Origin of the sequence: Mesorhizobium sp. M0663 (assembly GCF_040320585.1) — a bacterium.
GTDB lineage: Bacteria > Pseudomonadota > Alphaproteobacteria > Rhizobiales > Rhizobiaceae > Mesorhizobium.
On sequence record NZ_JAMYPX010000018.1, the window covers coordinates 57,672 to 113,832 of the forward strand.

General features: G+C 64.4%; 55 protein-coding genes (2 of these 55 only partly in view). 20 read left to right on the forward strand and 35 right to left on the reverse strand.

Features of this window, described 5'->3' with window-relative positions:
• The 5 genes from NKI54_RS25085 to NKI54_RS25105 form a co-directional block, all read right to left on the reverse strand.
• Positions 1 to 910, reverse strand: partial view of a dihydrodipicolinate synthase family protein gene (locus tag NKI54_RS25085; protein ID WP_352451273.1) — the 5' portion only. Its footprint begins 8 nt before the window's first position; only the first 910 of its 918 coding nucleotides appear in the window; it begins with the start codon at positions 908 to 910; the stop codon falls past the left edge of the window.
• Between the two features lie 18 nt (positions 911 to 928).
• On the reverse strand, positions 929 to 1,834 hold the full coding sequence (locus NKI54_RS25090) for an ABC transporter permease (protein WP_023678168.1): 906 nt from the start codon (positions 1,832 to 1,834) through the stop codon (positions 929 to 931).
• Positions 1,831 to 2,790, reverse strand: coding sequence for an ABC transporter permease (locus NKI54_RS25095; protein ID WP_023678169.1), 960 nt, complete (start codon positions 2,788 to 2,790; stop codon positions 1,831 to 1,833). Before NKI54_RS25095 ends, NKI54_RS25090 begins: the two co-directional genes overlap by 4 nt.
• A 66-nt stretch (positions 2,791 to 2,856) precedes the next feature.
• Entirely contained in the window at positions 2,857 to 4,437 is a 1,581-nt protein-coding gene (locus NKI54_RS25100) for an ABC transporter substrate-binding protein (protein WP_352569474.1), read from the reverse strand.
• A gap of 32 nt (positions 4,438 to 4,469) precedes the next feature.
• Positions 4,470 to 5,183, reverse strand: a complete 714-nt coding sequence (locus NKI54_RS25105; RefSeq protein WP_031212077.1) for a FadR/GntR family transcriptional regulator — start codon at positions 5,181 to 5,183, stop codon at positions 4,470 to 4,472.
• A gap of 97 nt (positions 5,184 to 5,280) precedes the next feature.
• Between NKI54_RS25105 and NKI54_RS25110 the strand changes: the two genes are divergently transcribed.
• From NKI54_RS25110 to NKI54_RS25120, 3 genes are read left to right on the forward strand one after another with little or no spacing between them, the layout of a single operon-like run.
• Positions 5,281 to 6,252: a Gfo/Idh/MocA family protein gene (locus NKI54_RS25110; protein WP_031212079.1), complete on the forward strand. Its 972-nt coding sequence runs from the start codon at positions 5,281 to 5,283 to the stop codon at positions 6,250 to 6,252.
• On the forward strand, positions 6,249 to 7,244 hold the full coding sequence (locus NKI54_RS25115; protein ID WP_023678173.1) for a Gfo/Idh/MocA family protein: 996 nt from the start codon (positions 6,249 to 6,251) through the stop codon (positions 7,242 to 7,244). The genes NKI54_RS25110 and NKI54_RS25115 overlap by 4 nt, the downstream gene beginning before the upstream one ends.
• Positions 7,234 to 8,184, forward strand: coding sequence for a dihydrodipicolinate synthase family protein (locus NKI54_RS25120; protein ID WP_352692613.1), 951 nt, complete (start codon positions 7,234 to 7,236; stop codon positions 8,182 to 8,184). The genes NKI54_RS25115 and NKI54_RS25120 overlap by 11 nt, the downstream gene beginning before the upstream one ends.
• 34 nt (positions 8,185 to 8,218) lie before the next feature.
• On the opposite strand, the gene NKI54_RS25125 is transcribed toward NKI54_RS25120, so the two are convergent.
• Both NKI54_RS25125 and NKI54_RS25130 read right to left on the reverse strand, forming a co-directional pair.
• Positions 8,219 to 9,166, reverse strand: a complete 948-nt coding sequence (locus tag NKI54_RS25125; RefSeq protein WP_352574551.1) for an LLM class flavin-dependent oxidoreductase — start codon at positions 9,164 to 9,166, stop codon at positions 8,219 to 8,221.
• A 130-nt stretch (positions 9,167 to 9,296) separates the two neighbouring features.
• A complete protein-coding gene (locus NKI54_RS25130; RefSeq protein ID WP_023678176.1) occupies positions 9,297 to 9,452 on the reverse strand; it encodes a hypothetical protein in 156 nt (51 codons plus the stop codon).
• Positions 9,453 to 9,709: 257 nt separating this feature from the next.
• Here NKI54_RS25130 and NKI54_RS25135 point away from each other — a divergent pair, with 257 nt between their 5' ends.
• Positions 9,710 to 10,477: an SDR family NAD(P)-dependent oxidoreductase gene (locus NKI54_RS25135; protein ID WP_352470743.1), complete on the forward strand. Its 768-nt coding sequence runs from the start codon at positions 9,710 to 9,712 to the stop codon at positions 10,475 to 10,477.
• A 14-nt stretch (positions 10,478 to 10,491) separates the two neighbouring features.
• Here NKI54_RS25135 and NKI54_RS25140 read toward each other — a convergent pair whose 3' ends face one another.
• The 10 genes from NKI54_RS25140 to NKI54_RS25185 all read right to left on the reverse strand — a co-directional run bounded on the left by NKI54_RS25140 (position 10,492) and on the right by NKI54_RS25185 (position 21,974).
• Positions 10,492 to 11,436: an ABC transporter permease gene (locus NKI54_RS25140; protein ID WP_352574549.1), complete on the reverse strand. Its 945-nt coding sequence runs from the start codon at positions 11,434 to 11,436 to the stop codon at positions 10,492 to 10,494.
• Positions 11,433 to 12,488, reverse strand: a complete 1,056-nt coding sequence (locus NKI54_RS25145) for an ABC transporter permease (protein ID WP_352636941.1) — start codon at positions 12,486 to 12,488, stop codon at positions 11,433 to 11,435. The genes NKI54_RS25140 and NKI54_RS25145 overlap by 4 nt, the downstream gene beginning before the upstream one ends.
• Entirely contained in the window at positions 12,488 to 13,987 is a 1,500-nt protein-coding gene (locus tag NKI54_RS25150; RefSeq protein ID WP_502898247.1) for an ABC transporter ATP-binding protein, read from the reverse strand. The genes NKI54_RS25145 and NKI54_RS25150 overlap by 1 nt, the downstream gene beginning before the upstream one ends.
• Before the next feature lie 274 nt (positions 13,988 to 14,261).
• Positions 14,262 to 15,293 (reverse strand): BMP family protein, encoded by a 1,032-nt coding sequence (locus NKI54_RS25155; RefSeq protein ID WP_023678180.1) that lies wholly within the window; start codon positions 15,291 to 15,293, stop codon positions 14,262 to 14,264.
• Between the two features lie 530 nt (positions 15,294 to 15,823).
• Positions 15,824 to 17,029: a 3-oxoadipyl-CoA thiolase gene (gene pcaF / locus NKI54_RS25160; protein WP_023678182.1), complete on the reverse strand. Its 1,206-nt coding sequence runs from the start codon at positions 17,027 to 17,029 to the stop codon at positions 15,824 to 15,826.
• 142 nt (positions 17,030 to 17,171) lie between these two features.
• The gene (locus tag NKI54_RS25165; protein WP_023678183.1) at positions 17,172 to 17,933 is read right to left on the reverse strand and encodes an SDR family NAD(P)-dependent oxidoreductase; all 762 of its coding nucleotides are present in this window, start codon (positions 17,931 to 17,933) and stop codon (positions 17,172 to 17,174) included.
• A 13-nt stretch (positions 17,934 to 17,946) separates the two neighbouring features.
• Complete coding sequence (locus NKI54_RS25170; protein WP_292657203.1) at positions 17,947 to 18,759, reverse strand: ABC transporter permease; 813 nt, start codon at positions 18,757 to 18,759, stop codon at positions 17,947 to 17,949.
• Positions 18,759 to 19,622: an ABC transporter permease gene (locus NKI54_RS25175; protein WP_023678185.1), complete on the reverse strand. Its 864-nt coding sequence runs from the start codon at positions 19,620 to 19,622 to the stop codon at positions 18,759 to 18,761. Before NKI54_RS25175 ends, NKI54_RS25170 begins: the two co-directional genes overlap by 1 nt.
• 77 nt (positions 19,623 to 19,699) lie before the next feature.
• Complete coding sequence (locus NKI54_RS25180) at positions 19,700 to 20,863, reverse strand: ABC transporter substrate-binding protein (RefSeq protein ID WP_023678186.1); 1,164 nt, start codon at positions 20,861 to 20,863, stop codon at positions 19,700 to 19,702.
• Positions 20,844 to 21,974 (reverse strand): ABC transporter ATP-binding protein, encoded by a 1,131-nt coding sequence (locus NKI54_RS25185; RefSeq protein ID WP_023678187.1) that lies wholly within the window; start codon positions 21,972 to 21,974, stop codon positions 20,844 to 20,846. The genes NKI54_RS25180 and NKI54_RS25185 overlap by 20 nt, the downstream gene beginning before the upstream one ends.
• Positions 21,975 to 22,088: 114 nt before the next feature.
• On the opposite strand from NKI54_RS25185, the gene NKI54_RS25190 reads away from it, so the two are divergent.
• Entirely contained in the window at positions 22,089 to 22,901 is an 813-nt protein-coding gene (locus tag NKI54_RS25190) for a helix-turn-helix domain-containing protein (protein WP_292657193.1), read from the forward strand.
• 8 nt (positions 22,902 to 22,909) lie between these two features.
• On the opposite strand, the gene NKI54_RS25195 is transcribed toward NKI54_RS25190, so the two are convergent.
• The 5 genes from NKI54_RS25195 to NKI54_RS25215 form a co-directional block, all read right to left on the reverse strand.
• Positions 22,910 to 24,979: a 3-hydroxyacyl-CoA dehydrogenase NAD-binding domain-containing protein gene (locus tag NKI54_RS25195; protein WP_352692614.1), complete on the reverse strand. Its 2,070-nt coding sequence runs from the start codon at positions 24,977 to 24,979 to the stop codon at positions 22,910 to 22,912.
• 121 nt (positions 24,980 to 25,100) lie between these two features.
• Positions 25,101 to 26,048, reverse strand: a complete 948-nt coding sequence (locus NKI54_RS25200) for an ABC transporter permease (RefSeq protein ID WP_352456288.1) — start codon at positions 26,046 to 26,048, stop codon at positions 25,101 to 25,103.
• Between the two features lie 2 nt (positions 26,049 to 26,050).
• Positions 26,051 to 27,025 (reverse strand): ABC transporter permease, encoded by a 975-nt coding sequence (locus NKI54_RS25205; protein WP_023678190.1) that lies wholly within the window; start codon positions 27,023 to 27,025, stop codon positions 26,051 to 26,053.
• A 1-nt stretch (position 27,026) separates the two neighbouring features.
• Complete coding sequence (locus tag NKI54_RS25210; protein ID WP_352636964.1) at positions 27,027 to 28,520, reverse strand: sugar ABC transporter ATP-binding protein; 1,494 nt, start codon at positions 28,518 to 28,520, stop codon at positions 27,027 to 27,029.
• 74 nt (positions 28,521 to 28,594) lie between these two features.
• Positions 28,595 to 29,608 (reverse strand): ABC transporter substrate-binding protein, encoded by a 1,014-nt coding sequence (locus NKI54_RS25215; RefSeq protein WP_352574532.1) that lies wholly within the window; start codon positions 29,606 to 29,608, stop codon positions 28,595 to 28,597.
• 218 nt (positions 29,609 to 29,826) lie between these two features.
• On the opposite strand from NKI54_RS25215, the gene NKI54_RS25220 reads away from it, so the two are divergent.
• The 5 genes from NKI54_RS25220 to NKI54_RS25240 all read left to right on the forward strand — a co-directional run bounded on the left by NKI54_RS25220 (position 29,827) and on the right by NKI54_RS25240 (position 36,107).
• Positions 29,827 to 32,238 (forward strand): glucan 1,4-alpha-glucosidase, encoded by a 2,412-nt coding sequence (locus NKI54_RS25220; protein ID WP_352692615.1) that lies wholly within the window; start codon positions 29,827 to 29,829, stop codon positions 32,236 to 32,238.
• 100 nt (positions 32,239 to 32,338) lie between these two features.
• Positions 32,339 to 33,355, forward strand: a complete 1,017-nt coding sequence (gene gnd, locus NKI54_RS25225; protein ID WP_352569460.1) for a phosphogluconate dehydrogenase (NAD(+)-dependent, decarboxylating) — start codon at positions 32,339 to 32,341, stop codon at positions 33,353 to 33,355.
• Positions 33,356 to 33,377: 22 nt separating this feature from the next.
• A complete protein-coding gene (gene zwf, locus NKI54_RS25230) occupies positions 33,378 to 34,754 on the forward strand; it encodes a glucose-6-phosphate dehydrogenase (protein ID WP_352636951.1) in 1,377 nt (458 codons plus the stop codon).
• A gap of 19 nt (positions 34,755 to 34,773) precedes the next feature.
• Complete coding sequence (locus NKI54_RS25235; RefSeq protein WP_352569458.1) at positions 34,774 to 35,478, forward strand: ROK family protein; 705 nt, start codon at positions 34,774 to 34,776, stop codon at positions 35,476 to 35,478.
• A 164-nt stretch (positions 35,479 to 35,642) separates the two neighbouring features.
• Positions 35,643 to 36,107, forward strand: a complete 465-nt coding sequence (locus NKI54_RS25240) for a Ros/MucR family transcriptional regulator (RefSeq protein WP_352574527.1) — start codon at positions 35,643 to 35,645, stop codon at positions 36,105 to 36,107.
• Positions 36,108 to 36,474: 367 nt separating this feature from the next.
• Here NKI54_RS25240 and NKI54_RS25245 read toward each other — a convergent pair whose 3' ends face one another.
• Positions 36,475 to 36,762 (reverse strand): GIY-YIG nuclease family protein, encoded by a 288-nt coding sequence (locus NKI54_RS25245; RefSeq protein WP_352456363.1) that lies wholly within the window; start codon positions 36,760 to 36,762, stop codon positions 36,475 to 36,477.
• Between the two features lie 331 nt (positions 36,763 to 37,093).
• Here NKI54_RS25245 and NKI54_RS25250 point away from each other — a divergent pair, with 331 nt between their 5' ends.
• The gene (locus NKI54_RS25250) at positions 37,094 to 38,335 is read left to right on the forward strand and encodes an MFS transporter (RefSeq protein WP_023678198.1); all 1,242 of its coding nucleotides are present in this window, start codon (positions 37,094 to 37,096) and stop codon (positions 38,333 to 38,335) included.
• Here NKI54_RS25250 and NKI54_RS25255 read toward each other — a convergent pair whose 3' ends face one another.
• The 6 genes from NKI54_RS25255 to hemC all read right to left on the reverse strand — a co-directional run bounded on the left by NKI54_RS25255 (position 38,336) and on the right by hemC (position 44,656).
• Positions 38,336 to 39,052: a glutamine amidotransferase gene (locus NKI54_RS25255; protein ID WP_352636952.1), complete on the reverse strand. Its 717-nt coding sequence runs from the start codon at positions 39,050 to 39,052 to the stop codon at positions 38,336 to 38,338.
• Between the two features lie 18 nt (positions 39,053 to 39,070).
• Complete coding sequence (locus NKI54_RS25260; RefSeq protein ID WP_023678200.1) at positions 39,071 to 39,550, reverse strand: tellurite resistance TerB family protein; 480 nt, start codon at positions 39,548 to 39,550, stop codon at positions 39,071 to 39,073.
• A 39-nt stretch (positions 39,551 to 39,589) separates the two neighbouring features.
• Positions 39,590 to 41,197 (reverse strand): heme biosynthesis protein HemY, encoded by a 1,608-nt coding sequence (locus NKI54_RS25265; RefSeq protein WP_023678201.1) that lies wholly within the window; start codon positions 41,195 to 41,197, stop codon positions 39,590 to 39,592.
• Between the two features lie 8 nt (positions 41,198 to 41,205).
• Positions 41,206 to 42,696, reverse strand: coding sequence for a COG4223 family protein (locus NKI54_RS25270; protein WP_352636953.1), 1,491 nt, complete (start codon positions 42,694 to 42,696; stop codon positions 41,206 to 41,208).
• A 324-nt stretch (positions 42,697 to 43,020) separates the two neighbouring features.
• Positions 43,021 to 43,728, reverse strand: a complete 708-nt coding sequence (locus NKI54_RS25275) for a uroporphyrinogen-III synthase (RefSeq protein WP_352578130.1) — start codon at positions 43,726 to 43,728, stop codon at positions 43,021 to 43,023.
• Position 43,729: 1 nt separating this feature from the next.
• Complete coding sequence (hemC, locus tag NKI54_RS25280; RefSeq protein WP_352594136.1) at positions 43,730 to 44,656, reverse strand: hydroxymethylbilane synthase; 927 nt, start codon at positions 44,654 to 44,656, stop codon at positions 43,730 to 43,732.
• A 101-nt stretch (positions 44,657 to 44,757) separates the two neighbouring features.
• Here hemC and tsaD point away from each other — a divergent pair, with 101 nt between their 5' ends.
• From tsaD to NKI54_RS25310, 6 genes are all read left to right on the forward strand, one after another.
• Positions 44,758 to 45,843: a tRNA (adenosine(37)-N6)-threonylcarbamoyltransferase complex transferase subunit TsaD gene (tsaD, locus tag NKI54_RS25285; protein WP_352622330.1), complete on the forward strand. Its 1,086-nt coding sequence runs from the start codon at positions 44,758 to 44,760 to the stop codon at positions 45,841 to 45,843.
• A complete protein-coding gene (locus tag NKI54_RS25290) occupies positions 45,840 to 46,850 on the forward strand; it encodes an NAD(P)H-dependent glycerol-3-phosphate dehydrogenase (protein ID WP_352623010.1) in 1,011 nt (336 codons plus the stop codon). The genes tsaD and NKI54_RS25290 overlap by 4 nt, the downstream gene beginning before the upstream one ends.
• A gap of 25 nt (positions 46,851 to 46,875) precedes the next feature.
• Positions 46,876 to 47,172: a YciI-like protein gene (locus tag NKI54_RS25295; RefSeq protein WP_352509118.1), complete on the forward strand. Its 297-nt coding sequence runs from the start codon at positions 46,876 to 46,878 to the stop codon at positions 47,170 to 47,172.
• Positions 47,173 to 47,307: 135 nt separating this feature from the next.
• Positions 47,308 to 47,733, forward strand: coding sequence for an EVE domain-containing protein (locus NKI54_RS25300; protein WP_352594139.1), 426 nt, complete (start codon positions 47,308 to 47,310; stop codon positions 47,731 to 47,733).
• Positions 47,730 to 48,386 (forward strand): class I SAM-dependent methyltransferase, encoded by a 657-nt coding sequence (locus tag NKI54_RS25305; protein ID WP_352636955.1) that lies wholly within the window; start codon positions 47,730 to 47,732, stop codon positions 48,384 to 48,386. The genes NKI54_RS25300 and NKI54_RS25305 overlap by 4 nt, the downstream gene beginning before the upstream one ends.
• Positions 48,387 to 48,434: 48 nt before the next feature.
• Positions 48,435 to 48,851, forward strand: coding sequence for a DUF1761 domain-containing protein (locus NKI54_RS25310; RefSeq protein WP_352636956.1), 417 nt, complete (start codon positions 48,435 to 48,437; stop codon positions 48,849 to 48,851).
• Positions 48,852 to 48,854: 3 nt separating this feature from the next.
• Here NKI54_RS25310 and gcvA read toward each other — a convergent pair whose 3' ends face one another.
• On the reverse strand, positions 48,855 to 49,775 hold the full coding sequence (gcvA, locus tag NKI54_RS25315; protein WP_352456304.1) for a transcriptional regulator GcvA: 921 nt from the start codon (positions 49,773 to 49,775) through the stop codon (positions 48,855 to 48,857).
• A gap of 165 nt (positions 49,776 to 49,940) precedes the next feature.
• On the opposite strand from gcvA, the gene NKI54_RS25320 reads away from it, so the two are divergent.
• Positions 49,941 to 50,189: a hypothetical protein gene (locus NKI54_RS25320; protein WP_352636957.1), complete on the forward strand. Its 249-nt coding sequence runs from the start codon at positions 49,941 to 49,943 to the stop codon at positions 50,187 to 50,189.
• A gap of 102 nt (positions 50,190 to 50,291) precedes the next feature.
• On the opposite strand, the gene NKI54_RS25325 is transcribed toward NKI54_RS25320, so the two are convergent.
• Complete coding sequence (locus tag NKI54_RS25325; protein ID WP_352578133.1) at positions 50,292 to 50,828, reverse strand: L,D-transpeptidase family protein; 537 nt, start codon at positions 50,826 to 50,828, stop codon at positions 50,292 to 50,294.
• 144 nt (positions 50,829 to 50,972) lie between these two features.
• Here NKI54_RS25325 and NKI54_RS25330 point away from each other — a divergent pair, with 144 nt between their 5' ends.
• Together NKI54_RS25330 and NKI54_RS25335 are read left to right on the forward strand one after the other, a co-directional pair.
• Positions 50,973 to 51,656 (forward strand): response regulator transcription factor, encoded by a 684-nt coding sequence (locus NKI54_RS25330; RefSeq protein WP_023680479.1) that lies wholly within the window; start codon positions 50,973 to 50,975, stop codon positions 51,654 to 51,656.
• 125 nt (positions 51,657 to 51,781) lie between these two features.
• Positions 51,782 to 52,237, forward strand: a complete 456-nt coding sequence (locus NKI54_RS25335) for a Crp/Fnr family transcriptional regulator (RefSeq protein ID WP_352636958.1) — start codon at positions 51,782 to 51,784, stop codon at positions 52,235 to 52,237.
• A gap of 40 nt (positions 52,238 to 52,277) precedes the next feature.
• On the opposite strand, the gene NKI54_RS25340 is transcribed toward NKI54_RS25335, so the two are convergent.
• The 4 genes from NKI54_RS25340 to NKI54_RS25355 form a co-directional block, all read right to left on the reverse strand.
• A complete protein-coding gene (locus NKI54_RS25340; protein WP_352594143.1) occupies positions 52,278 to 53,171 on the reverse strand; it encodes a sugar phosphate isomerase/epimerase family protein in 894 nt (297 codons plus the stop codon).
• 116 nt (positions 53,172 to 53,287) lie between these two features.
• The gene (locus NKI54_RS25345; RefSeq protein WP_352692616.1) at positions 53,288 to 54,226 is read right to left on the reverse strand and encodes an ABC transporter substrate-binding protein; all 939 of its coding nucleotides are present in this window, start codon (positions 54,224 to 54,226) and stop codon (positions 53,288 to 53,290) included.
• An 86-nt stretch (positions 54,227 to 54,312) separates the two neighbouring features.
• Complete coding sequence (locus tag NKI54_RS25350; protein ID WP_502894527.1) at positions 54,313 to 55,290, reverse strand: ABC transporter permease subunit; 978 nt, start codon at positions 55,288 to 55,290, stop codon at positions 54,313 to 54,315.
• Positions 55,291 to 55,310: 20 nt separating this feature from the next.
• Positions 55,311 to 56,161: the 3' portion of a sugar ABC transporter ATP-binding protein gene (locus NKI54_RS25355; protein ID WP_352638292.1), read on the reverse strand. 694 nt of this gene lie beyond the right edge of the window; the window shows 851 of its 1,545 coding nt (coding positions 695-1,545); its start codon lies off the right edge, out of view; the stop codon is at positions 55,311 to 55,313.

The following is a 56,161-nucleotide window of genomic DNA, read 5'->3' on the forward strand; positions in this document are numbered from 1 at the left end:
GCAGCCCCACATCGCGAAGGATCATGTCGATCTTTGCGGTTTCCTCGTCGTTCAGGCTGCGCTGCGGCCGCGCCATGGTGTTCGAGGCGATGATGCCGAGGCTCTTCATCGCCGCCTTGAAGGCGCCGACGCCGGCCGAGCCGGCGCTGGTCCTGCCGAGCGAGATCCAGACGATCTCGAACAGTTTCAACAACCGCTCCTGCTCCAGGCGGGCTTCGGCATGCTGGCCCGCCTGCGTCAGCTTCCACAGCCTGACATAACCATGCGGGTCGACATTGGCGAGCCCCGGCACGACGCCATGCGCACCCATCGCCAGCACGCTATCGACCAGTATCTCGGAGCCGGTCATGCCGAAGAAGCCGGGGTCGTCGGCCATGTCCTTGAGCACGTAACGCAGATTGCCGTCATCGCCGCTGGAATCCTTGATGCCCGCGATGGCGCCTTCCCTGGCGAGGCCGACCGTGGTCTTGCGCTCCAGCTTGACGTGGACGCAGACCGGGATGTCGTAGGCGATGACCGGAATGTCGATCGCATCCTTGATATAGCGGAAGTGGTCGCCGATCTCCGGCTGGCTGGTGCGGGTATAAAACGGCGCGGTGACGACGATGGCGTCGGCGCCGGCCGATCTGGCGATCCGGGCGTGGTTGATGACGCGGTCGGTCGTCGGGTCGATGACCCCGGCGAAGATCGGAACCCGGCCGTTATTGACCTTGACCGCGTGCTCGAGGACGGCCCTGCGGCCCGCCTCGTCGTGGAAGACCACCTCGCTGGTCGAGCCGAGCACGAACAGCCCGTGAACGCCGCCGTCGAGCAGGTTCTCGATGGTGCGGGTGAACGACGGAAAGTCGATGCTGAAATCGGCATTGAGCGGGGTGACGACAGGTGGCACGACGCCGGTAAACAGGGGCATTTTGATGAACCTTTGAGGTCAGTTGAGATCGGAGCGGGGGTCGAATGCGTCGCGCAAGCCGTCGCCGATGAAGTTGATGGCGAGCACGGTGAGCACCAGTGCGGCGCCCGGGAACATCCATTGCCAGGGGTAATTTTCAAGCACGACGGTGGAGCGGGCGAGATTGAGCATGTTGCCCCAGCTGGCTTCGGGCGGTGCGATGCCGAGGCCGAGGAAGGACAGGCCGGCCTCGAGCAGGATGGCGTTGGCGATCTGCAAGGTGGCGTAGACGACCAGGATATCGATGCAATTGGGCAGGCCGTGCCGGAACAAGAGATGCGGCAGCCCTGCCCCCATGCCGCGGGCGGCAACGACGAAATCGCGCTCGCGCAGTTCGAGCAGCCGGGCGCGCACCATGCGCGACAGCACCGGCCAGGAGAGCAGCGAGATCACCAGTATGGTCGGCGCGATGCCGGTGCCGGCGATCGAAGCCAGCACCAGCAGGAAGATCACCGGCGGCAGCGTCATCGCCAGATCGACCAGGCGCATCACCGTGCCGTCGACGAGGCGCCCGCCAAAGCTGGCGACGGCGCCGACCAGGAAGCCGATGACGGTGGAGATGGCGACCGAGCTGACGGCAACCAGCAATGAGATCCGCCCGCCTTGCAGCAACCGGGCCATGACGTCGCGCCCGACGCCGTCGCTGCCCAGCCAATGAATGGCCGACGGCGCCTTGTTCATTGCTCGGAGGTCGATGGTGTTAGGACCGAACGGCCACCACAAAGGATACGTCGAAACCGCCAGCAGGATCGGGATGACGATCAAAAGCCCGGCACGCGCCGCGCGGTTTTCAAAAAAGCGGTCGAGCGCGCGGCGAAGCGGGCCTTTGGTTTGCGGCACGGCTGTCGGGTCAACTGTAGGATCTGGCGCCGTGATTGCCATCATGCCACCTGAATGCGCGGGTCGACGACGGCATAGACGACGTCGGTCAAGAGGTTGACCAGGATGACGCAAACGCCGATCACCAGGGTAGCGCCCATGATCACCGGGTAATCGCGGGTGCCGACGGCGTTGACCAGAAGCAGTCCCATGCCCGGCCAGTTGAACACGCTTTCCAGGAAGATGGCGCCGCCGATGGCGATGCCGACAGTCGAGCCGATCAAGGTAATGACCGGCAAGAGCGCATTGCGGGTCGCGTGCTTGATGATAACCCAGAACTCGCGCACGCCCTTGGCACGCGCCGTCCGCACGTAATCCTGGTTGAGCACTTCCAGCAGCGAGGCGCGCATGTAACGCATGATCAGCGCGGCATGGCCGACGGACAGCAGGCAGGCGGGCAGGACGAGGTGCGCAAGCACATCCGTCGCCGAGAACGGCGCACCCGCGGTCTGCATGCCGCCGGACGGCGCCCAGCGCAGCAGCACCGAGAAGAAATAGAGACCGAGCAGCGCTGTCAGAAAAGCCGGGCTGGAGATACCGATAAACGACAGCACCGACAGCGCGATGTCGGATGGTTCGTTACGGCGCACCGCGCTGAAAATGCCGGCGGAAATGCCGAGCACGATGGCGATCGCCAGGCCCGTACCCATCAGCAGCGCCGTCGGGCCGATGCGTTCCATGACCAGTGGCAGCACGGCAACGCCGCTGCGCTGGATCGAATAGCCGAAGTCACCGCTCAGCGCCGCGCGCAGCCAGGCGAGATATTGCACGGGAAGCGGCCGATCGAGCCCGAGCCGTTCGCGCAGGCCCTCGAGGTCGGAAGCCGACATGGGGACCGATGGGTTGATATAGGCGTCGATCGGATCGCCCGGCGCCAGCCGCAACAGGATGAAGATGAGGACGCTGAGCGCGACCAGCATCAGCAATCCTGTGGCGCTGCGGCGGGCGATGAAGCTCAACATGGGCTTTCCGTGGCGGTGGCAGGCGGCGCCAAAGTGGTCCCGCCTGCTCGCTTGGTTGCGGGTTTCTTACTGGATGTCCCAGCGCTCGGGGTGAGCTGCGTAGGGGCCGCCGCCCGGCGCCGGCGTCCAGACGAAGTCATGCAGCTTGTTGGAGGCTACGCCATAGCGGTTGGCCACCCACAACGTCGCCCAGGGTAGCTCCTTGTTCATCACCTTGCAGACCCCCTGCCAGGATTGATCGAGCTTGGCCGGATCGGTTTGGCCTAGCGCGGCGTCCAATGCGGTGCTCAGATCGTCGAACTCGATGCGCATGGTGTTGAAGCCTGCCGGCGGGATCTGCGACTTGTTGAGGCCGGGATTGAGGCCGGCCGGGTTGGGGCCGTTCTGCAGGCCGGCATAGACCATCGGAAAGGCGTTCCAGTCCGGCGTGCCTTGCTTGTAGACGATGCCGTTGTAGGTCGGCGTATCGACGACCCGCGGCACCACATTGATGCCGACCTCGGCCAGCATCGACTGGACAGCGGCCATCACATTGGCCGCTTGCGGCGAGCCGTAATAGGTCAGCAAGGTGATCGGCTTGTCGCCGTTGATCTTGTCCCAGCCGGCCTCGCTCAGCAGCGCCTTGGCCTTTGCCGGATCGTAGGCATAGGGTTCGAGGCCTGCGGGAACGAGATGCGGCGCGACATAGCCGCAATTGGCTGGCTCGGCGGCACCGCCGTAGAGGCTGTCGATGATGGCGTTGCGATCGATCGCGTACATGATCGCCTGGCGGACACGGATATCCCTAAACAGGTCGACCTTCTGGTTCAGGCCGATATAGTTGACCACGTACGAGGCACCTTCGATCACCTTGAAATTGCTGTCGCTCTTGAACGATGCCGCATCGTCGGGCTCGACATAGGTGAACTGGATTTCGCCGGCACGGAGTGCGGCAACGGCCGCCGCCGGCGACTCGAAATAGCGGTTGATGAGCACGTCTACCTTCGGCTTGCCGCCGCGATAATCGTCATCGGCTGCCAGTTCGACATATTGGTCGGTCACGTAGCGCTTGAACTTGAACGGGCCGGTGCCGACCGGTGTGGTCGACCACCAGGTGCTTGTCGCCAGCGATTCCGGCGGCAGAGCGGCCAGGGCATGCTCCGGCAGGATCATCAGCTGCGAGAGGATGGATAGAAACGAGCCGTTCGGTTTCGATAGCTTCACCACTGCGGTGTGGTCATCCGGGGCATCGACCGAGGCGATGTTGGCGAGGCGGGCGGCAAACAGGCTGCCGGAGGCCTTGTTCTTGGCAAGCTCGAGGGTGAACTTGACGTCCTTCGAGGTGAACGGTTTGCCGTCATGCCAGGTCTCGTTGACCAGGTTGAACGTATAGCTCAGCTGGTCGTCGCTGATCTTGTAGTCCTTGGCGAGGTCGCCTTCGATATCGGCCAGCCCGGCATTGTAGATGACCAGCGGTTCAAAATAGGTGCTGATCCAGGTGTAGCCGCCGGTCGCCACCAGCGGGTTGAAGTTCTTGGGAAAACCGCCGGGACCGACGTCGAAGCCGCCCGCAATGGTCTTGGCGCTTTGTGCCTGGACACTGGTCAATGGGGCAATGCTGGCGAGCAGCAGCCCGGCGACTGAGAATGCGATGGTCCTGATACGCATGGTTTCCTCCCTTGGCATAGTCAGGTTGTTCTTCAGCTTGTTCGGTTTTTTGCGATAACCTGCTGGATCCCCCGGTAATGGTCGTCGAGCCGCCGACGCGCCTGGTCGACGTCCTTGGCGGCGACAGCCTCGACGATCTCGTGATGGTCGCGCCATGTCGCCAGCGGCGTCGGATTATCGAGATTGGTGAAATTCGAGGCCTTGTTGAACGCCGTCCAGAAGATGTCGATCAGCGCGCTCAGCATGTGATTGTTCTGGCAGCGGAACAGCAGCTGATGGAATTGCTGGTCCTCTTCGGCGAAGCTCTCATGGCGCTCGGCACGTTGCCGCATGCGCTCGGTCAACTGGCGCAGCGCCTCGATGTCCTCGGCACTGATCATCTCGATCGTCTTGGCGATGAGGCCGGTTTCCAGCACGCGACGGATTTCGCGCAGCTCTTCGACATCGCGCAGCGAATCCTGCAAACCGTAGGCCAGGTTATCCAGCAGCGGCTTGAACGAGAATTCCTTGACGAACACGCCGATGCCGCGTCGCGTCTCCAGGATGCCGATCGATTCCAGCGCCTTGATGGCTTCCCGCACGGAGTTGCGGCCGACGCCGAGCCGCTGCGCCAGGAACGTCTCCGGCGGCAGGGGATCGCCTGCCTTGAGCTGGTTGCTTTCGATATAGGCCCTGAGGCTTTCCTGCACGGTGACGTGAAGCAGCGGCGGTCTGCTCAACGGTTCGATCGACTTCAGTTCCGCCATCCCACTGCCTTCATCATCCGCTGAAGCTTGCCCGCCGCTTGTCGTATAGCCACTTGTAGGATATCCTGCAAGCCCATAACAAACCTGCTGCCTCCGAATGAAGATTACCCTCGCCGGCTCGAGCCACTGGCACGCCGAAATACACCTCGACGCCGCACGCTTTTACGGCACGGAGATCACCGGTATCTGGGACGAGGATCCTGGCCAAGCGCAAGCGTTCGCCGCGCATCACGACCTGCCGTTTATCGAAGATTTCAAGGAGATACTCTCCAGCCCGCCGGATGTGATCCTGTTGATGGGGCACCCTTCGATGGTGCCGGCGCGGGCACGTGCGATCATCGCGGCAAGGATACCGCTGATCCTGGAGAAGCCGGCGGCCAGCCATACGAGGGAACTGATGGCGCTGCGCGACCTTGCCAGGCAGCACCAGGCTTTTGTCGCTGTTCCCCTGCCCAACCGTTTCGGGCCGGCCGTTGCCGGCCTTGAACGGCTGCGCCGGCAAGGTCGCGCCGGCCCCGTGGCGCATTGCCAGTTCCGGCTGGTCAACGGCCCGCCGCAACGCTACATCGCCGACGGTGTCGCCTGGGTGCTCGACCCGGCGGTTGGTGGCGGGGGTGCGTTGAGGAATCTCGGCATACACGGCGTCGACGCGGCACTCAGCCTCGCAACCGGCAAGCTCGGCCTGAAAAGCGTTTCGATCGCGAACCGCATCCATCCCGGCCCGGTCGAGGATCACGCACTTCTGGTGCTGGAAGACGAAGCCGGCGCGCTGTTCATCGTCGAGGCCGGTTACACCTTTGCTTCGATGCGCCCCGGCGGTGACTTCGAGTGGCGCATCGTCAGTGCCAATGCCACCCTCATCGATCATGGCGACCATGTTATCTGCGCAACGCTCGACGACGCGGCAATCGTCGACTTGCCGGTCGAACTGCCGGCAACGCGCTATCGTCTGTTCATGCGCGATACGCTTGACCGGCTGGCCAGAAAGGCGCCTCCGCCGGTGTCCATCGAAGATTATGTTGCGGCGATGTCGCTGATCGACGCCGCTTATCAAAAGGCAGGACCATGATTGGAATAGGAATTATCGGCGCCGGCGATTTCGGCGCAGCCCATGCGCGGGCAATCCGCGAGGTTGGAAATATTCGCCTCGTCGCCGCCTCTCGAGGAAATGCCGACGCACTGCAGCAATTCACCGCTGAACATGGCGGCCGCGGCTACGCGGACTGGCGAAGGCTGCTGGACGACAAGGAGGTCGATGCGGTCCTCATTGCCAGCCCGCACCATCTCCATGCCGAAATGGCCATCGGCGCGGCAAAGGCCGGCAAGCATATCCTGCTCGAAAAACCGATGGCGCCGACGGTGGCTGCCTGCGATGCGATCAACGCCGCCGTGGCCAAGGGTGGCATCAAGCTGATGGTCGCCCACCTCATGCATTTCGCCCTGCCCTGCATGGCGGCCAGGCAAATTCTGGAGGAAGGCGAGCTCGGCCGGCCGCTCGCCGGATCGAGCTGGATCATCAAGCTGTGGATGGAGCACAATCGCCGCGACTGGCATCTGCGCAAGGCGACCGGCGGCGGCATGCTGTTGACGGCCGGCATCCACGCGGTCGATCGCCTGGTCTGGCTGATGGATGACGATGTCGTGTCGGTGAGCGGCATGCTCGGCGCCAAGTTCCATGACCAGGAAGCAGACGACAGCGCTCTGCTCGGATTGCGCTTCGCCGGCGGCGGCATCGGCCAGGTGCAGAGCGTCGGCTATCGCACCGGCGCCACCACCTATGCCATGGATCTGGTCTGCGAGCGGGGAACGCTGCGCATCGACATGGACCGCGGCACCATGCTTGGCCGCGAGACGGTCTGGACCGAGCTGCCCGGTTCCTTTGAGCCGAACTGGATGCATAACGCGCTGGTGCGCGAATGGAACGCAATGCGCGATGCCATTGCCGATGACACGCCTGTGCCGGTCGACGGCATCTATGCGCGCAAGATCATCGCTATTATCGAGGCTGCCTTCGCGTCGAACGAAACCCGCCGCGAACACGAGATCGCCGGTGGACGCTGACCTCGACGACCATCTGGCCCGCTTGCCCGCACACGCACCGCGCGGCATCCGGGGCGCGGTGATGCTGGCCATCGACGATCGCGGAGCGATCGACTGGCAGGCGACGGAAGAGACGATCGCCCGACTCTGCGCCTCAGGCGTCGACGGCGTCTATTCCAATGGCACGGCCTGCGAATTCCATTGCCAGACCGAGCCCGAATTCGACCGGCTTTGTGAGTTGGTCGCAACCATAGCCGGCCGCGCGCGCCTTCCTTTCCAGATCGGCATCAGCCAGTCCAATCCGCGCGTTGCGCTGGAGCGACTGACGCGGGTCGCCGGACTTCGCCCGGCGGCGGTGCAGTTCACGCTGCCCGACTGGTGGCCGCCCAGCGACGACGAGGTCATGCGCTTTGCCGGCGGCCTGTGCGACGCCGCGCCTGAAACGCCGCTGGTGCTCTACAATCCGCCGCACGCCAAGCGCCACCTGACGCTCGACGGCATCGCCAGTCTGCGTGCGGCCGTGCCATCGCTGGTCGGCGCCAAGCTGCCGGGCGGCGACGCCGGCTGGTATGCCGACATGCGCCGCAAACTGGACGGATTTTCCGTCTTCGTCCCCGGCCACACGCTGGCAGCAGGCTATGCTGGAGGGGCCCATGGCAGCTATTCCAACGTTGCCTGCCTCAACCCGAAGGGCGCGATGATGTGGTGGCAGATAATCCGCACCGACATGGCCGCCGCTGCCGAGGTCGAGGCCCGCACAAAGGCCTTCCTCGCCGCACATGTCCTACCGTTTCGCACCCGTTACAATGTCGGTGATGCAGCACTCGATAAGGCGATGGCGGCGGCCGGCGGCTGGGCGCCGCTCGGCCCACGACTGCTCTGGCCCTACAGCTCCGTTCCCGATCAGGAAATACCGACGCTGGCCAGGGCGGCTCACGCGGCTTTCCCGGAATGGTGGTAGACCTGTCACCAAGGCGCGGGACGACGGAGGCTCTTCAGCAGCCGGCGCGTGCTCCCTGTGTCGCGCGTGACGCAAACGCCCCCGGCTGAGGGACATCGGCCTCGCGCCGTGCCAGCGAATTGCGCAGCAGTGCGATCGCCTCGCGGCTGGCGGTCGCAATCTCGCGTGGCCTGTCGATGCCGACGATCATGAACTCCTTGATCCCCAAAGCGGCGTAGGAAAGCAGCGAAAGCGCGACCTGCGCCGGCGGCCCGGCAAGTTCGAGCGCCTTCTGGCAGGAAGCGGCCGGTTTGTCTTCCGAACGGATTCGGACGGGAAGCGCGAAACGCAGCTTGCCGGCCCGGCCGTGTTCGGCAGCAGCGCCGCGTACGCGCTCCATTGACTGGCGGATTTCTGCAAGTGAGCCAGGCGCCAGCTCGAACACGTCCGCATGCCTGCCCGCGACCCTGAGCGCAGTGCCCGACTGCCCGCCCATGCGGATGGTCACATCGGCACCATGCGGCCCCTTGCGCGGCACATAGCCGCCTTTGATGCTGTAAAAGGTGCCTTCATGGTCGAACGGCCTGTCGTTCGACCACAACCGCTTCAGCAGCACCAGATATTCGTCGATGCGTTGCCAGACCACCGTATGGCCGGCCGGACGTGCCTCGGCATCGTCGTCGCTCAGCGGCTCGCTGAGCATCCTGAGCGACAGCCGGCCACCGCTTCTCGCGTCGAGGGCAGCGAGCTGCCGCGCCGCCACGGTTGGTTCGATCACGCCTGCCCAATGCGTGAGCACGACCTCCAGGGACGAGGTCCGGTCCAGCGTCTGGGCGGCAAGGTCCATATTGGTCAGCAGCCCGGCCTGGTCGTCGATGACGATCTTCCGGAATCCGGCATCCTCGATCAGTGACAGCTTCGTCGCGGTCTCGACAAAGTCGTAGAAAAAGCTGGCGTTGGTGGCGTGGATCTTACCGGGAACATGCGTGAACTCGATTGGCATTGCCATCTCCTCCATCACGTTGGAATCAGGGCGCGCAAAAGCGCACCGACATTCGGTTCATCAACTCCGGAATTTCTGCAAACGGCAGGCCGCTATCCCGAGGAAGCCTCGATGATCAGAGCCTTGACAATCAGGGGATCAGCCCCAGTACCACTGCCCCGGTGAATACAAACGCAAGGGCAAAGACGAGATAGGCGAAAGCGCCGGCATAGGCCGGCCGCCACACCTGGTCGGAACCCAGCCTTTGGCCTTTGCGGGCAGTCTGAGCGTTCTGGCTATAGGACATATCGACCTCCGTCTCGGCGCTTAATCTATAAAATCAGTAGACTTTGTCGAGTGCTATTTTCGCGCGATCCTTAGAACAATTTTCTCCAAATGATAGACACATTAGTGCTTTTACTGCTTAGCGCTGCCTTTCGAGGCATGCCAGGGTGACGGCAGGAAACGTCAGGTCCATGTGTCTGTGGCTCCTTGGCCATCCAATGGATGAGGGATAGCATCGCTTCAGCCGCGACGTCACGGCAAGGCAGCAGGGAGCAAACCATGGGCACAAGACTGGCCGGCAAGGTCGCCATCATTTCGGGCGGCGCGACGGGAATGGGCGGTGCGGCCTCGGAGCTTTTCGCGGCCGAGGGCGCCAAGGTGGCGATCGTCGACCGCAACGGCGAAGCGGCGGCGGCCACCGCAGCGGCGATCAGGCAACGCGGCCATGTCGCCGAGCACTGGGTCGCCGACGTATCGGATGAGGCGCAGGTCGAAGCGGCGGTGAAGGGCGCGACGGAAAAATTCGGCCCGGTCACGGTTCTGTTCAACCACGCCGGCACCCTCGTCATCAAACCCTTCCTGGAGACCACGCTGCAGGAATGGGACTGGCTGCATGCCGTCAATGTGCGTTCGATGTTCCTGATGACGCGTGCCGTGCTGCCCGGCATGATCGCCGCCGGCGGCGGTTCCATCGTCTGCACCTCGTCGATCTCGGCGGTGGCGGCGACGCCGATGGAGGTGCTTTACGACACCACCAAGGGCGCCTGCCATATGTTCGCGCGTGCCATCGCCGTCGAGTTCCGCGACCGCAACATCCGCTGCAATGCGGTCTGTCCAGGCTTCATCAGGACACCGCATGGCCTGCGCGAGGTCGCCGATCTCGACAAACTCGGCGTCGATGTCTCCGACGCGGCAATGGCGGCGCAACAAGGGCGGATCGGCGAGCCGGAAGAGGTCGCGAAGGCAGCCCTGTTCCTGGCCAGCGACGAGGCCAGCTTCGTCAACGGCGCCCATCTGTTCGTCGATAACGGCTTCACCGCGATGTGAAAGGCGAAGCGCCGCTACCGCTCTTCGCGCCGGAACGGCTTGAGCAGCGCCGACGGGGCCACCGCATTGCGCGACATCACCGCCATAGCGACGATGGTGAAGATGAACGGCAGCATCAGGAAGGCCTCGTAGGGGATATGGCCAAGCCCGCTCGCCTGCATGCGCAACTGCAGGGCATCGACGAAGGCAAACAGCAGTGCCGCGCCTGCCGATCGCCACGGATCCCAGCGGCCGAAAACGACGAGCGCGATTGCCACCCAGCCACGCCCCGAAACCACGCCGAAGGTGAAGGCGTTGAATTGCGCCATCGACAGGAAGGCACCGGCCAACCCCATCAAGGCACCGCCGAGGATCACCGCCTGGAAGCGTGTTGCAATGACGCTGACGCCGGCAGAATCGGCGGCACGCGGGTTTTCGCCGACCATGCGCACCGACAGGCCCCAAGGCGTGCGGTAGAGCACGAAGGCGGCCAGCGGTATGGCCAGCATCGCCATGTAGACCAGCGAGAACTGGTTGAACACCGCCGGCCCAAGCACCGGAATGCCGGACAGGATCGGGATCGGCAGCGTCTCGAATCCCTTGATGTTCGGCGGTACCGATTGCTGGCCGAAGATCAGCCGGTAGAGGAAATAGGCAAGGCCGGAGCTAAACAGCGTCACGCCGATGCCGCAGACATGCTGGCTGAGGCCGAGCGCTACAGTGAACAGCGCGTGCACGGCGCCCATCAGCGCCCCGGTCAGCACCGCCGCTAGCACGCCAAGCCAGAGGCTGCCGCTGAGGCTCGCCGCGGTGAAGCCGGTCATCGCCGACAAAAGCATGATGCCTTCGATGCCGAGATTGAGCACCCCGGCGCGCTCGGAGAACATCTCGCCCAGCGTCGCGAAGGCTAGCGGCGTGGCGATGCGGATGATCGCGGCAAGGAAGCCGACCTGGAAGATCTGTTCCAGCACCACGCTCATTTGGCTATTCCCACGCGACGGATGCGATAGGCGGTGAACAGCAGCGCCACCAGCATGGCGAGCAGCGCAGTTCCCTGGATGACATCGCTGAGGAAGGCCGGAACGCCGGTCGCCCGCGACATCGCCTCGGCGCCGGTCATGACGGCGGCAAGGAAGATCGCCGCCGGCACCACGCCGAGCGGATTGAGCCTCGCCAGCATGGCGACGACGATGCCGGAATAGCCATAGCCCGGCGAGATGTCGCTCATCACCTGGAAATGCACGCCGCCGACCTCGCCGACGCCCGCAAGGCCGGCCAATGCGCCAGACAGCAGCGCCGTCGAAATCAGCACCCGCTCGACATTGATGCCGCCATAGCGCGCCGCCTCGGGGTTTTCGCCGGTGACCCTGATGCGGAAGCCGAGCGTGGTGCGCGCGACCACGAACCAGATGACCGGTGCGGCGACCAGCGCCGCGACGACCCCGAGATGCAGCCGCGTGCCTTCGAGCAGCACTGGAAAATTGGCCGTATCCTCGATCGGCGGCGAGATCGGGTAGCCGCTGAAACTGTCCTTCCATGGCCCTTCGATCAGCGCCATCAGTGCGTAGAAAATGACCGAGTTGAGCAGCAGCGAGCTGACCACGTCATCGACCCTGAATTTTACCCGCAGCGTGGCGGGGATCAGGGCGACGGCCGCGCCGGCGGCGGCACCCGCCAGCGCCATCAGCAGCATGGCGAGCGGCCCCGGCATCTGGATTGCACCGACGGCACAGCTCGCCACCGCACCAGCCAGCAATTGCCCTTCGGCGCCGATATTCCAGAATTTGGCGCGGAAGGCGACTGCCACGGCAAGTCCCGTGAAGATCATCGGGGTGGCACGCACCAGCGTTTCGGTGACGGCGTAGCTGTCGCCCAGCGACGCCGAAAACATAACGCCATAAGCCTCGACGACGCCGGCGCCAGCCAGTGCAATGAGGCCGCTGCACAGGATCAGCGTCGCGCCGATGGCGAGCAGCGGCAGCGCCAGATTGAACCAGGCGGGCGTTGAGGTGCGGGCCTCGAGACGGAACATCAGGCATGGCCCTCCGCTCCGGTCATCATCAACCCGAGTCTGGCGATGCTGGCGTCGGCGCTGTTCAGCGTGCCGACGATGCGGCCCTCATACATCACCGCGATACGATCCGAGAGCATCAGCAACTCTTCCAGATCCTCGCCGATGACGACGATGCCGCAGCCCTTGGCGCGCATGTCGAGGAATTTTTCGTGGATGAAACGCGCGGCGCCGATGTCGAGGCCGCGAGTCGGCTGCGAAACGATCAGCACCTTCGGATCGAAGGCGAGTTCGCGCGCCAAAAGCGCCTTTTGCAGATTGCCGCCGGAAAGCGCCCCGGCGCGCGTCATCGGCCCGGGGCAACGTATATCGTAGGCTTTGATCTGTGCCTCGGCGAAGGCGCGGATCGCATCCGGCTTGAGCAGGCCGTTGCGGCTGAACGCCGCCGTGCCGATGCGCGGCAGCACCATCGAATCGGCGAGCGGCAGATTGGTGACCAGCCCTGTCGTCATACGGTCTTCCGGGATGCGGCCGAGGCCGAGCGCCTGCACTGTGCTCGGCGAGAACCGCGAAACCGTTTTGCCGGCTATGGTCATCTTCCCGGCATCGGGCGCACGCACGCCGGAGATGACCTCGGCAAGCGCGCGCTGGCCATTGCCGGAGACGCCGGCGATGCCAAGGATCTCGCCGCCACGAACCGACAGCGAAACATCGCGCAGCGCCATGCCGGAATGATGAGATGTCGAGATACCGTCGAGGGTCAGCACGGCCGCACCGGGCATCGACGGTCCTCTGGCCGGAGGCACGATCTCGTGGCCGCACATCAGCCGCGCCATCTCCGAGGACGTGGTGCTGGCCGGCGCATCGACGCGGCCGGCAACGCGCCCATGCCGGAGCACGACGCAGCGATGCGTCAGCGCTCGCACCTCGTTGAGCTTATGCGAGATGAAGATGATGCCGAGCCCTTGTGCCGCCATCGAGCGCAGCGCCGAAAACAGCCCGTCGACCTCGGTTGGTGCCAACACCGCCGTCGGCTCGTCGAGGATCAGCAGCCTTGCGCCGCGAAACAGCGCCTTGACGATTTCGAGCCGCTGTTGCTCGCCGACCGACAGCGCCGAGACGGGGAGGTCCGGGTCGAGCGTCAGCCCGTGCTGGCGGCCGATCTCGGCGAGCCGCGCCAGCCCGCCGGCGCGGTCGATCCGGCCCGATCTGCCGGGAATGCCGGGAATGCCGATCAAGAGGTTCTCCAGCACCGAAAGCCGCGGTGCGAGATGAAAATGCTGGTGCACCATGCCGATGCCGGCGGCCAGCGCATCGGCCGAACTGTTGATCGCTACCGACCGGCCCTGCACCAGGATCTCGCCGGCATCGGGCGCATAGGCGCCGAACAGCACGTTCATCAGCGTCGTCTTGCCGGCACCGTTTTCGCCGAGCAGCCCGAGGATTTCACCCGGCGCGACGCTGAGATCGACGGCTTCGTTCGCCTTGACGGCGCCAAAGCTCTTGGAGATGCCGCGCATTTCGATGAGAGGGGCAGGCGTTGACAAGGGTGCTCCCGATCGGAATTGGCTTTACGATTCAGCTTTGATCGACGGGAATGCGCTGCACCCCCCTCTGGCCTGCCGGCCATCTCCCCCTCAAGGGGGGAGATCGGATGTCACTTCGGCTTTCGCAAATCGTCAGCGCTGAAGAGGAGGGCGCTGTCGGCGAAGCTGCTAATCTCCCCCCTTGAGGGGGAGATGGCCGGCAGGCCAGAGGGGGGTGCGACAAGCACCAACCCCAAAAGACAGAGCCCTAATCCGAGACCGGCGTATTCTCATCGACGTCGACGCGGAAATTGCCGTCGAGGATCTCTGCCTTCTTCTTCTCGACCAGTTCCTTGACCTCGGCCGGCAGCGTCTTGTCGAACTTGTGGTAGGGCGCGAGGTAGGAGCCGCCCTTGGCCATGCGCGAGAAATCGCCGTAATCCTGCGCGGTGAAGACGCCGGCCTTGACCAGCTTGATCGCCTGCTCGACGGTCGGATACATGTCCCAGACCGGCCCGGTGATCACGGTGTCGGGGCCGAGGCTCGACTGGTCCGACATGTTGGAGATGGCGAGGATCTTCTTCTCCGCCGCCGCTTCGATGACGCCGAAGCGCTCGGCATAGATGACGTCGACGCCGGCATCGATCTGGGCGACGGCCGCTTCCTTTGCTTTTGGCGGATCGAAGAACGAGCCGATGAAGGCGACCTTCTTCTTGATGTCGGGATTGACCTCCCTGGCGCCGGCAAAGAAAGCGTTGACCAGCCGGTTCACTTCCGGAATGCCCATCGCCGCGACGGCGCCGACCGTGCCTGACTTCGACATCTTTCCGGCGATCATGCCGGACAGATAGGCCGGCTCGTGAATCCAGTTGTCGAAGACGCCGAAATTCGGCTCGGCCGGCCCGGCGCCGGAGCCGAACAGGAAGGCGGTCTTCGGGAACTGCTTGGCGGTCCTGCGCGATTCGCGCTCGGCGGCGAAGGCATCGCCCAGCACCAGCTCATAGCCGCCCTGCGCATATTCGCGCATGACGCGGCTGAAATCGGCCGTCTGCACCTTCTCCGACCATTTGTATTCGATGCCGAGTTCCTTCTCGGCCTTCTGCAGGGCAACGTGGATCTGGTTGTCCCACGGCTCCTCGATCGGCGTGGCGAAGATCGCCGCCACTTTCAGCTTCTTGGTCTTGGCAAAGGCGCTGCCCGGCAGCATCGCCGCCGCCAGGCCGAGCGCGCCCAACTCCAGCACGTTGCGGCGCGAAAGCCCTTCGCGTTTCGATTGGATTCTGCTCTTTTTGTTGTCCATTGCATGCCCCTCTGTTCGACAGCCATGTCGAGCCGGCTGTTCGGAAAATATAAAGACAGGGAACTATGGAACGACGCCGGACCTTTGTCCACATGGTCAAATTTCGGGTAATGTCTCAGTTTGAAATTTGACGCGATTGAACGTGCCGCAATAGCCGAAGGACGTAAGGCTCTATTTCAAGCCTTCGCGCGGTTGAAAGAATGCTTTCCCACGTTTTTTGCGGTTCATGGCCATTTGCGATCAAGCTCGGCGCGTTGTGAAAGGCGTCCGCGAGCATCCGTGCCTTTTCCGGTTTGTCAGTCCCTCGAATTTCGACGAGAACATAATGCAGAATTATGAGGATTGTATCGTTGGTAATGGGTTGAGGATCGCTCAATTCAAACAGCTTTCTTGCAAGGGCCACACTTTCCCGGCCTAGGCGCAACGGTGTCCATCATTTCGCAAGGATCGCCCATTGACCAGAGCGTCTTTCGCATATCGGGCAAACGAGATAGGCGGCGCCAGGGCTCTGCCCCAGGGCGGCCAAAAGATCAAACGCGTTCGAGCGCCACGGCGATGCCCTGGCCGACACCGATGCACATGGTGGCGAGCGCGTATCTGGCGCCGCGTTCACGCAGCTCCAGCGCCGCCGTGCCTGATATGCGCGCACCCGACATGCCGAGCGGATGGCCGAGCGCGATGGCACCGCCATTCGGGTTGACGTGCTCCGCATCCTCGGCAATGCCGAGCTGGCGCAGCACGGCGATGCCTTGCGAGGCGAAGGCCTCGTTGAGCTCGACGACGTCGAACTGTTGCGGCTCCAGGCCGAGCCGGGCACACAGCTTCTGCGTGGCCGGCACCGGACCGATGCCCATGATGCGCGGAGCGACGCCGGCGGTGGCACCGCCCAGAATACGGGCGATCGGCGTCAACCCATATCTTTTCGCGGCTGCTTCCGAGGCGACGATCAGCGCCGCGGCGCCGTCATTGACGCCCGAAGCATTGCCGGCCGTAACCGTGCCGCCTTGCCGGAACGGCGTCGGCAACTTGGCCAACGCTTCGATCGACGTGCCCCCGCGGGGATGCTCATCTCTGTCGACAACGACCGGATCGCCCTTGCGCTGCGCGATCGTCACCGGCGTGATTTCCTTTGCCAGCCGGCCGCTGGCTTGTGCGGCTACAGCCTTGTCCTGGCTGCGCACGGCAAATGCGTCCTGGTCGGCGCGGGAGACAGCGAACTCTTCCGCCACGTTCTCGCCGGTCTCCGGCATCGAATCGACGCCGTATTGCTTCTTCATCAGCGGATTGATGAAGCGCCAGCCGATCGTGGTGTCGTAAATCTCGGCATTGCGCGAAAAGGCGGTCTCTGCCTTCGGCAGCACGAACGGAGCGCGGCTCATCGATTCGACGCCGCCTGATATCATCAGCTCCGCCTCGCCGGCCTTGATGGCGCGGGCAGCAATCATCACCGCATCCATGCCCGAACCGCAGAGACGGTTGACGGTCGAGCCCGAAACCTCCTTCGGCAGGCCGGCCAGCAGCAGCGCCATGCGCGCCACATTGCGGTTGTCCTCGCCGGCCTGGTTGGCGCAGCCATAGACGATGTCGTCGATGGCAGCCCAATCAATGCCTGGATTGCGCTCGATCAGCGCCCTCAGAGGTATCGCGCCGAGATCGTCGGTACGGACCGCCGACAACGAACCGCCGAAGCGTCCGATCGGCGTGCGGATGTAGTCGCAGATATAGGCCTCGGCCATTATGCAGCCTTCCCGTTTGCGCTGATGATTTCTGCTCCCGACCCAGCCATGTTGGCCGCATTCTCCTTGAGACGAAAGCACATCTCGCCGCCGGCCGTTAGTCCAAAGAGAATTTCAGCTGCCGCCCGCCGGGAGCGGCGGATCAGCCGATGCTTTCTCCACCGTCGATCACCAGCGCCTGACCGGTCATGAAGGACGAGCGGTCGGAGACGAGGAACAGGATCGCTTCGGCGATTTCCTCCGCGCTGGCCCAGCGCTGCATGGGAATCTTGGTGCGGACATAGTTCTCGATCGCCGCCCGCCCGCCCATCTGCGCGATGAACGGCTCGTTGAAGGGCGTATCGACCCAGCCGGGGCACAGCGCGTTGATGCGGACATTGTGTTTGGCATAGTCGAGCGACATCTGCCGGGTCATCGCCACCACTGCATGTTTTGACGTTGCGTAGGCGATCATTTCGCGGTCGTAGAACACACCCGAATTCGAGGCGGTATTCAGGATCACCCCGCCGCCTTGCGCGATCATCGACGGCATGACCAGCCTGGCCGCGAGGAACTGCGCCCGCACATTGATCCGCCAGGAGGCATCCATGCCGTCGGCGCCGACTTCGGTCAGCGTGCCGCCGACCTGGATCCCGGCATGATTGTGCAGGATGTCGATCCGCCGATGCCGGCCCAGCGTTCCCGCAATGAGCTGCTCGACCGCCGCATCCTCGCCGACGTCGGTGGCGACGGCCTCGGCCCGACCGCCGGCCGCACGAATGTCGGAAGCGGTTGCTTCCCCCGCCGCCTGGTCCCTGTCGGCGATCACCACGAGCGCGCCTTCCCTGGCCATCATCATGGCGCCGGCACGCCCGATCCCCGACCCGGCACCCGTCACCACGGCGATGCGATCTCTCAGAATCATGTTTTTTTATCTTTCAGTGTGATGGTTTTCGTTGGCGCAGTTGCCATTGGGCAAGCACCACGAGCAAAACGGAGGCGACGAGCACGATCGTCGCGATGGCATTGATCTCCGGCGTGACCCCGCGCCGGATCGAGGCGAAGACATAGATCGGCAATGTCGTCTGTGCGCCGGCGACGAAGAAAGCGACAATGAAATCGTCGAAGGAGAATGTGAAGGCGAGCAGGAAGCCGGCGATCACCGCCGGCATGATCTGCGGCAACACGATGCTGCGGAACGTCGTCAGCGGGGTAGCGTAAAGATCGCTCGAGGCCTCGACCAGATTGCGGTCGAGGCTGCCGAGGCGCGTGCCGACAATCATCGCCACCAGCGCCATCGAAAACAGCCCGTGCGCGGCGATGATCGAGCCATAGCCGAGCGCCAGGCGCGGTGGCTGGTCGTTCGGCCACAGCGAAGCGACAAACGGGTTGACCACCCCGAATAGCTGGACCAGCGCGACCAGCGTCGAGATGCCGATGACGACGCCAGGAACGACGATCGCAGCACCCAAAAGCGCATCGAAGACGGCTCGCGTCCGCGCGCCGACACGCGCCAGGCCAAGCGCGGCCGCCGTGCCGCACAGCGCCGCCAGCAAGGCGCTGGTCGTGGCGATGAACAGGCTGTTCTTCAGCGCTTCGACCAGGAACGGGTTTGCCAGGGCCTTGCCGTACCATTGCACCGAGAAGCCAGTGAACTCGCTGGCGTGGTGGCCGGCGTTAAACGAAAACAGCACCACCAGCGCGATCGGCAGGTAGAGAAAGGCAAAGACCGCAACGACGAAGGCACGCATCAGATCAGGTCCACCCGGCGGGCACCCGAAAGCCGGGTCGAAATGCGGTTCGCGGCAAGCAGCACGACCACTGAAACCGCCACAAGTGTGATGGCGATTGCCGATCCAAATGGCCAGTTGCGCGATTGCAGGAACAGATCGACCAGCGCGTTGCCGATGAAGAAGACCTTGCCGCCGCCGAGTAGCGTCGGGATCAGATATTCGCCGAGCAGCAGGATCATGACCAGCGAGAAGCCGGTCATCACACCTGGCAGCGACAGCCGCAGCGTCACGCCGAGGAATGTCGAGATCGGCGTCGCGCCGAGATCGGCGGAGGCCTCCAGTAGCCGGCGGTCGAGCCGCTCGAGGCTGACATAGATCGGCAGGATCATCAGCGGCAGATAACCATAGACGATACCGAGCAGAACCGCTCCCGGCGTGTTGATCAGCCGCACGTCCTCCAGCCCGACATAGGCCAGCAGAGCTGGGATGCCGCGCCCGCCAAGCACATACATCCAGGCATAGGTTCGCATCAGCAGGCTGGTCCAGAACGGGATGACGACAAGCGCCAGCAGGATCAGCCGCCACCGTTCCGGCGCGCGCAAAGCGAGGTAATAGGCGACCGGATAGGCAACGAGAAGACAGGCCAGTGCGCCCGCCGGCGCCAGCACCATGGTGTTCCAGAAGGCAGTCGCCCGCGCCGGAAGATTGGCATACTGCGCCAAGGTGAAAGCGGCCTGATAGCCGCCTTCCGGCGCCCGCTCGCCGACGCTGAAAACGGCGATCGCCACGAACGGCAAAACTAAAAACACCACCAGCCACGCCGTTGCTGGACCGAGCAGCAGGGCGGTCAGGAGATTGTGACGAAGGACATTGCTGCGCATTGAAAAAGCCGCCCCGGTGCCGGCGGACATCTGCCCGCCGGGTGAGTTGCCTGCATCGAGCCTGTGGCCTGCCCGGTTCAAGCCGACTTGAAGCGTGCCATCAATTCGGCCCGGCCCGGATCGGTTAGCGTTGCAGCCGCACCGAATTCGAGCGGCTTCAGCAGATCCGCCGCCGGATAGAGGATCGGATTGTCCAGCACCTCCTTGGGCAGCAGCGCATTGACCCGCGCATCGGTGGAAGGCGCACCGTTGGCCAGGTGCTCCTTGACCGCGACTTTCGGGTTCATCAAATAGTTGAGCAAGGCATAGCCGGCAGGCTTGTTCGGCGCATCCTTGGGTATTGCGTAGAAGTCGGTCCAGATCTCGCCGCCTTCCTTGCCAAGCACGTAGGCGATTTCGGGGATGTCGCGGTGGAGCTGCGCCCCGTCATTGGTCCAGCACATCGTCATCCAGGCGTCGCCGGCACGCATCGACGGCTGGTAGTCGCTGGAGACCGCGAACAGATGCGGCTTGACCTTCAGCAGCAATTCCTCCGCCTTGGCGAGTTCGTCCGGCTTCAGCGAGTTGAACGAGAAGCCGAAATATTTCAGCGCGTTGCCGATCGTGGTCAGTTGGTAATCATGAACCATGGTCCGGCCGTCACCCTCCGCCATGGCCGTGTCCCAGAATTCCTTCCAGCTCGTCATCGGCTTGGTCAGTTTCTTGGTGTTGACGGCAAATCCGGTGGTGCCCCAATTCTTCGGCACAGCGTAGGTCACCCCGTCGATGGTGCCTTCCCCAGTGAAGCGCGGGTCTTCTTGCGAGCCGTCATAATTGGCAAGCTTGGCCATATCCAGCGCTTCGATGATGCCAAGCTTCTTGTAAGTCGAGATCGTGTAGTTGGTCGGAACGAAAAGGCTCCAGCCCGAGGCGCCGGCCTGCAGCTTGGCCAGCATCTCCTCGTTTGACCCGAACACGTTCACCTCGACGGCAACGCCGGTTTCGGCCTTGAAATTCTCGAACGTCGCCGGGTCGTGATAATTGGGCCAGGTGGCAATCGACATGCGGTCGCCAAGCCCCTCCTGGGCGAAGGCCGGCGACGGCATGATGCCGAGTTCGCGGGCCATTACTGCCGTTGCGATGCCTAGGCCGGTGAGGCCAAGGAACTCGCGGCGGCCGATGGAACCGCGCTTGAGGCGCATCAACTGGTCGATGAATTTTTCAGGGCTTATCGGCAGTCCGTCACGATACGATTTCGACATTTTTGTTTTCCCTCTGGTTGGTCCCGTTATTCTCCGGAAACGCCAGCGGCGTTCCGGCTGTAAAGCCGACGGCGACGGGTTCACCCGGCTTGAAGAGATTTCCACCGCCAACCAGATGGTCGGCCTTGGCGAGCAGTGTCCCGATGCCTTGGACCTCGATTGCATATTCCGCGGTGGAACCGAGAAAGATCCGGTTGCGGACAAGCCCGTTCAGCCGGCCGCTTCCGGGCGCGCCGAGACTTAAGGATTCAGGACGCAGGCTGACCGAGACGGCTTCGCCCTGGGCTAGCGAAGTGCGCTTGCGCGCGGCGATGACGGTGCCGTCGGCAAGCGCTACCTCGACGAGCTTGCCCGAGAGCCCGACGACCTTGCCGCTCAAGAGATTGGTCTTGCCGACGAAATCGGCGACGAAGAGGTCGGCGGGTTCGTCGTAGATTTCGCTCGGCTGCCCAAGCTGGACGATGCGCCCGCCATTCATGACGCAGACGAAATCGCTCATCGACAGTGCCTCTTCCTGATCGTGGGTGACCAGGACGAAGGTGATGCCGATCTCGCGCTGCAGGTTCTGCAGCTCTATCTGCATGTCGGTGCGCAGCTTCTTGTCGAGCGCCGCCAGGGGCTCGTCGAGCAGCAGCACCGCCGGCTTGTTGACCAGCGCCCGCGCCAGGGCGACACGCTGCTGCTGGCCGCCGGAAAGCTCATGGATCTTGCGGCGTCCATAGCCGGCGAGCCGAACCATGGCGAGCGCCTCGCCTGCCTTCAGGCTGATCTCCCGCGACGACAGGCGCGGCCGCGCCTGGCGTAGGCCATAGGCGACGTTGTCCGCCACATCCAGATGCGGAAACAACGCATATTGCTGGAACACCATGTTGACCGGCCGCCGATAGGGCGGCGTGCCGGCCATGTCGCGGCCACGGATGAATACCACACCTTCGCTTGGCTGTTCGAAACCGCCGATCATGCGCAAACAGGTTGTCTTGCCGCAGCCGGACGGCCCGAGCAACGCGACAAAGGCAGACGGCGGGATGGCAAGATCGATGCCGCTGACCGCGATCACGCTGCCGTAGCGTTTGGTGACCCCGCGAAACTCGATGTCGGGCACTGCGGTCAAAGCTGCGGGCTCCAGCGGCTAGTTGGTCTCGAAACGCTATCAGAGCCAATGGCGGCTAGTATATACCTCCCAGGTGGTATATTTCGTCTATTTTCTCGTCTGGAGGGGTATGAATTGGGCGTTTCACGCAGCGATGAATACAGCCGGCTCGCTGCGCTCATCGCAGCGACGCGGGAGACGAGCGGCGAGCTTTTCGGCAAGGCGATGGTCGCCTGGCTCCGCCAGCATGTCAGCTTCGATCATTGCGTGATCTTCGGCTATCGCGGCGCCTCACGCCCGCCGCTGCTGTTCGAGACATTCTCGCCGGCCGAAAGCCACGTCTTCGTCGCGCTCTATCAGGAAGGGCCTTATCTGCTCGATCCGTTCCACCATGCGGCAGTCGAGCGCAAGGAAGGCTTTTGGCGCATGCGCGAATTGGCGCCGGATCGCTTCTATGCCAGCGAATATTACCGCTCCTATTACAGCCAGACCAGGCTTGCGGAGGAGGTCGGCTTTTTCGTGCCGCTGCCGGGAAAGGACGCGCTGGTGGTCTCGCTAATGCGATTGCGCGCTTCGGGGCCGTTCGGAACCGCCGATGCCAGGTTGCTGCGCGACATGGCGCCTGCGGTGATCAGCCTCGTCAGGCTGCGCTGGCCTACCCTTCCGGCTGACGGACCGGTTGGGACGAAGCAAGACGAGGCGATTGCTCCGGTCAGTGAGTTCGAACGTGCTCACATCTGGAAGAGCCTTTCGCTCACGCCGCGCGAACAGCATGTCGTCGATCTGGTGCTTCAGGGCCATTCCACGGAATCGATTGCCAGGGCGATGCGCATCGTGCCGGGAACCGTAAAAGTTCATCGCCGCAACATTTACCGCAAGCTCAAGATAAAGTCGCAGGCGGGTCTGTTTGCGCGTTTTGTCGAGATCATGGACGCACGGATTCGGTAGTCCCAAGTTCAGCCGGCAGCGCCGTCCCAGGAACCGGTTTCGGCCATCTGCCTGAGCCGGGGTGCCACTCGAAAGACATCCTTGCCGGTCTGCTGGTGCCAGTGATCCAGCCGCCGGATGATCTTGTCCACGCCTTCGAGGCTCGCCCAGAACATCGGCCCGCCCTTGCCGATCGGGAAGCCGTAGCCGTTGACCCAGACGACGTCGATATCGGAGGCGCGGGCGGCAATCTTTTCCTTGAGGATTTTGGCGCCCTCGTTGATCATCGGATAGAGCGTCCGCTCGATGATCTCCTCGGCGCCGGTCGCGCGCGGTGCAATACCGCGCTCGGCAGCCTTGTTGCGGATCAGCGCCTCGACATCGGGATCGGGCAGCGGCGTGCGCGAACCGCCGTCATAGCGATAGAAGCCGCTGCCGGTCTTCTGGCCGAAATGTCCCTGTTCGCACAACGCATCGGCGATCACGGCCGTCTGGCCACGCGCCTTGCGGTTGCGCCAGCCTATGTCGAGGCCGGCGAGATCGCTCATCTCGAACGGCCCCATCGGCCAGCCGAAATCGGTGAACACCTGGTCGACCTGGCGCGGCATTGCGCCTTCCAGCAGAAGCGTCTCCAGTTCCGCACCGCGCGCCGCCAGCATGCGGTTGCCGACGAAGCCGTGGCAGACGCCGACAACGACCGGCACCTTGCCGATCCGCCGTGCCAGATCGACGATGGTCGCCAGCACGTCGGGCGAAGTCTTGTCGGCGCGGACGATTTCCAAAAGCTTCATGACGTTAGCCGGCGAAAAGAAATGCATGCCGAGGAGATCCTGCGGCCGCGACGTCGAAGCGGCGATTTCGTTGACGTCGAGATAGGAGGTATTGGTGGCGAGGATCGCGCCCGGTTTGGCCACGGCATCCAGCCTGCCGAATACCTCCTTCTTGACCGCCATTTCCTCGAACACGGCCTCGACGATCAGGTCGCAATCGGCGAGGTCGGCATAGTCGGTGCTGCCCCTGAACAAATCCAGCCGCTCGCGCTTGGCGTCTTCGCTCAGCGAGCCGCGGATAACGGAAACGGCATAATTCTTGTCGATCGTCGTCAGTCCGCGTTGCAATGCCTCCTGCGTTGTTTCCAGCAAGGTCACGGGAAGACCGCCGTTGGCGAACGCCATGGCGATGCCGCCGCCCATCGTGCCGGCACCGATGACGCCGACCCGGGCGATCTTGCGCCTGACGACGTCCTTGCCGGCAATCTTTGCCGCCTCACGTTCAGCGAAGAACAAATGCCGCTGCGCGCGTGATTGGTCCCCGGCGACAAGCTTGACGAACAGGTCGCGCTCCGCCGCCAGCGCTTCGTCGAAGGGCAGCGTCAGGGCGTTGCGGACCGACTGCGCACAGGCAATCGGCGCCTCGAGGCCGCGTGCTTTGCCGGCAAGCACTGCCGCTTCCTTGTCGAACGCCGGCAAGTCGGCCTGGTCGAGGCGATCATTGCGGTCGCGCACCGGCGTGAACGGACCGCCTTTCGCGGCCGTTTCGTTGGCGAAACTCACCGCTTGCGCGGTCAGGTCGCCATCGAAGACGGCATCCACCAGGCCGGCGGCGAGCGCCTCGGCCGCACCGATCGGCGTTCCCGAAACGATCATGTTGAGTGCCTTCAGCGGACCAACCAAGCGCGGCAGGCGAACCGTGCCGCCGCCGCCGGGCAGCAGGCCGAGCTTGACTTCCGGCAGGCCGAGCCTTGCCGTTCGGTCGGCAACACGGAAATGGCAGCCGAGCGCCAGTTCCAGGCCGCCGCCGAGCGCAGTGCCGTGAATGGCCGCGACCGTCGGCTTGGCGATGGTTTCCAGCATGGCGACTAGGGCGCCCAGGTCCGGTTGCCGCGCCGGCCTGCCGAATTCGGTGATGTCGGCGCCGGCGACGAAGGCCCGCCCGGCGCATGCTATCACGATTGCTCCGACCGACGGCTCGTCGCGCAGGGAAACGAGCGCCTGCATCAGCGGCTCGCGCACATGGAAGCTCAGCGCGTTGACCGGCGGATTGTCGATGCTCACCACCGCGACGTTGCCGTGCCTTGTAGTGCTGACGAAATCGAACACGCAAACCTCACGCAATGATGTTGGCCAATAGCGCGACGGGATTTACAGCGCTGGCATGCGGATGGGAACCACGTGTTTTGCGGGCCGGATCGATATCCCCTCGCCGCCGGGTGGCCTTGCCTTAGCGCAGCGCCTTCTGCCCACCGGCGGCGGTGATGACGCCGACGATGATCAGCCCTGTCAGCACCAGGCGGACGCCGACGCTGACGCCGAATGTGTTGAGCATGGTCAACAGCAGCACCAGGAACAGCGCCGCGCCCCAGACCCCCGGCACATTGGCCTTGCCGCCCGCCACCGACGTGCCGCCGATGACGACGACAGCGATCGAGGCCAGCAGATACTCATTGCCGATATCGACATTGGCGCCGCGGAAATAGCCGGCGAGCAGTGCGCCGTCGAGGCCGCCGAGCGCGCCCGACAGCGTGTAGGTGAGGAAGCGGGTGCGGCCGACATTGACGCCGGCCAGCCAGGCAGCGCGGATGTTTTGGCCGATCGCCAGCACCGAGCGTCCGTAGATCATGCGCTGCAAAACGATGCCGGCGCCGATGGTGAACAGCACGGTGAGGATCGCCAGCACCGGGATGCCGAAGATCTGCCAGTTGGTGAAATCGGCAAAGCCCGGCGGCGGCTTGATCTGCAGGCCCCGCCCATAGCTGATATCGACCGACTGGATGACGAAGCTGGCCGACAGCGTCGCGATGATCGGCGGAATGCGCAGCGCCCAGATCAGCAGATAGTTGACGGCGCCGATCGCCATGCCGCAGGCAAGCGCTGCCAGCAGGCCGACCGCGATCATCGCATCATTGCCGTCCATGACCTTCATGGCGACGGCGCTGGCAAGGCCGATATTGGCCGGCAGCGACAGGTCGACATTGCCCGGCCCGAGCGTGATGACGAACATCTGCCCGACGCCGACGATGACCGTGAAGACGGCGAGCGACAGCGCCGCCGTGATCATGCCGCCGCCGCCGTAGCCGCCGGTGAAGGCGATGGTCGCCAGCCACACCAGCAGCGCCCCGAAGAACGACCAGATCCAGGGTCTGGCAAGCAGTGTCCGCAGCGATGCCATGCTCACCTCTCCCTGCGGCTGATCAGCACCCGCGCCGCCAGCACGATGATCAGGATGGCGCCATTGGCGGCGACCTGCCAGTCGGGCGGAATGTGCATGAACGTCAAGAGGGGCGATGCCGCCAGCGCCAGCGTCAGCGCGCCGATGACGGCGCCGATCGGCGACACCCGGCCGCCGACGAACTCGCCGCCGCCGAGGATGACGCCGGCGATCGAAAGCAGCGTGTAGCCATTGCCGATATTGGCATCGGCCGAGGTGGTGATGCCGATCAGCGCCATGCCGGACAAAACGCCGAACAGGCCGGTCAGCGCAAACAGCGCGATCTTGGTGCGCAGCAGCGACCAGCCGGCGCGTTTGAGTGCGGCTGAATTGCCGCCCGATCCACGCAGGATGACGCCGTAGGAGGTGCGCATCAGGCCAAAGTGGACGACGGCTGCGATCAGCAATGCCGCGATGATCGGGAACGGAATGAAGGGTGGCTTGAAGGCCATCAGCGCCAGCAGCCAGTCCGGCGCCTTGCCGCCGGGCTTGGGCAGGATGAGGATGGCCATGCCCTGCCAGACAAAACTCATGCCGAGCGTCACCACGATAGAGGGCAGGTTGCGCAGATGGATCAGCGCGCCGAGCAGCGCGTAGACGCCGATCGACCCGAGCAGGATGACGACGCCGAGCAGCGGCGCGTCCTTCAGCCATGTCGCCGTCACGCAGCCGACGAAGCCGACAAAGGTGCCAATCGACAGATCGAGCTCGTTGCCGGCGATGACGAACATCTGCGCGATCGTCGCCAGAGCGATCGGGATCGCCAGATTGAGCATCAGGCTGAAACCGAAATAGCTGATGGCGCGCGGGTTGAGCCAGGCGATGGCGATGAGCACCAGCGCCAGCGACAGTGCCGGCAGCAGGCTGCGCAGCATGCGCGCCCGCCTCGTGGCGCGAGCCGAAGATTTTAGCCCATTCTCGACGGATACCGCTGTCATCTCAGGCCGCATCGCCGAACGAGGACTGGATGATCTTTTCCTCCGTCAGTTCGTCGCGACGAAGATTGGCGACGATCCGGCCGTTCTTGAACACATAGATGTGGTCGCAATTGTCGAGCTCTTCGGTTTCGGTGGTGTACCAGAGGAAGGTGCGGCCATGGCGAGCCTCTTCGCGCACCAGGTCGTAGACTTCGAGCTTGGTGCCGATGTCGACGCCGCGCATCGGATCGTCCATCAGCACGATCTTGGCGTCGGAGCCGAGCGCCCGCGCGAACAGCGCCTTCTGCTGGTTGCCGCCGGACAGCGAGAAGATGTTGTTGTTCATGTCGGGCGTACGGATGCCGATTTTCCGCTGCCACAACTCCGCGAGCTCGGCTTCGCGCTGCGGCGAGATCAAGAGGCCGTTGCGCAATCGCGCCAGCGAACGGATGCCAATGTTCTCGGCAATCGACCATTGCGGAAAAATCCCGTCCGACTGGCGGTCGCCGGCAACCAGCGCCACCGGCGCGGTGACCTCGATGCCGGTCTTGGCACGGGAAGCCGCAGCAAAGATAGCCAGCAAAAGATCGGTCTGCCCATGCCCGGCAAGTCCGGCAAGGCCGATGATCTCACCGGCACGGGCGACGAGCTCGTTGCCGTCCTGCTGTCGCGCCGGGCGCGCCCGGACCCGCAGCGGGCCGGGCTCCGGCTTGCCGCTCGCAATTTCTGCGGCGGTCTTCTCGCGCGCCTCCGCTCCGCCCATCGCCGTCACCAGGCTGTCGCGGTCGAAGGCGTCGGCCTGCCCGGCGGCGACCACCTTGCCGTCGCGCATCACCACGATGCGGTCGGCATTTCCGAGCACTTCGCCCAACACATGCGAGATCAGGATGCAGCTCTTGCCGGCGGCGATGAAGCGGCGCACGAACGCCAGCAGCTGGCCGGCGGTATGCGCGTCGAGCGAGGATGTCGGCTCGTCGAGGATAACCAGCTCGAGCGGCTCCTGCGTGACCGTGAAGGCGCGCGCCACCTCCACCATCTGCCGGCTGGTGATGGAAAGATCACCGACGATGTCGGATGCCGAGATGCTGTGGCCGGGGAAGATCTCGTCGAGCTTGGCGGCGATCAGATCGGCCGCCTTGCGCCGCCAGCCGAAGCCATGCAGCGACGCGTGGTTGATCCGCGTGTTCTCGGCGACGCTGAGGTTCGGGCAGAGCGACAGCTCCTGGAACACACAGCGTATGCCGAGTTGCTGCGCGCGCGGCACCGAATAACTTGCCTCGACACCGCCGCGGACCGCGATCTGCCCGCTGTCGGGGGCAAGCGTGCCCGCCACCATATGCATGAGCGTCGATTTTCCGGCGCCGTTATGGCCGACGAGACCGACGCATTCTCCGGCACAAACGCTGAAATCGACACCGGCGAGCGCCCTGACGGCGCCGAAATGTTTTTCGGCTCCGTCCAGTCTTATGATGTCCAAACTGACGGCGCCGAAAAGCTTTTCGGCGCCGTCCGGCATGATGATGTCTGCATTGGCCTCGGGCATCCCTCAACGATACCCGTTTATCCGTGGCGGCAACAATAGTGCCATGCTCACTTGATGTTGGCCTTGATCGCCGCGATGGCGTCTTCCTGCGTGTATTCGTGGCTGGCGACGCCGCCCTTCGGAATCTTCGGCAGCGCGGCCTCGAAATCGTCCTGGGTGAAGGCAAGATAGGGCACCAGCAGGTCGTGCGGCACGTCGGTGCGGCCGTCGAGCACCTGCTGCGCCACCCAGAAGGCAAGCGTCGATACGCCCGGTGCGATCGATGCCGACCAGGTCTGGTAACCGTCCTTTTCCTTCTGCTCCTTCCACCACTGCAACTCGTCCTGGCGATTGCCCATGATGATGGTCGGGCGTGGCTTGCCGGCGGCGGCGAAAGCCTGCGCCGCGCCGTAGCCGTCACCGCCCTGGTCGACGACCCCGACAACATCCGGCAGCGAAGGCAGGATCGTCGCTACGGCTTTCTGTGCCGTGGTCTGGTCCCAGTCGCCGGTCACCGAGCCGACGATCTTGAACTCGGGATGGGCAGCGACGCCTTCGAGGATGCCGGCATGGATGGCATCGTCGATCGAGGTGCCGGCGAGGCCGCGGATTTCCAGCAGGTTGCCGCCCTTGGGCTGGAACTTGGCCATCTGCTCGACTTCCTGCTTGCCCATGTCCTTGAAGTCGACGACGACCCGGTAGGCGCAGGGTTCGGTGACGATGCCGTCGAAGGAGACGACGACGATGCCGGCGTCGCAGGCCTGCTTGATGGCGCCGTTGAGCGCATCCGGAGACGCCGCGTTGATGACGATCGCGTCATAGCCCTGCAGGATCAGGTTCTGCACTTGGGCTGCCTGCGTCGGCACTTCCTTGTCGGCCGTCGTGAAGACGTCCGCGGCGCCGACCACCTTGTCGGCAACCGCCTTCTTGGTAACGATGGCGTAGCTGTCCAGCATCGCCTGCCGCCAGGAATTGCCGGCGTAATTGTTGGAGAAGGCGATTTTCTTGCCGCTGGTATCGGCAAGCGCGGTACCTGCGGCGAGCATCGCCGCAAGAGCCCCCAAAACGAATATTTTCCTCATGTCATACTCCTCCCGTGAGTTGCTGTCTTACTGGTGGTTAATGGCTGGCTGGTGGGTACTGGCTGATACGCTCACAATCTTGTTTTTTATCTATTATCAGACAAATGCAGATAGGCGGCAAGCTGTCAACAGCAATCCATGGCCGGCGATCAACTTGCGGTGCAATCATTGAAACCGGTTCGACTCCTGGTCTAGGGATGGCACTGGAGACCGATTGAATGGCAGCGAATCTTGCCCTGGGTGCACCCGGCATTCCGGCGCGCTGGACCTCGAGCGCCAAGAGCGGCGTCGGCACCGCGCTCTCGCCGGCCTGCCCGATCTGGTTCACCATCAGCCACGGTATCCTCAACGAGATCTACTACCCGCGCCTCGACAGCGCCTGCACCCGCGATCTGGGGCTGATCGTAACCGGACCCGACGGCTATTTCTCGGAAGAAAAACGCGACGCCGAACACAGTATCGAACCCCTGGCGGACGGGGTGCCTGCCTACCGGCTGGTCAACACCGCAAGCGATGGAACCTACAGGATCGACAAGCGCATCCTGACGGATCCGGAACGTCCCGTCTTGCTGCAGGAGATCATGTTCACGCCGCTCAAAGGCGCGGCCGCCGACTACCGCGTCTACGCGCTGCTGGCACCGCACCTCGTCAACGCCGGCATGGGCAACACCGCCTGGATCGACGACCATGAAGGACAGCCTGTCCTGTTTGCATCGGGACGCGGCACCTGCCTGGCGCTCGCCTCGTCGCTGCCGTGGAAGGTGTGCTCGGCCGGCTATGTCGGCGTCTCCGACGGCTGGCAGCAGCTTCGTCAAAGCGGCCGGCTCGATCCGGCCTGCCGCAGGGCCGAGGACGGCAATGTCGCGCTGACCGGCGAGATCGCCTTTTCGGCTGCGAACCCAAAAATATTGCTGGCACTGGGCTTCGGCGCGACGCCGCAACAGGCGGCGGAAACTGCTTTCGCCAGCCTGAGGCAAGGTTTTGAGCCCGCGGCCAGATCCTACATCGAAAAATGGCGCAAATGGCAGGCCGGCCTGCTGCCGCTGGACCGGCACGCGGCGTCCGGCCTCAATCCCTACCGCCTCAGCACGGCGGTGCTGGCGACACATAGGTCGTCTGCCGGAGCAGCCGTCGCCAGCCTGTCGATCCCGTGGGGCTTCAACAAGGGCGACGACGACCTCGGCGGCTATCACCTGGTCTGGCCGCGCGATCTGGTCGAAACCGCCGGCGGCTTCCTCGCCGCCGGCGACCCGGCGGAAGCCTTGCGCATCCTTGGCTATCTGCGCGCGATCCAGGAGCCGGACGGCCGTTGGCCGCAGAACGCCTGGCTCGACGGATCGGCCTATTGGCCGGGCATCCAGATGGACGAATGCGCCTTCCCGCTGCTGCTTGCCGACGCACTGCGCCGCGCCGGCCATTTGCCGCCCGCCGCACTCTCCTCCTTCATGCCGATGATCGAGCGCGCTGCCGCCTATGTCGTGCGCAACGGTCCGGTCACCGGCGAGGACCGCTGGGAGGAAGACGCCGGCTACAGCCCGTTCACGCTTGCCGTCGAGATCGCCGCATTGCTAGCGGCTGCGGACATCTTCGATGCCGCCGGCAAAACAGAGCCGGCAAACTATCTGCGCGAAACCGCCGATGTCTGGAACGATCAGATCGAACGCTGGACCTACGTCGCCGGTAGCTCCTCAGGCGATGAAGCCGGCGTCGAGGGCCACTATGTCCGCATTGCGCCGCCCGACAAAGCCGGCGCGGCATCGCCGAAAGACGGCTACGTCCCGATCAAGAACCGCCCGCCGGCGGATACGGACCGGCCGGCCAAGGCGATCGTCAGCCCCGATGCGCTGGCGCTGGTCCGCTTCGGCTTGCGGGCAGCCGACGATCCGCGCATCCTCGACACGGTCAAGGTCATCGACGCGCAATTGCGCTGCGAACTGCCGCAGGGCCCGCTCTGGTACCGCTACAATGGCGATGGCTATGGCGAGCATGCCGACGGCGCGCCCTTCGATGGAACCGGCCGGGGCCGGCCCTGGCCGCTGCTGGTCGGCGAGCGCGCTCATTACGAGCTGGCGGCAGGCCGTAGGGATAGTGCGGCAAGCCTGCTCAGGACGTTCGAGAACTCTGCCGGACCGGGCGGCCTGCTACCGGAGCAGGTCTGGGACGGTCCCGACATGCCGGAGCGCGAATTGCGGCATGGCGGGCCCTCCGGCAGCGCCAAGCCGCTGGTCTGGGCGCATTCCGAGCACATCAAGCTGCTGCGGTCGCTGCGCGACGGCACGGTGTTCGACATGCCGCCGCAAGGCGTCAAGCGCTATATCGAGGGCAGGACGGTGTCGCGCTTCAGGGCATGGCGCTTCAACCACAAGATCCGTACCATCCCGGCAGGCAAGGCGCTGCGCATCGAACTTCTGGCCCGGGCGCTGGTTCATTGGAGCAGCGACAATTGGGCAACCGTCCATGACACCGAGACCACCGCGAATGCTTTCGGCATCCATCTTGCGGAATTGCCGGTTGCCGAGATTGCTCCGGGCAATAGCCCGGGCAATAGCATTGTCTTCACTTTCTTCTGGCCCGATAGCGGCCATTGGGAGAATGCTGACTTTTCTGTCGGCATCGGCGATACCGGATAGAGCATGATCCCGCAAAGTGGAGACCGGTTTTCGGAAAAGATCATGCTTCAATCACAGCGCCACTAGATCATCGATCCCTCAAGTAAGGCAGGACGAGACCATGCAGATAGGAATGATGGGACTGGGCCGGATGGGCGCCAACATGGTTCGGCGCCTGCTGCGTGATGGCCACGAATGCGTCGTCTACGATATTAACCCGGCGAGCGTCGCCGCGCTTGTGAGCGCCGGCGCGGTCGGAGCCGCCTCGATGGAGGAGTTCGTCGGCAAGCTGGCGAAGCCGCGCAGCGCCTGGCTGATGCTGCCTGCGGCGATCACCGGCAAGATCGTCGACCAGGTGGCTGCCCTGATGGAGCCGGGCGACATCATCATAGACGGCGGCAATTCCTATTATCACGAGGCCGTCGACCACGCCGCGCGCCTCGCCTTGAAAGGCTTGAGCTATGTCGATGTCGGCACCAGCGGCGGCGTCTGGGGCCTCGAGCGCGGCTACTGCCTGATGATCGGCGGCCCCGACAGCGCGGTCCAGCATCTCGATCCGGTCTTCGCAACGCTGGCGCCGGGCGCCGACGCCGCTTCGCCCGCCCCTGGCAAGGATGCCGGAACCGCTCCCTTCGGCTATCTCCACTGCGGACCAAGCGGCGCCGGCCATTTCGTCAAGATGGTCCATAACGGCATCGAATATGGCGTCATGGCCGCCTATGCCGAAGGCATGAACATCCTGAAGTCGGCGAATGCCGGCAAACGGCAGCGCACCGTCGACGCCGAAACCAGCCCGCTGGAAAACCCGCAATATTACCAGTTCGACATCGACATCGCTGAAGTGGCCGAGGTCTGGCGGCACGGCAGCGTCATCGGCTCGTGGCTGCTCGACCTGACGGCCGGCGTACTGAAGGCCGATTCGTCGTTGACGCAGTTCGGCGGGCGGGTCTCGGATTCCGGCGAAGGCCGCTGGACGCTGAAGGCGGCGATCGACACCGGCGTGCCGGCGCCGGTGCTGTCCTCGGCGCTGTTCGACAGGTTCTCCTCGCAAGGCGAATCCGAATTCGCCGACAAGCTTCTGTCCGCCATGCGCTATGCCTTTGGCGGCCATGTCGAAAAACCCAAAGCCGGCTCGTGACGGGCGACAGGGAGGCACGCCCATGAGCCAGGAACGATCGGACATGCTGGTGCTTTTCGGCGCCACCGGCGATCTCGCCCACAAGAAGATCTTCCCCGCCCTTTACGCCATGGTGGCCAAAGGGACGCTGAACGAGCCGGTGATCGGCGTCGCCTTCGATCCCTGGGACCTCGCCAAGCTGCAGGCGCGCGCCCGCGACGGCATCGTCAACGCCTTGGGCAGCATCGACGACAAGATCTTTGCCAGGCTTGCATCGCTGCTGCGCTATGTCAGCGGCGACTATCGGGCGCCTGCGACCTTCGAGAAGCTGAAGACCGCGCTCGGCAGCGCTGAGCGGCCGCTGCACTATCTGGCGGTGCCGCCGGCGATGTTCGAGGTGGTCGTCCAGGGGCTGGAGCAGTCGGGCGCCGCCCAGGGCGCGCGCCTGATGGTGGAAAAGCCGTTCGGCCACGATCTGCAATCGGCGCGCTGGCTGAACCGGGTGCTGCATCTGGTCTTCGACGAGAAGTCGATCTTCCGCATCGACCATTATCTCGGCAAGGAGGCGATCCAGAACCTGCTCTATTTCCGCTTCGCCAATTCCTTCCTCGAGCCGATCTGGAACCGCAATTACGTCGAGAGCGTGCAGATCACCATGGCCGAGGATTTCGGCGTCGAGGGCCGCGGCCGCTTCTATGACGAGGTCGGCTGCATTCGCGACGTCATCGCAAACCATCTGCTCAACATCCTCTTGCTGCTCGCCATGGAACCGCCGGTCGGCCGCTCGGCCGACGATCTCATCGACGAGAAGGTGCAGGTCCTGCGGGCGATCCGGACGCTGACCAGGGACGATGTGGTGCGCGGCCAGTTCGACGGCTATCTCAAGGAGCCGGGCGTGGCGCCGAACTCGCCGGTCGAGACCTTCGCGGCGGTGCGCTTTTTCGTCGATACCTGGCGCTGGCAGGATGTGCCGTTCTTCATTCGCGCCGGCAAATCCCTGCCGGTGCACGCCACCGAGGTCATCGTGCGGCTGAAGCGGCCGCCGCTCGACGTCTTCGATCCGATCAAGCCCGGCGACTGCAATCACGTGCGCTTCCGCATCGATCCTCAGGTGGCGATCTCGATCGGAGCCCGGCGCAAGGCGCCCGGCGATGACATGGTCGGTGAGCAGGTCGAGCTCACCGCGCTGGACGATTCGAAGGGCGACATGCCGCCTTACGAGCGGTTGATCGGCGACGCCATGAACGGCAACGGCCAGCTGTTCACCCGCCAGGACGCCAGCGAGCTCGCCTGGCGCATCGTCGGCCCGGTGCTCGGCGACACCACGCCGCCCCTTGTCTACGCGCCAAAGACCTGGGGGCCGGCCGAAGCCATGGCTGGATTCGGGCCGCAGAACGGCTGGATCAATCCAGCGAAATGATTTCTGGGAGGCGAAAGCGATGGCCAAGGCGATGAAGCAACCGGCATCGGAGGAAGAAAAGATCGTGCTTGCGATCGATATCGGCGGCTCGCATGTCAAGATCCGCACCAGCGCCGGCGGCGACGAGCGCAAGACCGCTTCCGGACCGGAGCTTACGCCGCAGCAGATGGTCGCGGCGGTGAAGACGCTCGCCGAAGGGCTGCACTACGATGTCGTCTCGATGGGCTATCCGGGCCCGGTGCATCACAACCGGCCGCTGACCGAACCCGCCAATCTCGGCAAGGGCTGGGTCGGCTGCGATTTCGCCGCCGAGTTCGGCAAACCGGTCAAGGTCGTTAACGATGCGCTCATGCAGGCCATCGGCAGTTATGAGGGCGGCCGCATGCTGTTCCTTGGCCTCGGCACCGGCCTGGGGGCCGCGATGATCGTTGATAACGTTGCCCAGCCGATGGAGCTTGCCCATCTTCCCTACAAGAAGCGCGGCAGTTTCGAAGACTATGTCGGCGAACGCGGCCTGCAAAAGCGCGGCAAGAAGAAATGGCGCAAACACGTCTTCGACGTGGTCGACCGGCTTCGCGCCGCCATGCAGCCGGATTACGTGGTCATCGGCGGCGGCAATGTCGACGAACTCACCGACTTGCCCGCCGATTGCAGACGCGGCGACAACACACGCGCCTTCGAGGGCGGATTTCGACTATGGCGCGACAAATCCCTGATTATTTGATATTGCTGATTGTCTGATATTATCGAGCACCGGCTCAGGGTTGTTAATCCCGCGCTGCCGTTAGTATTATTATTCAAAATAATGTGTGACGTGGTGCGGCGTCATTGCATTGCGCAGATTTGCCGACTAGGAATTTCTGCGACCCCCACGGACGGAGAAATAGATTGACCGACGACAGCAACAACGCTCGCAAAAATATCGACCTGCTCGAGCTGACCGCCCATATCGTGTCCGCCTATGTCGAGAAGAACCGCTTGCCGGCTTCCGGCCTCGGCGACCTCATCGCCAGCGTCAGCGCTGCCATAGGCGGGCTCGGGCAACCGGCAGTGCCGGTCGCCGCGCCGCTGACGCCCGCCGTCAATCCCAAGAAATCGGTGACGCCGGACTACATCATCTGTCTCGAGGACGGCAAGAAGTTCAAATCCTTGAAGCGCCATATCGGCGTTCATTTCGGGCTGACGCCCGACGCCTATCGCGCCAAATGGGGCCTGCCGTCGGACTACCCGATGGTCGCCCCCAACTACGCGGCCTCGCGTTCGCAACTGGCCAAGGCGATCGGCCTCGGCCGCAAAGCCGCCCCGCCCGCGCCCGTCAAGGGCAGGGGCAGGAAGGCCAAGGCGACGGCTTGATACCATTGGATCGAGCGGGATGCACATTGAACGCGTTCTGCTGATCGGTCTGTTGGTGTTCAGCGGAAGCTGCGACGCTCGAAGCTAACGGCATAGCATCCTAGGGTCTGCGCCGCGTCGCTTCGCTCCTTGCTCCGCCCTAGGACGAAGGTAAGGATGGCTGAAGGCTAATCGCTGATGTCGGAGAGTGGCAGCTCGTCCGGTGTATCGGACGACGATTGATGGCGAATTACAAGCTTTCGAGATTGGCCGAACACCCCTCCACTTCGTCATCCCAGGGCGGAGCAAGGAGCGAAGCGACGCGGCGCAGACCCTGGGATCCATGCCGTTACCTCGCGGCAGTGCGCCTGCGGACCAGAACCGTACGCTACCACCCCGTCCCGCGAAAAAGCTCGAACCACTCAGGGTTGGTCTTCTCGATCAGCTCGATCTTCCACTGGCGTGGCCAGCGCTTCAGCGACTTCTCGCGCTGGATGGCGTCGCGAATGTCGAAATGTTCCTCGTACCAGACCAGACGCTGCACGCCGTAACGGCTGGTGAAGCGCGAGCCTTGGCCGGTCTTGTGCTCCGGCATGCGGCGGCCGAGATCGTTGGTGACGCCGATGTAGATCGTGCCGCGCTTCTGGCTCGCGGTCATGTAGACATAGCCGGTCATGGTTGAAGGGTAGCTGACGCCAATGCCGACACAAGTGCCGTTCTGAACCGCTGCATTCTTCGACTGAGGTAACGGCATGGATCCCAGGGTCTGCGCCGCGTCGCTTCGCTCCTTGCTCCGCCCTGGGATGACGAAGCGAGAGGTGTTTCGGCTAGTCTCGAAGGTTTGCAATTTGCCATGCGCTTGTTATCTGCCAGGACGAAATTGTTGATCCAGGCCGGATTTTTGCGCGCGCCTCCGGCCGAACTGCGCTAAAGGCTCTTTTGGCCGGACCAGCGCCCATCGTGGAAGTGCCCCGCCGGCCGACATCGCCGCCACGGGGCCTTATTCCATGACCACAGAATCCCAAGTACCATCCGACCAGCGCTATGCCGCCTTTCGCCACCGGCCGTTCCTGAGCTACTGGGCGGCGCGCTTCCTCTCGACATTCTCCACCCAGATCGTGTCGGTCGCCGTCGGCTGGCAGATCTACGATCTCACCCGCGACCCGTTCGACCTCGGCCTTGTCGGCATCGTTCAGTTCCTGCCTTCGCTGCTGCTGGTGCTGGTCACCGGCGACGTTGCCGATCGTTTCGGGCGCCGGCTGATCATGGCGCTGGCGGTGCTGGTCGAGGCGGGCTGCGCCTTGGCCCTGCTGCTGCTGACGCTACGCGGCCTCTCCGGGCCGATGCCGGTCTTCATCGTGCTCGCCATGTTCGGCATCGCGCGCGCCTTCTTCGGGCCGGCCTCCTCATCGCTGTTCGCCAATCTGGTGCCGCCCGAGGATTTCGCCAACGCCATCGCCTGGAACTCGTCCGCCTGGCAGACGGCAACCATCGTCGGGCCGGTCGCCGGCGGCCTGCTCTACGGGCTTTCAGCCGAAGCCGCGTACACCACCGCCGCCGTGCTGATGCTGGTTGCCGCCGTGCTGATCTTCACCATCCCTAAGCCTGCCCAGCGCAGCCGGACCGACAGGCCGACGGTACAGACCCTGTTCGCCGGCTTCGGCTATATCTGGAGCGAAAAGATCGTGCTCGGCGCGATTTCGCTCGATCTGTTTGCGGTGCTCCTGTCCGGCGCCTCGGCGCTGCTGCCGGTCTACGCGCGCGATATCCTCGAACTCGGCCCATGGGGGCTCGGCCTGTTGCGCTCGGCGCCCGGCGTCGGCGCCATCTGCGTCGCCATCTGGCTGGCCGGACACCCGATCCGCAACCATGCCGGCCTTGTCATGCTCGGCTTCGTCGCGCTGTTCGGCGCGTTCACGGTTCTGTTCGGCCTCTCGACCATCACCTGGCTGTCGATTGCGGCCCTTGCGCTGCTCGGCGCCACCGACATGTTCAGCGTCTATATCCGCGAGACGCTGATCCAGCTGTGGACGCCGGACGACGTTCGCGGCCGCGTCAACGCTGTCAACCAGGTGTTTGTCGGCGCTTCCAATGAGCTCGGCGAATTCCGCGCCGGTACCATGGCGGCGTTGATCGGCACGGTTCCGGCCGTGGTGGTCGGGGGTGTCGGGGCGATCGCTGTTGCCGGCCTATGGGCGGTGCTGTTCCCGCAGCTGCGCAAGGTGCGTCATCTCAGGGGGCGAAACTGATTACCGCAGCGCCGGCTTGCCGAAAATCATCGGCAGGAACTCGCCGAGCCAGCGCTTGAGGTGGATGTCCCAGATCAGCCGGCCGCCGAGATGGTCGCGGCCGGGCTGCGCGCCGGGCAGTTCGAAGCGGTGCGCGCCGCGCACCACCCAGCGCTGCATCATCGCCCGGGTCAATTCGCCATGGAACTGAATGCCCCAGGCATTGTCGCCATAGCGGAAGGCCTGGTTGGGATAGGTTTCGGCCGTCGCCAAAAGCGTCGCGTCCTTCGGCAGCGAAAACCCTTCGCGATGGAACTGATAGGCCATCTCCGGCCAATGCATCAGCCTGCTGCCCGCTTCGGTCGCCTTCAGCGGATACCAGCCGATTTCGACGAGGCCCTCGCCATGGCCCTCGACCCTGCCGCCAAGATGCTTGACCAGCATTTGCGCGCCGAGGCAGATGCCAAGCAGCGGCCGGTTCTCGTTGAGCGGAATTTTGAGCCAGTCGGTCTCGCGGCGGACGAACTCGTCGCCGTCATTGGCGCTCATCGGCCCGCCGAACACCACGGCGCCGGCATGGCCATCCAGCGTCTGCGGCAAGGCCTCGCCGAGCGGCGGTCGGCGGATGTCGAGGTCGAAGCCTTCCTCGATAAGCATATGGCCGACCCGTCCGGGGCTCGAATGCTCCTGATGCAGCACGATCAGGATCTTTGGTCTCGGACTTGGCTTGGGCGGCATTGGAAGGCGGGATCCTGTCTATTCGTCGCTTGAGGTTCCGGCGGCACCAGGAGCCGCGGCGGCCGCCTTGAGGCGCGCCTCGACACGGTCGCGACGTTCGACGCCGATCAGCTCGGCGACCCGCCACACGGTATTGTCCTCGAGCTCGTGCAGCTCGCCATCGGCATAGACGATCTCCCACATCAGGCCGATGAAGGCCTTTCGCGCCTCGGCGTCGAGATGGCGCTTGAGCACGCTGGTGAAAGCGTAGAGGTCGATCGCCTCATTGTCGGCCCGCTCGCCGGCAGCCGCCAATGCGTCGAGTTCGTCGCCGCTGATCGAGTAGCTTTCAGCCAGCACCTTCTTGAACCGTTCCCATTCGGTATCCTGTCGCACCCCGTCGGCGTTCATCACGTGGAAAAGCAGGGCGGACGCGGCAATGCGCGGATCGTCGGCGCTGGGGCTGGCGCCACCACCGGACGGCAGATCCCTTAGAAACGACAAAACGCGTTCGAACATCAAATCATTCCCAATAAGCCCGGGTCCACTTGACCCTGATCAGAACAAACGAAACCGGCGCGTCGATTTATCCGCCGCGTCGTCTGGATCGACGCCGGGGTCGTCGGGCAGCCGCGTCAGCTCCTGCGCCGGCTCGACGGCCTCGGCATCTTCCGGCACTTGGGCAAACGCCGCCGCGGTGATTGGTGTCACATGATCCTCGCCGGCACGGTCGTCCGTCTTCTCCTCGGTCGCTGTGCCCGGTGTCTCCGCCGTGTGCTCGATCGTCCCGGCTCTTTCCTGTACCGGCCTGGCTGGAGCCGCGATGGCCGGCACCGGCGCCTCCGGCGTATCCTCATGACCGTCGATCAACTGTCCGAGCCGCTCCATCGGCGCCCGCCATTCGAATGCGTCGAGCCTGCCGGTGATCGGCGATATCGGAGCCCAGCGCTCGGAGACGACGCCGTCGGCGACCCAAGCCGGGTCGCGCGGCGCTCTCACCGCTTTCGACAGCAACTGCCGCACCTTGCCCTGGTCGGCGGTTTCGGCCTCCTCGATATCGGCCAGCAGCAGATAAGCGCCTTCGCGGCGATCGATGCGGATGGCGGCTTCAGCCTCCCGGCGGGCGGTTGAAAACTCCTGCGCATCTAGCGCGGCGCGCGCCACGGCAAGCGAGGACTCGGCATGGTTCTTCTTCAGCTCCTGCAGCTTCTTTGCCCGGTTCAGCCGGTCGAGCACGGCATCGCCCGGCCTGGCATGGCTGTAGAGCTCGGCGATCTCCGGATGGGGCTCGGCCTTCCACGCCGCCTCGAGGATTTTCGAGCCTTTGCGCACGTCGTTCTGCCTAAACAGCAATTTCGCCGCGACGACCGCCGCCGGTGCAAAATCCGGCCGCAGCCGGTTGGCTTCGAGCGCCGCCGCCCTTGCGGCATTGGCATCGCTGTCGATCAGCGCCTGCGCCTTGGCGGTCAGCAGCACGGCGCGGCGCCGGTTGGCGGCGTCACGCTCGATCTGCCGGGTCGACTTCTGGGCGTCGACCAGTTTCAGCGCGCCATCCCAGTCGCCGCGTCCGGTCAGGTCTTCCAGCGTCGATTCGGCCGCCCAGGCCAGTTGCGGCGCCACCGCCGCGGCACGGCCGGCATAGTGGCGGGCTGCGTTGCGGTCGCCGAGCCGCTCGGCCTCGAGATAAAGTCCGCGCAGGCCGAGCAGCCGCATTTCGGGATCATCGAGCATGGTCTCGAACTTTTCGCGGGCGCCTTCATGGTCGCCTTCGAGCAGCGAGGCCTGCGCGTCGAGCAGCTGGATCAGTGGCTCCTGATCGGAGCGGATCAGCTTTGCCGCTTCCTTGGTCTTCTTGCGGGCGAGCGCGCCGTCACCGGCGCCGGCGGCGATCATCCCGGTCGACAGCGCCTGGTAGCCGCGGTCGCGGCGACGCACGCGGAAATAGCGCGAGATCGTATAGGGGCTGTTCCACAGCGCCTTGACCAGCCACCAGACGATCATCACCGCGGCAACCACGGCAACGACCGCCACCGCCGCGACCATCAGGCTGACCTGGTATTGATAGCCGTTGAAGGTGACGAGCATTTCGCCCGGCCGGTCGGCCAGCCAGGCGAAGCCGAGCCCGAGCGCAAAGACGACGGCAAGGAAGGCGAGGATGCGGATCATTGGGTTCCTCACGCCTTCATCGCGCCGGCGATGAGCGAATCGATCTGCGTCTCGACCTCCATCCGCGCTTTCAGCTTGCCGGCAAAGTCGGCGCCGGCGGCCTTGGCCGCCTCAGGCAGGGTTTCGTATTCGCTGAGCGCCTTGGCGTAGTCGCCCTGGTTGACCGCGACCTCCATGCGCGCGACGGTTTCCGGAACGCCGGTGCCTTCGACGGCGCCGATCGGCCTGACCTTGACCAGCGATTCGGCGCTGGACAGCAGCTTCTGCAGGATGCCGGCATTCTGGTCGATGGGCGTCGCGGCAGCGACCATCGCGTTGGCGGCGCCGTCCGCTTCGGCGGCGATCTCGGAGCGCATCGGGACGCCCTTTTCGGCATAGGTGCGCAACGTCGCGATCTCGGGCGCATCGGGTGAGATCGCGGCAAAGGTTTCGAGCTCGGCGCCGAACGGTGCACCACGGTCGAGCGCTGCCTTGAGCGCCGAAGCGGCAATGGCCAGTGCGATCTTCGGCTGCGAAGCCTGTGCATCGACCTTGCCCGAGATCTGTGAAACCGACTGTTCCAGGGCCGCAAGCCGGCTGTCCTGCGCCTTTGTCGTCTCGCCGGCCGATTTCACCAGCGCATCGAGCGCGGCCAGCCTTTCGTTGAGCGGGCCGAGATCGACCGGCGCCGTACCGCCGGCCTTGCCGAGGGCCGCAACCGCCGTCTCGATCTGCCTTACCTTGTCGCCAAGTGCTGCCAGGCCGGCATTGCCGCCGGCACCGCCTTGCTCGACGGCCGACTTCAACGTCGCAACGTCCGCCCTTACCTGATCCAGCGCCGACGACAGCCCGTCCACCTTGGCCGATGCGCCATTGTTGGCGCCGGCCTGTCTGAGGTCCGCGACCTCGCGTTTCAGCGAAACGATCTCACCATTGACCGCGTCGAGCGACACGCCGCCCGACCCCGGCGCACCGAGCAGGCCGGCAAATTGCAGCCCGCCGGCCGCGGCGAGGGCGATGACGCCGCCGATAATACCGGCGGCGATGCCGTTGATGCCGCTTCGCTTCGGCTGCGCTGCCATATGGTCGTCCCTCGTCTCAGCTGTCTTCTCGCCGGAACCTGGGATCCCCGGTTCGTTGGCCCCGGTTCCGCTGGATGCATCTTCGAAACTGTAGTCGGAAACCGTGGAGCGCCCGGCCGGCGCATCCGAACCGGCGGGATAAGGGGTTTCCGCTTCCCTGGCAGAATCGACGCCGGCATCCGCCGGCTCTTGCGTGCCGGCCGGCGCGGCTGCGTCGGCATGTTCCCATGGCTCGAGATCGGTCTGGTCCGCATGCACCGGCTCTTCAGGTGGCTCCGGCTGCGAGGCGTTCGCCGCTTCCTCGGCCCGCGCCTCGTCGGTCTGCGAGGTCACGGCATCCTGTTCGTCGGCGACTCGCGAGACGGCGCCAGGCTCAAGCTCGATGGTCACCGGCTCACGGCGGCTCTTGGAATGCCGCATCTTCGGCGTCTTGACCATGCTCGGGCTCCGCAAAATTCGCTTCGGGATGGTTTGAAGGGTCTAGCACATCACCAAGCGGTGAAAAGGGGCGGCGTGATGACGCCACGGCCTGGAGTTCAGTTTTGGCAAAACGCCGCAGGGCCGAATCCACGTTTCAAGCCAAGGCCCATGCTCGGCACACAAAAAACCCGCCTCGGCGGGCGGGTCGTTGGAGCCAATTAGCACCATAACCAAATTAGTAGCATAGCTGCCGGCACAAAGCAAGAACAAAATGTGCCCGAGGGCAATCGCCTGCGTTTGGCGCCGCCTCTCAAGGACGGCACAGAGCCGCCGCGACTGCCATCAGCGCGACGCCTGCAAAAGTCCCAGCAGCGCGTCCTCGCTGGGCTCAGGCGCAATCCGGATCTCGGCGACATCGCCCAAGGCCGCGGCGATGCGCCCCGATAATCCGAAAAAGCGCGTTTTTTCAAAAACACCGCGCAGCACCGGCCGGCTAGCCAGGGCCTGCATAGCGGTGGCCGCCTTGGCCGAATAGAGCAGCACCGCCTCGACCGGCCGGGCGGACAGGCGCGCAAGAACGGCCTCGTCGGAGTAATCCAGGACAACGGTGTCGTAGCTCTCGACGGCGCGGACCTGAACGCCCGACGCCAACAGCCCTTCCTCGAAGTCGGGAAATCGCACCCGCCCGCAGAGATAGACGATCGTCTGCCCCGCGTAACCGCCAGCAAGCGCATCGGCCAGCGCCTCGGCATTGCCGGGGCCTTCGCTGACCGACAGAAACCCGGCAGCGCGGGCGGCTTCTGCCGTCTTCCTGCCGACGGCGTGGCACGGCAAGCCGGCGAGCGCCGCGATGACCTCTTTCGGCGCATGGCGAACGGCATTGGCGCTGGTGACCGCGACCGCCGCGGCGTCAGCGGGCGCGCCGGCATCGACCGGCAGCGCCACGGTTCCGGTCAATGGCAGCAGGATCGGCTGAAAGCCGGCATCCGCAAGCCGGCGCCCCGTGCGCGACGCGCCCGGTTCGGGCCTCGTCACAAGGACGCGGAGCATGTCAGGTCCAGCCATCGAAGAATGTTTCGCCGGCCTTGGCCCGAACGGTCGCCGCGGCTTCCGCGCCAATGCGCGCCGCCTCCTGCGCCGGCCCTTGCAGCCTGACTTCATGCGACTGCGTGCCATCGGGCGAGATGATCAGCCCGGCAAAGGAAACCGTTCCGCCCGATATCGTCGCATGTCCGGCGATCGGCGTGCGGCAGGACCCGTCGAGCGCCGCCAGGAAGGCGCGCTCGCAGGCCAGCGCCTCGCCGGTCGGCCCGTCGTGGATCGCTGCCAGCATCTGTTCCACGTCGCGGTCTCCGATGCGGCTTTCGATGCAGATCGCGCCTTGCCCCGGCGCCGGCGGAAAGACCTCGAGCGGCATCAGGTCGGTGACGACGTCTTCGAGCCCGAGCCGCTTCAGCCCGGCATAGGCGAGGATGGTGCCATCGGCGATGCCGTCGTCGAGCTTGCGCAGCCGCGTCTGCACATTGCCGCGAAACATCACCACTTCGACGTCCGGCCGCATCCGCCGGATCAGCGCCTGGCGCCGCAGCGACGACGAACCGACCCTGGCGCCTTGCGGCAGGCCGGCAATCGTTCGCGCCGCCTTGCCGATGAAGGCATCGCGCGCGTCCTCGCGCGGCAGGAACGCGGACAGTTCCAGCCCTTCGGGCAACAGCGTCGGCATGTCCTTCGACGAATGCACGGCGATGTCGATGCGGCGCGCCAGCAGCGCCTCCTCGATCTCCTTGGTGAACAGGCCCTTGCCGCCGGCTTCCGACAGCGGCCGGTCCTGGATGCGGTCGCCGCTGGTCGAGATGACGACCACCTCGAACGCCTCGGCCGGCATGCCGTGCGCCGCCATCAGCCGCGCCTGCGTTTCATGCGCCTGCGCCAGCGCCAGCGGGCTGCCGCGTGTTCCGATTTTCAAGGTTGTTTGCATGACGCGCCGTCCGTGATAACCCCCGGCAGGTTTTCGGGTTTTCTCCTATCGGGGAAAGGCCGACAGTACAATCTGTACGATTTTTGGACAGCGACGAATTGATCCGCGTTCTGGGCATCGAGACGAGTTGCGACGAGACCGCCGCCAGCGTGGTGGCGCTGGACGGTCGCAGCACGCCGCAAATCCTGTCGAACATCGTGCTCAGCCAGATCGAGGAGCATGCTGCTTTCGGCGGCGTCGTGCCGGAGATCGCCGCGCGCGCCCATGTCGAGGCGCTCGACGGCATCATCGAGGCAGCGCTGGCCGATTCCGGCGTCGACCTCGCCGACATCGATGCGATTGCCGCCACCGCCGGTCCCGGTCTTGTCGGCGGGCTGATCGTCGGCCTGATGACGGCAAAAGCAATCGCCGCGGCAGCCAAAAAACCGCTGATCGCCATCAACCATCTCGAAGGCCACGCGCTGACGGCCAGATTGACCGATGGGCTCGACTTTCCCTACCTCTTGCTGCTGGTCTCCGGCGGCCATACCCAGATCGTCGCCGTACGCGGCGTCGGCGACTACCAGCGCTGGGCGACGACGATCGATGACGCGCTTGGCGAGGCCTTCGACAAGACGGCCAAGATGCTCGGCCTGCCCTATCCGGGCGGACCGAATGTCGAGAAGGCGGCGGCAAATGGCGATGCGGCCCGTTTTGCCTTTCCGCGCCCGATGAAGGGCTCGGTGCAGCCCGATTTTTCCTTCTCCGGCCTCAAGACCGCGGTCCGCCAGGCAGCCACCGCGATCGCCCCGCTGAGCGACCAGGATGTTGCCGATATCTGCGCCTCGTTCCAGGCGGCGGTGGCGGATGCGCTGGGCGACCGTGTTGCGCGGGCGCTGACCCGGTTCCGTCAGCAATTCCCGGACAAGGCCGAGCCTGCATTGGTTGTCGCCGGCGGCGTGGCCGCCAATCGGACCATCAAGGCGACATTGCAGGGCCTGTGCGAGCAGGCCGGGTTCAGCTTCGTCGCGCCGCCGCTTAACCTCTGCACCGACAATGCGGCGATGATCGCCTGGGCCGGCATCGAGCGCCTGCGCGCCGGCATATCAGGTGAAAACGCCGCCGATTTCGTGCCGCGCTCGCGCTGGCCGCTGGACAGCGTCTCGGCCCCGATGGTCGGCTCGGGCCGGCGTGGGGCCAAGGCATGACCGGCAGCGGGCACAAGGCGCCAAGCGGCTGGCGCGTCGCCGTGCTCGGCGGCGGCGCCTGGGGCACGGCGCTGGCGCTGGCCACGCTGCGCGCCGGTCATTTCGTCCGCCTCTATGCGCGCGACCCGGAGACCGTCGCGGCGGTCGACCGTGGCGAAAATCCGCGCTATCTGCCGGGCATCGCGCTCGATCCCGGCATCGTGGCGACGAGCGACATCGAGGCGGCGCTCGACGGTGCCGACTGCGTTCTGGCGGTAGCGCCGGCGCAATCGTTGCGAATTATGCTGACGGCCGCGTCCAGCCATATGCCGAAAGGCGTCCCGCTGGTCCTCTGCGCCAAGGGCATCGAGCGCGACACCGGCGCGCTGCTATCGTCCATCACCGAGGAAATACTGCCGGCAAATCCGGTCGCCGCTTTGTCCGGCCCAAGCTTTGCCACCGACGTCGCCAGGGGCCTGCCGACGGCCGTCGTGGTCGCCGCCCGCGACGAGGCTCTGGCCACCGACCTTGCCGCCCGCTTTTCGGCGGAAAATCTGCGCTGTTATTCGAGCGACGATCTAATCGGCGTCGAGATCGGCGGCGCGCTGAAGAACGTCTTTGCCATTGCCGCGGGTGCCGTCACCGGCGCCGGGCTCGGTGCCAGCGCCCAGGCGGCGATGGTGACGCGCGGCTTCGTCGAATTGCGCCGCATCGGCGCCGCCTTTGGCGCCAGGCCGGAGACGCTGATGGGGCTTTCCGGCCTCGGCGACCTGCTGCTCACCTGCTCGTCCGCGCAGTCGCGCAATTTCGCCTATGGGCTGGCGCTGGGGCAAGGCAAGCCGCTAGCCGGCCTGCCTTTGGCCGAAGGCGTGCCGACGGCGGCAATCGCCGCCCGCATCGCCGGCGAGCGCCGGATCGACGCGCCGATAATCGCCGCCGTCGCCGCCATACTGGACGGCACCATAACCATAGACCAGGCTGTGTCGGCGTTGATGACAAGGCCACTCAAGACCGAAACCGACATGTAATCGCGAACGATTGCGGAGATGGAAGATGCTGTTTGCGTTGATTTGCAAGGACAAGCCAGGAAGGCTGCAGGTGCGGCTCGATACGCGGCCCAAGCACCTTGCCTTCCTGGAAGGGCTGAACGGCGACAAGAAATTGGCCTTCGCCGGCCCGTTCCTCGACGCCGACGGCAAGCCGAACGGCACTCTCGCCGTTGTCGAGGCGCCCGATCTGGCTGCGGCAAAAGCCCTGTCGGCGGCCGATCCCTATACCAAGGCAGGGCTGTTCGAAAGCGTCGAAATCCGGCAGTGGAACTGGAGCTTCAACAAGCCGGCGGATATCTGATGCATGTCGCGCAAAAGTGTGCAGCGGTTTTGTGATAACGACATGCATACAACAAGAACCTAAAGCGCGTCGCATGAGGCCGGTCGAACGCGACGCGCTTTTAGTCGCGGCGGCACCTGAGGAGGGAGCAACACAATGAACTACTGGCTGTTCAAATCCGAACCTTCGGTCTTCTCCTTCGAGGACCTCAAGGCCAAGGGCAAGGCCGGCACGCAATGGGACGGCGTGCGCAATTATGCGGCGCGCAACAACATGAAGGCGATGCAGATCGGCGATCTCGGCTTCTTCTACCATTCCAATGACGGGCTGGACATCGTCGGCATCGCCGAAGTCTGCGCTCTGGCCCATCAGGACAGCACCACCGACGATCCCCGCTGGGAGTGCGTCGACATCCGCGCCTTCAAGGCCATGCCGAAGCCGGTGACGCTGGAGCAAGCCAAGGCCAATCAAAAGCTGGCCGACATGGCGCTGGTGCGGCTCGGGCGGCTGTCTGTGCAGCCGGTGACGCCGGCCGAATGGCAAGAGGTTTGCCGCATGGGCGAACTGACGCCGGCGCCATGACGGCGCTGACGCCGGACAGCGCCAGGAAATTCATCCTCGACAACACGGCGCTGGTGGCGCCGCCACATGTGCCGGAGATCCGCCTGCACCTGGCCGACGAGGCGCACGAACTGTGGCGGCGGACCGAGGACGAGCTGACCGAAATCGGCCTGCCGCCGCCCTTCTGGGCTTTTGCCTGGGCCGGCGGCCAAGGCCTTGCCCGCTACATCCTCGACAATCCGGCGGCGGTGCGCGGCAAGCGCGTGCTGGACTTCGCCTCCGGCTCCGGCCTTGTCGCCATTGCCGCGGTGAAGGCCGGAGCTGCCGAGGTGATCGCCGCCGATATCGACCCATTCTGCGCGACCGCGATCCGCCTCAATGCCGAGGCAAATGGGACCGAGATAAAATTCCTCATCGGCGACTGCATCGGCAGCGATGCCGGCTGGGACTTGGTGCTGGCCGGCGACGTCTTCTACGACAAAACTTTCGCCGACAGGCTGATGCCATGGTTCGTCGCGCTGAAGGCGCGCGGCGGCGACATCCTCGTCGGCGATCCCGGCCGTTTCTATCTGCCGAGGGCGGGACTGGAACCGCTTGCCGTCTATGAAGTGGCGGTGACCCGGGCGCTGGAGGACGCCGAGGTCAAGCGCACCACCGTCTGGCGCCTTGCTTGACGGCATCGCCGAACAGGCGTTCCATCGCGCAATCGACCGGAGGGAACCATGGATTTTTCAGCAATCAATTGGCTGGCGGTAGTCGTCGCCGCCGTCGTGGCGTGGCTGTTCGGCGGGGCCTGGTACATGGGCTTGAGCAAGCCGTGGCTGAAGGCCGCCAAGCTTGATCCGGCGACGATGAGCAAATCGATGCTGCCCTTCGTCGTCTCCTTCATCGCGGAGCTCGTCATGGCGCTGGTCATGTCGCTGATCATCGGCGCCGTAACCGGCGGCGAGCCGAGCCTGCTTGCCGGGGTGATCTTCGGCTTCGTTCTCTGGCTGGGGTTCGTCGCCACCACGCTTTCGGTCAACCATCGCTACGAAGGTTTCGGCTGGGATCTGACGCTCATCGATGTTGGTCACTGGCTCGGCGTGCTGCTTCTCATCGGCGCGGTGATCGGCTGGTTCGGCGCGGCGGCGGGCTGACCGTCAGCTCGGGGTCCTGGCGATTTCCTCGAGAAGCCAATCGCGAAAGGCGACGATGCGCGGATCATTCGCCGCGGTCTCCGGATAGACCAGGAAATAGGCGAATTCAGGCGCGACCTTGATGCCGAGTTCGAACGGCCGGATCAGCCTGCCTTCGGACAGGTCGTTTGCCACCATGGCGAAATCGGCGAGCGCGACCGCGTTGCCGTCGAGCGCGGCCTGGACGGCATCGGTCGAGTTGCCGAACACGATGGTCCGGCTGTCGTCGAAATCGTCGACGCCCGCCGCCGCCATCCACATGCTCCAATTCGGCCAGGTGACGCCCTGGCGCGACCACTCGATATGCGCCAGCGTGTGATGAAACAGGTCGCGCGGCTCTTTCAGCCGCGGCCCAGCCCGCAGCAAGGCCGGGCTGCAGACGGGGATGATGACGTTTTCGAACAGCCGGTGTGAGCGAAGCCCCGGATATTTGCCGGTGCCGAAACGGATGCCGAGATCGACGTCGTCGCGATCGAAGTCGCGCACCTCGTAACTGATGTCGAAACGCAGCTCGATTGCCGGATGCTGCTTGCGAAAATCGTCGACGCGCCGCATCAGCCACTTCGTCGCGAATTGCGCATCGAGGGTGACCTTCAGCAGCGCCGATCCGCGCGCCGCCTTCTGCGCCCGTGAGACGGCCCGGCCAAGCAGGTCGAGCGCATCGGTCGAAGCTTCGAACAGCACCGCGCCCGCCTCGGTCAGCCGGATCGTGCGGCTGGTGCGTGTGAACAGCACGATGCCGAGCTGATCCTCGATTTCCTTGATCTGATGGCTGACCGCTGCCGGCGTCAGGCCGAGCTCGTCGGCGGCGCGGGTGAAATTGAGGTGCCGCGCCGCTGCCTCCAGCGTCCGCAGCGCACGGGTTCCAGGCAGCAGGCGCGCCATCAGTGCCAGACGAGGAGGGTTCGGTCGAGCATTCCAATCATCATCAAACAAAACTTGAAGATGCAGAAAAAACTACTCGTTTCTCGTTTGAATTTCAATCCGCCATGATCTGAGCATCGAAGAAACATCAAACCGGATTTGATGTCCGGAGAAGCGGATTGCACCATGTCTGACATCGCCTTGCGCTCGGTAACCCTCCGCCCGGCCTGGCTGCGCGCCATGCTTGACTGGCTTCGGCATGCAAAAATCGCAGTCAATCTTCCCTACGAGAATGTCGAGGATCTCTCCGATCGCCAGCTTCGCGACATCGGCGGCGAACGCAAGGACATCGCACGCGCCATGGACCGCGAACTCGGCCGGCTCGGCCTTCTCGACATAGGGTGGCAGAGGCCGAGGAAGCGGATAGGGCAGTAGTGAATGGTGAATGGTGAATGGTGAATGGGAAGCTAGGCGGTGCGCCTGCACATGTCCCTACCGATCGCTTCTCACCACTCACTATTCACTATTCACTATTCACTACCTCACCACCCTTACCACCGTCCGCTCCGACAGCAGGGGCAGCAGCCGTGCCATGGTGCGGGCCGTTACCGCGACGCAGCCTTGCGTCGGCGTGAAGCCGGGGCGCGCCAGGTGGAAGAAGATGGCGCTGCCGCGCCCGCGCCGGCGCGGCACAATGTTCCAGTCCAGCACCAGGCAGGCGTCATAGAGATCGTCGGTGCGCAGCATCCGCTCATGGCTGGCGCCATAGGGGATTTTGACCGGGCGGTTGTAGTTGCGGTCCCCAGGCACTTCGCACCAGCCGAGGTCGCGGCCGATCGGCGTCATCGCCAGCGGCGTCCGGCGGCCGCCGGCAAAACGGTCGCCGCGAAAATATCCCGACAATATCCGCATCGAGGCAAGCGGCGTGGCGCCGTCGCCCTCGCGCTTGCCGGCCGAGATGCCGCCATGCCCCAGCGCACATGGAAACACCAGTTTGCCGGCCTGCAGAAAGCCCTGGCTGGGTTGGCCGGGGCGCGCGCGCACGGTGAGCACGGTGAGCCCTTTCGGCAAAATTGCGCCGACTGCATTGCGATCGTGTTTTTTCTTGTATGATCGTGCCACGGAACAAATCACTGTGAACGGCTGTTGTGCCGGTCAGCTTCCGCATAAACAGGCAGCGGTCAACTGAAATCTCTTTTCAAAACAACGGATTGATCCATGACTTCACGCACCATTCTGATCGTCGACGACGATGACGACCTGCGCGGCACCCTTGTCGAGCAATTGTCGCTTTATGAGGAATTCGATGTCCTGCAGGAAGCGACCGCCGCCAAAGGCGTCGCCACGGCGCGTGGCGGGCTCATCGACCTGCTCATCATGGATGTCGGCCTGCCCGACATGGATGGCCGCGAGGCGGTAAAGATATTGCGCAAGGGCGGCTACAAGGCGCCGATCATCATGCTGACCGGCCATGATACCGATTCCGACACCATCCTTGGCCTCGAGGCCGGCGCCAACGACTATGTGACGAAGCCGTTCCGTTTTGCCGTGCTGCTGGCCCGCATCCGCGCGCAGTTGCGCCAGCACGAACAGAGCGAGGACGCCACTTTCTCGGTCGGCCCCTACACGTTCAAGCCCAGCCAGAAGCTTCTGATCGACCCGCGCGGCGCCAAGGTGCGGCTGACCGAAAAGGAAGCCTCGATCATCAAATATCTCTACCGTGCCGACCAGAAGGTGGTGACCCGCGACGTGCTGCTGGAGGAAGTCTGGGGCTACAATTCCGGCGTCACCACTCATACGCTCGAAACTCACGTCTACCGGCTGCGCCAGAAGATCGAGCGCGATCCTTCCAACGCGGAAATTCTCGTGACAGAAAGCGGCGGCTACAAGCTGGTTCCTTAAACATTTCATTATTCAAATAAGCGATCCGGGCGGGGCGCTTTTCGGGTACGGTCCTGAGGCTGGAGGTGGTTTTGGATCGGCCTCGTAGGGGAGGAGTCGGACTGACGGTTCGGGGACATAGCTAGATGGCGCTGGATGACGACATCCGCATCCTGTCCACCGTGAGGCTCTTCGAGGGCTTTACGCAGGAACAGCTGCGTCTGCTCGCCTTCGGCGCCGAAACCACCATGTTGAAAGCCGACCACAAGCTTTACCGCGAGGACGACGAGGCTGATTCAGCCTACATCGTGGTCAGCGGCCGCATCGTGCTCTACCGCGAGCACGACGGCGAGCGCATCCCGATCGGCACCGCCGGCCCCGGCACCATGCTCAGCGAACTGGCGCTGATCGCCGACACCAACCGGCTGACCAGCGCCTCCGCCGAAATCGATTCGGAAGTGCTGCGGCTCAGCCGCAAGATGTTCCGCCGCATCCTCGAGGAATACCCGGAACTGGCGGTTCACTTGCACCAGCGCATTTTGGAGGATTTCCAGGCGATGATCCGCCGCATCGAGGAACTTGGGCCGCGTTTTGCCGGCTAATATAGCGCCTCTGGCCTAGCCAGATTGGAACCGCGAGGGCTCAAGGCCGGTGCGTTGCGGAAACAAGCTCGGCCTTGCGCCGTGCCGTCTCCAGTCCCAGCGCAATGAAGCGGCGCGCATGTTTGGCCAGCTCCATATTGTCGGTCCACAGATTGCGCCAGATGGCGGTTTTCCGCGACAGGTTCTCGTCGACGATTTCCGACGAGAAAGATTCGAAGCTGAGGTCGTCGCTGTAGCCGATGGCGGTCAGCGCATCGAATATCGCGGCAAAATCGATATTGCCGGTGCCGAGGAAACCGCGATGGCTCTCGCCGATATGAACATAGCCGATCTTCCCGACCGCATTGCGAATGGCCAAGCCGACATCGGCCTCCTCGATGTTCATGTGGAAGCTGTCGAGATGCAGGAAGATATTGTCGGAGCCGCTGTCCGCGATGAAGGCCATGCCTTGCGCGGCGGTGTTGAGCAGATTGCTTTCGAAGCGGTTGACGATTTCGAGGTTGAGGGTGACGCCGGCTGATTTTGCCGTGTCCGCCACCTCGGCCAGCGTGCCGGCGCTGCGGTTCCACTGGTCACGCGTCGGCGCCTCGCTCTGCAAGCCGTGGCTGGTGCTGAGGATGCCGGCAACCTTCTGGCCGCCGAGATCGCGGGTCAGCGCGATCGTACGTTCCAGGATTTCGACGCCGTGCGCGGCAATCGTTTTGTCGGCGCTCGAAATATCGCCGTCGGCCGGCAGTCCAATGCTGATCGCAACGCCGAGGCCGAGATCGGCGATCCGCTTGGCCAAGCCGTCAATGTCGACATTGGCGGGGTCGAGATAGGAGAATTCGATCAGGTCGAAGCCGGCTTCCCTGGTGTTGGCCAGCGTCCGCTCGAGGTCGCCCTGCGCCGAGCTCGCCGACCAGACGAATGAGTGGATTCCGATGCGCGACATGATTGTCTCCGGTCATTCCAGGAGTAGCGGACCCAAGGCCAAAGCGGTTTTGGCAATCCGCTGCTCGGACAAAAAAGGTGCGGCCCGGCATCCCGGCCGCCCCCGGGGTGGGGGGGTTAGCGAGCCGCGGTGCCGGCCTTGTAATCCTTCAAACTGTCGGCCGTGATCAGCTTCGGGTCGAGCAGCACCGTCGGCTCGGCCGGCTTCTTGCCGGCAAGCAGGTCAGCCGCCATCGTCAGCGACTGGCCGGCCATCACATAGGGATCCTGCGAGGCCGAGGCCTTGATCATCGACGTGCCGGAGGCGAGTTCCTTCTCGATATCGGGTGCACCGTCGACCGCGGTGAAGATGAACTCCGAGCGGTTGAGCTGCTTGGCCGCAAGCTGGGCGCCGATCGCCGTCGGATCGTTGATGGCGAAGACCGCGTCGATCTTGTCGAAACGCGTCAGCAGCGACTGGAACACTTTCAGGCCGCCGTCACGCGAGCCTTCGGCGTTCTGGTCGTCGGAAAGGATCTTGATGTCGGGGTGCTTTGCCAGCACGTCCTTGCAGCCCTTGACCCGCTCCAGGATCGACGACGAGGCCGGGCCATTGAGGATGACATAGTCGCCCTTGCCGCCGGTATTATCGACCAGATACTGGCACGCCTCTTCGCCGGCCTTGACGTTGTTGGTCATCACGGTGACGTCGGCGCCCGGCGCCGAAACGTCGAAAGCGGCAACGACGATGCCGGCCGCCTGCGCCTTCTTCACCGCCGGCGCGATCGCCTTGGCATCGACTGCGTTGAGCATGATGACGTCGACACCGGCAGCGATGAAGGAATCGACCTGCGATACCTGCTTGTTGAGATCGTAGTCGGCCGATACCGAGGTCACCTGCACATTCGGGTTGATCTTCTTGGCCGCGTCCTCGATGCCCTTGATGGTGGCGACGAAGAACGGGTTGCCGAGCAGTCCGACCGAGATGCCGACCTTGTTCAGATCCTTTGCCGATGCCGGCGCGATGACGGCGGCCGCAAGGGCGACGCCGCAGAGCAGTTTAGCGATTGTCTTCATTGTTTTATTTTCCTCCTGATGCCCCGCGCCTCTCACGGTGCGTTACACATGAAACCGGCTCGTTGGATGCCGGCGACTAAGGGCCATCACGTTCTTGCTCCTGCCTGGAGCCGGTAACGGTCGAGGGCGACCGCCACGATGATGACCAATCCCTTGATGATGTACTGCCAGATGTCCGAAACACCGGCGAGGATGAGCCCGTTGGACAGCACGGCGATGATCAGGCCGCCGATCAGCGTGCCCCAGATCGAGCCGACACCGCCGACGAAACTGGTGCCGCCGAGGATGACTGCGGCAATGGCGTCGAGTTCGTAGGACTGGCCGAGCTGAAGCCCGTTGGCGGCATAGAGCCGGGCCGCCGACATGGCGCCGCCAAGGCCGGCCAGAAGGCCGGAAACGCCGTAGACGAAGAGCAGCACCAGCGGCACCTTGATGCCGGTCAGCCTGGCGGCCTCGGCGTTGCCGCCGACGGCGTAGATCCAGGTGCCGAGCACGGTGCGCTTGAGCACCAGCCAGGACAGGACGACGACCGCCAGCGCGATGATTACCAGCCACGGAATGCCGAACAGCGAACCGTTGCCGATGAAGTCGAACGGCAGGTCCGCGTTGAACACCGTCGTGTCCTGGCCGAGCAGGCGGGCGACGCCGCGCACGGCGGTCAGCGATCCCAGCGTGACGATGAAGGGCGGCAGCTTGATATAGGCGATCAGCAGCCCGTTGATGACGCCGAAACCGAGCCCGACGAGAATGGCCGCGGGCACGCCCAGCAGTCCCCAATCGGGCACCAGCGACACCATCACCGCCACCATCGCCGAGGCGGCAAGGATCGAGCCGACGGACAGGTCGATGCCGCCGGTCAGGATGACGAAGGTCATGCCGGCGGCCAGCACGATGTTGATCGACGATTGCTGCATGACGATCAGCAGATTGGTCTGGGTGAAAAAGCGCGGATTGATGAACTGGAAGCCGACCGCCAGCAGGATCAGGATCGGCAGCATGCCGAGTGCGGCGATGGCGGTACGCCACCTCGTGCTCCTGCCGACCGCCCGGTCGTCCGCTTTCATCGTGTCGGCCACCTTGTCGGTCATCGCTGAGCCGCTCCCGTTGCAAGTTCCATGATCGCTTCCTGCCGCAGCGGCTCGCCCTCCGACGCCGTCACCTCGCCGGCAATGGTGCCGTCGCGCATCACCAGCACGCGGTCGGCGATGCCGATCACCTCCGGCAGTTCGCTGGAGATCATCAGGATGGCGATGCCTTTCTTGGCCAGGTTGTCGATCAGCCGATAGATTTCCGACTTCGCCCCGACATCGACGCCGCGGGTCGGCTCATCGAGGATGACGACCTGCGGCTCGGTTTCCAGCAGGCGGGCGAGCAGCACCTTCTGCTGGTTGCCGCCCGACAGCGAGCCGGCATTGGCCTGCACCGAGCTGGTGCGGATGGAGAGGTCTGACACCGCCTTGGCGGCGCGCTTTTCGGCAGCCGTGAAGTCGCGCAAACCGCCGGCCTTCGCGTCCTTTGCCAGCACGCCCATGCTGATATTGTCGGAGATCGACATGTCGAGAAACAGGCCAAGTTGCTTGCGGTCCTCGGTCAGATAGGCGATGCCGGCATCGAGCGCCTCGCTCGGCGAACCGATGGATATCGGTTTGCCGCCGAGCTCCAGCGTGCCTGATGTGTGCCTGTCGGCGCCGAAGATCAGCCGTGCCAGTTCGGTCCGGCCCGAGCCGACCAGGCCGGCCAGTGCCAGTACCTCGCCCTTGTGGAGGTCGAAGGAACAATTCTTTATGAGATTGCCGTCCGACATGCCGCGCACCGACAGCGCGATGGCGCGCTTGCTGTCCGGCGGACGGTGATCCTTCTTGTAGAACGTCGACAGATCGCGCCCGACCATCATCGATACCAGGCGCGAGGCGTTCAGGTCGGCGCGGTCGAGCG

Coding starts and splice junctions, on each gene's coding strand:
- NKI54_RS25250 (WP_023678198.1), top strand. CDS start 37,094: ATGACCACAGAATCCCAAGTACCATCCGACCAGCGCTATGCCGCCTTT.
- NKI54_RS25215 (WP_352574532.1), bottom strand. CDS start 29,608: ATGAGGAAAATATTCGTTTTGGGGGCTCTTGCGGCGATGCTCGCCGCA.
- NKI54_RS25245 (WP_352456363.1), bottom strand. CDS start 36,762: ATGACCGGCTATGTCTACATGACCGCGAGCCAGAAGCGCGGCACGATC.
- NKI54_RS25235 (WP_352569458.1), top strand. CDS start 34,774: ATGGCCAAGGCGATGAAGCAACCGGCATCGGAGGAAGAAAAGATCGTG.
- gnd (WP_352569460.1), top strand. CDS start 32,339: ATGCAGATAGGAATGATGGGACTGGGCCGGATGGGCGCCAACATGGTT.
- hemC (WP_352594136.1), bottom strand. CDS start 44,656: ATGCAAACAACCTTGAAAATCGGAACACGCGGCAGCCCGCTGGCGCTG.
- NKI54_RS25320 (WP_352636957.1), top strand. CDS start 49,941: ATGTCTGACATCGCCTTGCGCTCGGTAACCCTCCGCCCGGCCTGGCTG.
- NKI54_RS25165 (WP_023678183.1), bottom strand. CDS start 17,933: ATGATTCTGAGAGATCGCATCGCCGTGGTGACGGGTGCCGGGTCGGGG.
- NKI54_RS25180 (WP_023678186.1), bottom strand. CDS start 20,863: ATGTCGAAATCGTATCGTGACGGACTGCCGATAAGCCCTGAAAAATTC.
- NKI54_RS25175 (WP_023678185.1), bottom strand. CDS start 19,622: ATGCGCAGCAATGTCCTTCGTCACAATCTCCTGACCGCCCTGCTGCTC.
- NKI54_RS25090 (WP_023678168.1), bottom strand. CDS start 1,834: ATGATGGCAATCACGGCGCCAGATCCTACAGTTGACCCGACAGCCGTG.
- NKI54_RS25265 (WP_023678201.1), bottom strand. CDS start 41,197: ATGATCCGCATCCTCGCCTTCCTTGCCGTCGTCTTTGCGCTCGGGCTC.
- NKI54_RS25340 (WP_352594143.1), bottom strand. CDS start 53,171: ATGTCGCGCATCGGAATCCACTCATTCGTCTGGTCGGCGAGCTCGGCG.
- NKI54_RS25145 (WP_352636941.1), bottom strand. CDS start 12,488: ATGTTCCGTCTCGAGGCCCGCACCTCAACGCCCGCCTGGTTCAATCTG.
- NKI54_RS25170 (WP_292657203.1), bottom strand. CDS start 18,759: ATGCGTGCCTTCGTCGTTGCGGTCTTTGCCTTTCTCTACCTGCCGATC.
- NKI54_RS25335 (WP_352636958.1), top strand. CDS start 51,782: ATGGCGCTGGATGACGACATCCGCATCCTGTCCACCGTGAGGCTCTTC.
- NKI54_RS25220 (WP_352692615.1), top strand. CDS start 29,827: ATGGCAGCGAATCTTGCCCTGGGTGCACCCGGCATTCCGGCGCGCTGG.
- NKI54_RS25255 (WP_352636952.1), bottom strand. CDS start 39,052: ATGCCGCCCAAGCCAAGTCCGAGACCAAAGATCCTGATCGTGCTGCAT.
- NKI54_RS25275 (WP_352578130.1), bottom strand. CDS start 43,728: ATGCTCCGCGTCCTTGTGACGAGGCCCGAACCGGGCGCGTCGCGCACG.
- NKI54_RS25150 (WP_502898247.1), bottom strand. CDS start 13,987: ATGCGCGGCATCTCCAAGAGCTTTGGCGCCGTCAAGGCGAACGAAGCC.
- NKI54_RS25345 (WP_352692616.1), bottom strand. CDS start 54,226: ATGAAGACAATCGCTAAACTGCTCTGCGGCGTCGCCCTTGCGGCCGCC.
- NKI54_RS25295 (WP_352509118.1), top strand. CDS start 46,876: ATGCTGTTTGCGTTGATTTGCAAGGACAAGCCAGGAAGGCTGCAGGTG.
- NKI54_RS25115 (WP_023678173.1), top strand. CDS start 6,249: ATGATTGGAATAGGAATTATCGGCGCCGGCGATTTCGGCGCAGCCCAT.
- NKI54_RS25095 (WP_023678169.1), bottom strand. CDS start 2,790: ATGTTGAGCTTCATCGCCCGCCGCAGCGCCACAGGATTGCTGATGCTG.
- NKI54_RS25130 (WP_023678176.1), bottom strand. CDS start 9,452: ATGTCCTATAGCCAGAACGCTCAGACTGCCCGCAAAGGCCAAAGGCTG.
- NKI54_RS25205 (WP_023678190.1), bottom strand. CDS start 27,025: ATGACAGCGGTATCCGTCGAGAATGGGCTAAAATCTTCGGCTCGCGCC.
- NKI54_RS25135 (WP_352470743.1), top strand. CDS start 9,710: ATGGGCACAAGACTGGCCGGCAAGGTCGCCATCATTTCGGGCGGCGCG.
- NKI54_RS25290 (WP_352623010.1), top strand. CDS start 45,840: ATGACCGGCAGCGGGCACAAGGCGCCAAGCGGCTGGCGCGTCGCCGTG.
- NKI54_RS25300 (WP_352594139.1), top strand. CDS start 47,308: ATGAACTACTGGCTGTTCAAATCCGAACCTTCGGTCTTCTCCTTCGAG.
- NKI54_RS25110 (WP_031212079.1), top strand. CDS start 5,281: ATGAAGATTACCCTCGCCGGCTCGAGCCACTGGCACGCCGAAATACAC.
- zwf (WP_352636951.1), top strand. CDS start 33,378: ATGAGCCAGGAACGATCGGACATGCTGGTGCTTTTCGGCGCCACCGGC.
- NKI54_RS25140 (WP_352574549.1), bottom strand. CDS start 11,436: ATGAGCGTGGTGCTGGAACAGATCTTCCAGGTCGGCTTCCTTGCCGCG.
- NKI54_RS25210 (WP_352636964.1), bottom strand. CDS start 28,520: ATGCCGGACGGCGCCGAAAAGCTTTTCGGCGCCGTCAGTTTGGACATC.
- NKI54_RS25350 (WP_502894527.1), bottom strand. CDS start 55,290: ATGAAAGCGGACGACCGGGCGGTCGGCAGGAGCACGAGGTGGCGTACC.
- NKI54_RS25155 (WP_023678180.1), bottom strand. CDS start 15,293: ATGGACAACAAAAAGAGCAGAATCCAATCGAAACGCGAAGGGCTTTCG.
- pcaF (WP_023678182.1), bottom strand. CDS start 17,029: ATGGCCGAGGCCTATATCTGCGACTACATCCGCACGCCGATCGGACGC.
- NKI54_RS25305 (WP_352636955.1), top strand. CDS start 47,730: ATGACGGCGCTGACGCCGGACAGCGCCAGGAAATTCATCCTCGACAAC.
- NKI54_RS25270 (WP_352636953.1), bottom strand. CDS start 42,696: ATGGTCAAGACGCCGAAGATGCGGCATTCCAAGAGCCGCCGTGAGCCG.
- NKI54_RS25100 (WP_352569474.1), bottom strand. CDS start 4,437: ATGCGTATCAGGACCATCGCATTCTCAGTCGCCGGGCTGCTGCTCGCC.
- NKI54_RS25125 (WP_352574551.1), bottom strand. CDS start 9,166: ATGCCAATCGAGTTCACGCATGTTCCCGGTAAGATCCACGCCACCAAC.
- NKI54_RS25330 (WP_023680479.1), top strand. CDS start 50,973: ATGACTTCACGCACCATTCTGATCGTCGACGACGATGACGACCTGCGC.
- NKI54_RS25260 (WP_023678200.1), bottom strand. CDS start 39,550: ATGTTCGAACGCGTTTTGTCGTTTCTAAGGGATCTGCCGTCCGGTGGT.
- NKI54_RS25310 (WP_352636956.1), top strand. CDS start 48,435: ATGGATTTTTCAGCAATCAATTGGCTGGCGGTAGTCGTCGCCGCCGTC.
- NKI54_RS25105 (WP_031212077.1), bottom strand. CDS start 5,183: ATGGCGGAACTGAAGTCGATCGAACCGTTGAGCAGACCGCCGCTGCTT.
- NKI54_RS25200 (WP_352456288.1), bottom strand. CDS start 26,048: ATGGCATCGCTGCGGACACTGCTTGCCAGACCCTGGATCTGGTCGTTC.
- gcvA (WP_352456304.1), bottom strand. CDS start 49,775: ATGGCGCGCCTGCTGCCTGGAACCCGTGCGCTGCGGACGCTGGAGGCA.